General features: G+C 35.4%; 59 protein-coding genes, 1 tRNA gene, 2 rRNA genes and 1 other RNA gene (2 of these 63 only partly in view). 27 read left to right on the top strand and 36 right to left on the bottom strand.

Annotated elements, in window-relative coordinates; translation table 11 throughout:
* Together purH and CRN91_RS02650 are read left to right on the top strand one after the other, a co-directional pair.
* Positions 1-75 carry the final stretch of a bifunctional phosphoribosylaminoimidazolecarboxamide formyltransferase/IMP cyclohydrolase gene (purH, locus tag CRN91_RS02655; RefSeq protein WP_114114903.1) on the top strand. 1,467 nt of this gene lie to the left of the window's left edge, so the window shows 75 of its 1,542 coding nt (coding positions 1,468-1,542); its start codon lies off the left edge, out of view; it ends in the stop codon at positions 73-75.
* A 24-nt stretch (positions 76-99) separates the two neighbouring features.
* The gene (locus tag CRN91_RS02650) at positions 100-450 is read left to right on the top strand and encodes a rhodanese-like domain-containing protein (protein WP_114114902.1); all 351 of its coding nucleotides are present in this window, start codon (positions 100-102) and stop codon (positions 448-450) included.
* Between the two features lie 54 nt (positions 451-504).
* Here CRN91_RS02650 and CRN91_RS02645 read toward each other — a convergent pair whose 3' ends face one another.
* The 4 genes from CRN91_RS02645 to CRN91_RS02630 are packed head-to-tail and all read right to left on the bottom strand — an operon-like array spanning position 505 to position 6,306.
* Entirely contained in the window at positions 505-1,269 is a 765-nt protein-coding gene (locus tag CRN91_RS02645) for a dimethylarginine dimethylaminohydrolase family protein (protein ID WP_114114901.1), read from the bottom strand.
* 22 nt (positions 1,270-1,291) lie between these two features.
* Complete coding sequence (locus tag CRN91_RS02640) at positions 1,292-2,560, bottom strand: valine--pyruvate transaminase (protein WP_114114900.1); 1,269 nt, start codon at positions 2,558-2,560, stop codon at positions 1,292-1,294.
* 20 nt (positions 2,561-2,580) lie between these two features.
* On the bottom strand, positions 2,581-3,759 hold the full coding sequence (locus CRN91_RS02635; protein WP_114114899.1) for a M20 aminoacylase family protein: 1,179 nt from the start codon (positions 3,757-3,759) through the stop codon (positions 2,581-2,583).
* 21 nt (positions 3,760-3,780) lie between these two features.
* Positions 3,781-6,306, bottom strand: coding sequence for a GcvT family protein (locus tag CRN91_RS02630; RefSeq protein WP_114114898.1), 2,526 nt, complete (start codon positions 6,304-6,306; stop codon positions 3,781-3,783).
* Between the two features lie 136 nt (positions 6,307-6,442).
* Between CRN91_RS02630 and CRN91_RS02625 the strand changes: the two genes are divergently transcribed.
* Positions 6,443-6,742: a virulence factor gene (locus CRN91_RS02625; RefSeq protein ID WP_114114897.1), complete on the top strand. Its 300-nt coding sequence runs from the start codon at positions 6,443-6,445 to the stop codon at positions 6,740-6,742.
* Positions 6,743-6,749: 7 nt separating this feature from the next.
* Here CRN91_RS02625 and CRN91_RS02620 read toward each other — a convergent pair whose 3' ends face one another.
* Together CRN91_RS02620 and CRN91_RS02615 are read right to left on the bottom strand one after the other, a co-directional pair.
* A complete protein-coding gene (locus tag CRN91_RS02620; protein WP_114114896.1) occupies positions 6,750-7,874 on the bottom strand; it encodes an amino acid kinase family protein in 1,125 nt (374 codons plus the stop codon).
* 102 nt (positions 7,875-7,976) lie between these two features.
* Positions 7,977-8,564 (bottom strand): MarC family protein, encoded by a 588-nt coding sequence (locus tag CRN91_RS02615; protein WP_114114895.1) that lies wholly within the window; start codon positions 8,562-8,564, stop codon positions 7,977-7,979.
* 161 nt (positions 8,565-8,725) lie between these two features.
* On the opposite strand from CRN91_RS02615, the gene ssrS reads away from it, so the two are divergent.
* Positions 8,726-8,907: non-coding RNA, 6S RNA (gene ssrS, locus CRN91_RS02610), on the top strand.
* A 72-nt stretch (positions 8,908-8,979) separates the two neighbouring features.
* Positions 8,980-9,537 carry a 5-formyltetrahydrofolate cyclo-ligase gene (locus tag CRN91_RS02605; protein ID WP_254424961.1) on the top strand — a complete coding sequence of 186 codons (558 nt, stop codon included), beginning with the start codon at positions 8,980-8,982 and terminating at the stop codon, positions 9,535-9,537.
* Positions 9,538-9,541: 4 nt separating this feature from the next.
* Here CRN91_RS02605 and CRN91_RS02600 read toward each other — a convergent pair whose 3' ends face one another.
* The 9 genes from CRN91_RS02600 to CRN91_RS02560 all read right to left on the bottom strand — a co-directional run bounded on the left by CRN91_RS02600 (position 9,542) and on the right by CRN91_RS02560 (position 16,977).
* Positions 9,542-10,702, bottom strand: a complete 1,161-nt coding sequence (locus CRN91_RS02600) for an FAD-dependent oxidoreductase (protein WP_114114894.1) — start codon at positions 10,700-10,702, stop codon at positions 9,542-9,544.
* Entirely contained in the window at positions 10,703-12,019 is a 1,317-nt protein-coding gene (pmbA, locus tag CRN91_RS02595; RefSeq protein ID WP_114114893.1) for a metalloprotease PmbA, read from the bottom strand.
* A gap of 44 nt (positions 12,020-12,063) precedes the next feature.
* Positions 12,064-12,930 (bottom strand): CorC family transporter, encoded by an 867-nt coding sequence (locus CRN91_RS02590; protein ID WP_114114892.1) that lies wholly within the window; start codon positions 12,928-12,930, stop codon positions 12,064-12,066.
* A gap of 32 nt (positions 12,931-12,962) precedes the next feature.
* Positions 12,963-13,268: an RnfH family protein gene (locus tag CRN91_RS02585; RefSeq protein WP_114114891.1), complete on the bottom strand. Its 306-nt coding sequence runs from the start codon at positions 13,266-13,268 to the stop codon at positions 12,963-12,965.
* Positions 13,258-13,995 carry a 1-(5-phosphoribosyl)-5-[(5-phosphoribosylamino)methylideneamino]imidazole-4-carboxamide isomerase gene (gene hisA, locus CRN91_RS02580; RefSeq protein ID WP_114114890.1) on the bottom strand — a complete coding sequence of 246 codons (738 nt, stop codon included), beginning with the start codon at positions 13,993-13,995 and terminating at the stop codon, positions 13,258-13,260. Before hisA ends, CRN91_RS02585 begins: the two co-directional genes overlap by 11 nt.
* A gap of 102 nt (positions 13,996-14,097) precedes the next feature.
* Complete coding sequence (tsaD, locus tag CRN91_RS02575; RefSeq protein WP_114114889.1) at positions 14,098-15,120, bottom strand: tRNA (adenosine(37)-N6)-threonylcarbamoyltransferase complex transferase subunit TsaD; 1,023 nt, start codon at positions 15,118-15,120, stop codon at positions 14,098-14,100.
* Entirely contained in the window at positions 15,113-15,844 is a 732-nt protein-coding gene (gene lptB, locus CRN91_RS02570; protein WP_114114888.1) for an LPS export ABC transporter ATP-binding protein, read from the bottom strand. Before lptB ends, tsaD begins: the two co-directional genes overlap by 8 nt.
* A gap of 36 nt (positions 15,845-15,880) precedes the next feature.
* Positions 15,881-16,636: a biotin--[acetyl-CoA-carboxylase] ligase gene (locus CRN91_RS02565; protein WP_114114887.1), complete on the bottom strand. Its 756-nt coding sequence runs from the start codon at positions 16,634-16,636 to the stop codon at positions 15,881-15,883.
* Positions 16,615-16,977 (bottom strand): diacylglycerol kinase, encoded by a 363-nt coding sequence (locus tag CRN91_RS02560; protein ID WP_114114886.1) that lies wholly within the window; start codon positions 16,975-16,977, stop codon positions 16,615-16,617. The genes CRN91_RS02565 and CRN91_RS02560 overlap by 22 nt, the downstream gene beginning before the upstream one ends.
* A gap of 97 nt (positions 16,978-17,074) precedes the next feature.
* On the opposite strand from CRN91_RS02560, the gene truA reads away from it, so the two are divergent.
* The gene (gene truA, locus CRN91_RS02555; RefSeq protein WP_114114885.1) at positions 17,075-17,818 is read left to right on the top strand and encodes a tRNA pseudouridine(38-40) synthase TruA; all 744 of its coding nucleotides are present in this window, start codon (positions 17,075-17,077) and stop codon (positions 17,816-17,818) included.
* 3 nt (positions 17,819-17,821) lie between these two features.
* Here the strand turns inward: truA and CRN91_RS02550 are convergent, their stop codons facing one another.
* The 4 genes from CRN91_RS02550 to purB form a co-directional block, all read right to left on the bottom strand.
* Complete coding sequence (locus CRN91_RS02550) at positions 17,822-19,684, bottom strand: SulP family inorganic anion transporter (protein WP_174688436.1); 1,863 nt, start codon at positions 19,682-19,684, stop codon at positions 17,822-17,824.
* A gap of 177 nt (positions 19,685-19,861) precedes the next feature.
* Positions 19,862-20,380, bottom strand: coding sequence for a ribosome maturation factor RimM (gene rimM / locus CRN91_RS02545; protein ID WP_114116051.1), 519 nt, complete (start codon positions 20,378-20,380; stop codon positions 19,862-19,864).
* Positions 20,381-20,384: 4 nt separating this feature from the next.
* Positions 20,385-20,996 carry a 30S ribosomal protein S16 gene (rpsP, locus tag CRN91_RS02540; protein WP_114114884.1) on the bottom strand — a complete coding sequence of 204 codons (612 nt, stop codon included), beginning with the start codon at positions 20,994-20,996 and terminating at the stop codon, positions 20,385-20,387.
* A gap of 56 nt (positions 20,997-21,052) precedes the next feature.
* Positions 21,053-22,417, bottom strand: a complete 1,365-nt coding sequence (purB, locus tag CRN91_RS02535; protein WP_114114883.1) for an adenylosuccinate lyase — start codon at positions 22,415-22,417, stop codon at positions 21,053-21,055.
* 94 nt (positions 22,418-22,511) lie between these two features.
* Between purB and acnB the strand changes: the two genes are divergently transcribed.
* Positions 22,512-25,070 (top strand): bifunctional aconitate hydratase 2/2-methylisocitrate dehydratase, encoded by a 2,559-nt coding sequence (gene acnB / locus CRN91_RS02530; protein ID WP_114116050.1) that lies wholly within the window; start codon positions 22,512-22,514, stop codon positions 25,068-25,070.
* Between the two features lie 60 nt (positions 25,071-25,130).
* Here acnB and rpmG read toward each other — a convergent pair whose 3' ends face one another.
* Both rpmG and rpmB read right to left on the bottom strand, forming a co-directional pair.
* Complete coding sequence (gene rpmG, locus CRN91_RS02525; protein WP_114114882.1) at positions 25,131-25,286, bottom strand: 50S ribosomal protein L33; 156 nt, start codon at positions 25,284-25,286, stop codon at positions 25,131-25,133.
* Positions 25,287-25,296: 10 nt separating this feature from the next.
* The gene (gene rpmB, locus CRN91_RS02520; protein ID WP_114114881.1) at positions 25,297-25,533 is read right to left on the bottom strand and encodes a 50S ribosomal protein L28; all 237 of its coding nucleotides are present in this window, start codon (positions 25,531-25,533) and stop codon (positions 25,297-25,299) included.
* A 111-nt stretch (positions 25,534-25,644) separates the two neighbouring features.
* Here rpmB and CRN91_RS02515 point away from each other — a divergent pair.
* The 10 genes from CRN91_RS02515 (at position 25,645) to CRN91_RS02465 (ending at position 33,789) form a co-directional block, all read left to right on the top strand.
* Positions 25,645-25,734 (top strand) — tRNA-Ser (locus CRN91_RS02515).
* A 129-nt stretch (positions 25,735-25,863) separates the two neighbouring features.
* The gene (locus tag CRN91_RS02510; RefSeq protein ID WP_114114880.1) at positions 25,864-26,409 is read left to right on the top strand and encodes a hypothetical protein; all 546 of its coding nucleotides are present in this window, start codon (positions 25,864-25,866) and stop codon (positions 26,407-26,409) included.
* A gap of 29 nt (positions 26,410-26,438) precedes the next feature.
* Positions 26,439-27,068, top strand: a complete 630-nt coding sequence (locus CRN91_RS02505) for a class I SAM-dependent DNA methyltransferase (RefSeq protein WP_114114879.1) — start codon at positions 26,439-26,441, stop codon at positions 27,066-27,068.
* Between the two features lie 96 nt (positions 27,069-27,164).
* The gene (locus CRN91_RS08685; protein WP_174688435.1) at positions 27,165-27,815 is read left to right on the top strand and encodes a ZrgA family zinc uptake protein; all 651 of its coding nucleotides are present in this window, start codon (positions 27,165-27,167) and stop codon (positions 27,813-27,815) included.
* A 16-nt stretch (positions 27,816-27,831) separates the two neighbouring features.
* On the top strand, positions 27,832-28,503 hold the full coding sequence (locus CRN91_RS02490; RefSeq protein ID WP_114114877.1) for an ABC transporter ATP-binding protein: 672 nt from the start codon (positions 27,832-27,834) through the stop codon (positions 28,501-28,503).
* Positions 28,484-29,731, top strand: coding sequence for an ABC transporter permease (locus CRN91_RS02485; RefSeq protein WP_114114876.1), 1,248 nt, complete (start codon positions 28,484-28,486; stop codon positions 29,729-29,731). The genes CRN91_RS02490 and CRN91_RS02485 overlap by 20 nt, the downstream gene beginning before the upstream one ends.
* Positions 29,732-29,739: 8 nt before the next feature.
* Positions 29,740-30,285 (top strand): DUF3299 domain-containing protein, encoded by a 546-nt coding sequence (locus tag CRN91_RS02480; protein ID WP_254424960.1) that lies wholly within the window; start codon positions 29,740-29,742, stop codon positions 30,283-30,285.
* On the top strand, positions 30,278-30,694 hold the full coding sequence (locus CRN91_RS02475) for a Fur family transcriptional regulator (RefSeq protein WP_114114874.1): 417 nt from the start codon (positions 30,278-30,280) through the stop codon (positions 30,692-30,694). The genes CRN91_RS02480 and CRN91_RS02475 overlap by 8 nt, the downstream gene beginning before the upstream one ends.
* Positions 30,695-30,805: 111 nt before the next feature.
* Positions 30,806-31,336: a CIA30 family protein gene (locus CRN91_RS02470; RefSeq protein WP_254424959.1), complete on the top strand. Its 531-nt coding sequence runs from the start codon at positions 30,806-30,808 to the stop codon at positions 31,334-31,336.
* Positions 31,337-31,353: 17 nt separating this feature from the next.
* The gene (locus CRN91_RS02465; RefSeq protein ID WP_114114872.1) at positions 31,354-33,789 is read left to right on the top strand and encodes a GcvT family protein; all 2,436 of its coding nucleotides are present in this window, start codon (positions 31,354-31,356) and stop codon (positions 33,787-33,789) included.
* 69 nt (positions 33,790-33,858) lie between these two features.
* Here the strand turns inward: CRN91_RS02465 and CRN91_RS02460 are convergent, their stop codons facing one another.
* The 5 genes from CRN91_RS02460 to CRN91_RS02440 form a co-directional block, all read right to left on the bottom strand.
* Complete coding sequence (locus CRN91_RS02460) at positions 33,859-34,302, bottom strand: type II 3-dehydroquinate dehydratase (RefSeq protein WP_114114871.1); 444 nt, start codon at positions 34,300-34,302, stop codon at positions 33,859-33,861.
* Entirely contained in the window at positions 34,302-34,769 is a 468-nt protein-coding gene (locus tag CRN91_RS02455; RefSeq protein WP_114114870.1) for a type II 3-dehydroquinate dehydratase, read from the bottom strand. Before CRN91_RS02455 ends, CRN91_RS02460 begins: the two co-directional genes overlap by 1 nt.
* Before the next feature lie 94 nt (positions 34,770-34,863).
* Positions 34,864-35,427, bottom strand: a complete 564-nt coding sequence (locus CRN91_RS02450) for an HD domain-containing protein (RefSeq protein WP_114114869.1) — start codon at positions 35,425-35,427, stop codon at positions 34,864-34,866.
* Complete coding sequence (locus tag CRN91_RS02445) at positions 35,424-36,509, bottom strand: gamma-butyrobetaine dioxygenase (RefSeq protein WP_254424972.1); 1,086 nt, start codon at positions 36,507-36,509, stop codon at positions 35,424-35,426. Before CRN91_RS02445 ends, CRN91_RS02450 begins: the two co-directional genes overlap by 4 nt.
* 83 nt (positions 36,510-36,592) lie before the next feature.
* Entirely contained in the window at positions 36,593-37,471 is an 879-nt protein-coding gene (locus CRN91_RS02440; RefSeq protein ID WP_114114867.1) for a phytanoyl-CoA dioxygenase family protein, read from the bottom strand.
* Positions 37,472-37,562: 91 nt separating this feature from the next.
* Between CRN91_RS02440 and CRN91_RS02435 the strand changes: the two genes are divergently transcribed.
* Positions 37,563-38,000: an NfeD family protein gene (locus CRN91_RS02435; RefSeq protein ID WP_114114866.1), complete on the top strand. Its 438-nt coding sequence runs from the start codon at positions 37,563-37,565 to the stop codon at positions 37,998-38,000.
* Between the two features lie 20 nt (positions 38,001-38,020).
* On the opposite strand, the gene pyrE is transcribed toward CRN91_RS02435, so the two are convergent.
* Positions 38,021-38,662, bottom strand: a complete 642-nt coding sequence (pyrE, locus tag CRN91_RS02430; RefSeq protein WP_114114865.1) for an orotate phosphoribosyltransferase — start codon at positions 38,660-38,662, stop codon at positions 38,021-38,023.
* Between the two features lie 31 nt (positions 38,663-38,693).
* On the opposite strand from pyrE, the gene CRN91_RS02425 reads away from it, so the two are divergent.
* The 9 genes from CRN91_RS02425 (at position 38,694) to fabB (ending at position 47,425) form a co-directional block, all read left to right on the top strand.
* On the top strand, positions 38,694-39,455 hold the full coding sequence (locus CRN91_RS02425) for an exodeoxyribonuclease III (RefSeq protein ID WP_114114864.1): 762 nt from the start codon (positions 38,694-38,696) through the stop codon (positions 39,453-39,455).
* Positions 39,448-40,140, top strand: a complete 693-nt coding sequence (gene trmB / locus CRN91_RS02420) for a tRNA (guanosine(46)-N7)-methyltransferase TrmB (RefSeq protein ID WP_114114863.1) — start codon at positions 39,448-39,450, stop codon at positions 40,138-40,140. Before CRN91_RS02425 ends, trmB begins: the two co-directional genes overlap by 8 nt.
* On the top strand, positions 40,141-40,596 hold the full coding sequence (locus CRN91_RS02415; RefSeq protein ID WP_114114862.1) for an FxsA family protein: 456 nt from the start codon (positions 40,141-40,143) through the stop codon (positions 40,594-40,596). It begins immediately after the preceding gene.
* Positions 40,597-40,632: 36 nt separating this feature from the next.
* Positions 40,633-41,829 carry a bifunctional folylpolyglutamate synthase/dihydrofolate synthase gene (locus tag CRN91_RS02410; protein ID WP_114114861.1) on the top strand — a complete coding sequence of 399 codons (1,197 nt, stop codon included), beginning with the start codon at positions 40,633-40,635 and terminating at the stop codon, positions 41,827-41,829.
* A 75-nt stretch (positions 41,830-41,904) separates the two neighbouring features.
* On the top strand, positions 41,905-42,801 hold the full coding sequence (locus CRN91_RS02405; protein ID WP_114114860.1) for a CvpA family protein: 897 nt from the start codon (positions 41,905-41,907) through the stop codon (positions 42,799-42,801).
* A gap of 3 nt (positions 42,802-42,804) precedes the next feature.
* Entirely contained in the window at positions 42,805-44,322 is a 1,518-nt protein-coding gene (gene purF, locus CRN91_RS02400; RefSeq protein ID WP_114114859.1) for an amidophosphoribosyltransferase, read from the top strand.
* Positions 44,323-44,459: 137 nt separating this feature from the next.
* The gene (locus tag CRN91_RS02395; protein ID WP_114114858.1) at positions 44,460-45,629 is read left to right on the top strand and encodes an O-succinylhomoserine sulfhydrylase; all 1,170 of its coding nucleotides are present in this window, start codon (positions 44,460-44,462) and stop codon (positions 45,627-45,629) included.
* A gap of 63 nt (positions 45,630-45,692) precedes the next feature.
* Positions 45,693-46,205 carry a 3-hydroxyacyl-[acyl-carrier-protein] dehydratase FabA gene (gene fabA / locus CRN91_RS02390; protein ID WP_114114857.1) on the top strand — a complete coding sequence of 171 codons (513 nt, stop codon included), beginning with the start codon at positions 45,693-45,695 and terminating at the stop codon, positions 46,203-46,205.
* Positions 46,205-47,425 (top strand): beta-ketoacyl-ACP synthase I, encoded by a 1,221-nt coding sequence (gene fabB, locus CRN91_RS02385; protein WP_114114856.1) that lies wholly within the window; start codon positions 46,205-46,207, stop codon positions 47,423-47,425. The genes fabA and fabB overlap by 1 nt, the downstream gene beginning before the upstream one ends.
* A gap of 18 nt (positions 47,426-47,443) precedes the next feature.
* Here the strand turns inward: fabB and secF are convergent, their stop codons facing one another.
* The 9 genes from secF to CRN91_RS02340 all read right to left on the bottom strand — a co-directional run.
* Complete coding sequence (gene secF / locus CRN91_RS02380; RefSeq protein WP_114114855.1) at positions 47,444-48,370, bottom strand: protein translocase subunit SecF; 927 nt, start codon at positions 48,368-48,370, stop codon at positions 47,444-47,446.
* Positions 48,367-50,214: a protein translocase subunit SecD gene (secD, locus tag CRN91_RS02375; protein WP_114114854.1), complete on the bottom strand. Its 1,848-nt coding sequence runs from the start codon at positions 50,212-50,214 to the stop codon at positions 48,367-48,369. The genes secF and secD overlap by 4 nt, the downstream gene beginning before the upstream one ends.
* Positions 50,215-50,233: 19 nt before the next feature.
* The gene (yajC, locus tag CRN91_RS02370) at positions 50,234-50,560 is read right to left on the bottom strand and encodes a preprotein translocase subunit YajC (protein ID WP_114114853.1); all 327 of its coding nucleotides are present in this window, start codon (positions 50,558-50,560) and stop codon (positions 50,234-50,236) included.
* A 26-nt stretch (positions 50,561-50,586) separates the two neighbouring features.
* Complete coding sequence (gene serS / locus CRN91_RS02365) at positions 50,587-51,876, bottom strand: serine--tRNA ligase (protein WP_114114852.1); 1,290 nt, start codon at positions 51,874-51,876, stop codon at positions 50,587-50,589.
* Between the two features lie 103 nt (positions 51,877-51,979).
* Complete coding sequence (locus tag CRN91_RS02360) at positions 51,980-53,248, bottom strand: Tat pathway signal protein (protein ID WP_114114851.1); 1,269 nt, start codon at positions 53,246-53,248, stop codon at positions 51,980-51,982.
* 10 nt (positions 53,249-53,258) lie between these two features.
* Positions 53,259-54,179 carry an outer membrane lipoprotein-sorting protein gene (locus tag CRN91_RS02355; RefSeq protein ID WP_114114850.1) on the bottom strand — a complete coding sequence of 307 codons (921 nt, stop codon included), beginning with the start codon at positions 54,177-54,179 and terminating at the stop codon, positions 53,259-53,261.
* Complete coding sequence (locus tag CRN91_RS02350; protein WP_254424958.1) at positions 54,176-56,872, bottom strand: efflux RND transporter permease subunit; 2,697 nt, start codon at positions 56,870-56,872, stop codon at positions 54,176-54,178. The genes CRN91_RS02355 and CRN91_RS02350 overlap by 4 nt, the downstream gene beginning before the upstream one ends.
* Before the next feature lie 155 nt (positions 56,873-57,027).
* Positions 57,028-57,143, bottom strand: a 5S ribosomal RNA gene (rrf, locus tag CRN91_RS02345).
* A gap of 151 nt (positions 57,144-57,294) precedes the next feature.
* Positions 57,295-57,671, bottom strand: a 23S ribosomal RNA gene (locus CRN91_RS02340) (it continues 2,513 nt past the right edge of the window).

Below are 57,671 nucleotides of genomic sequence, written 5' to 3'. Positions count from 1 at the left end.
GATGAAGTTATTGCAGCAGCCAATGAACATGGAATTTCAATGATTTTTACTGGAATTCGTCACTTTAAACACTAATTTTTTATATCAAAGGAGTTACTGATGATTAAAACTGCTGGTGAACTTATAGCAACTGCTCAATTGGAAATAAATTGTGTTGATGCTAACGCTGCAAAGCTTCTTTATGATGGTTCTGAAAATTCTGTAATTATCGATGTTCGAGAAGTGAAAAATTATGAGGAATCTAGTCTAAATGATTCAATAAATATTTCTAGGGGCCTATTAGAGATGAAAATTTCCAAACAATGTCCTAATTCAGATATTTTGATCTTAACTCACTGTGGTGGTGGAGGTCGTGCCTCGCTTGCAGCATTAACGCTTATAAAAATGGGTTATTCCAATGTGTATGCTATAACTGCAACATTTGATGAAATTAAAGAAATATTTGATTAAATTAGGAACTATGTAAATACATTGTAATTACATTATATATTTTTGCGAAATTTACTAGTATCTTAAAGATAAACAGCTTAAGCCACCATCAAGTTTCTTAAATTCTGAAACATCGACTTCTATTACATTGAATCCTGATCCAGAAATCCTTTCATTTGATATTGGGTATCCGGATGGAATAATTACCCTTTCATTTACCCAAATGCAATTAGCTGCATAGCTTTCTTCTTTCGGTATTTCAATAAAATCATAGTCTTTAAATATAGGGTCATTTATAAACTCACCACAAATCACTAACTTATTATTTTCTAGATAAGACAATCCTGTTTTAAGATGAAGCACCTCATTTAATGTAACTGTTGATCCTGTCATACCATATTTCTTAAGAATACCAATAGTCTGTTCAGCACCACTGCGATTTGTTCTATCAGAAAGTCCTATATAAAAATGACTACCAACCATCATTACATCACCAGCCTCAATAGTTCCTGGCGCCTCTATAACTTCAACATTTAAAAATTCATTTCTTAAAACTGAATCTATCTTAGTAATCTCAGCTCTTCTAGTTGGGGCTCCTGGGCGCGTAATAATTGCACAATGAGGAGTTATAAGAGCAACATCCTCTATAAAAGTTGAATCAGGGTACTCTTCACATGGCTCCAGCACTGTAACTTCAAGGCCGCATAGTTTCAAAGCTTCAATATATAATTTATGCTGAGTGATAGCCTCATCATAGTTTGGTAAACCTAGACTCTTTGAGTCACTTAAACCATGAATTAGACTCTTTCCAGGAATTCTAACTATTGCCTTAGTAAACATATATTTTTCTCATAAACACACCTTATTTTTGAGACGATTTAACATGATTATAAATAACCTCAAGTCCCTTTTTAAGAACCAATTCATCTTTCGCATAGTTTATTCTAATGCATTGATGCTTATGATCCCAATCATCATCAATACCAATAAAAAAATCTTGACCAGGAACTATAAAAACATCATCAGCCTTTAGATTATTGTAAAGCTGTTCTGATGTTATTGATAAATTTGGAAACCAAAGCCACATAAAAAAAGCTCCCTCAAGCTTGTGAAGGTAGCCATCGACATCTTTAAAAACACTTTCAAAAAGCTTAACTGCAGTTAATGCTTTTTCTTTATAGTAAGGCCTTATAACGTCATCACAAAGTTGCAATAGCTCATTATCCCTTATCATTCTTGTCAATAAACTTGGCCCAACACTGCTTGGGGCCAGCACCATGATTCCACTTATTCTACTGAGAGCCTCGACGGTTTCGTGTTCAGCGATAATTATTCCAGTTCTTAAGCCTGGAAGACCAAGTTTTGAAAGAGACATACATAAAATCATATTAGTATTCCACTTCAATGTTGCTTTAGTATAAACGGCTCCTGGAAAAGGTTGTCCATATGCATTATCAATGATTAATGGAACTCCATACTCTTTTGAAATTAAATCTAATTGATTAAGCTCATCGTCTGAAATAACATTTCCAGTTGGATTAGTAGGACGTGAAATGCAGATTGCACCAATATCATCAGAACTCATAACATTAATCAATTCCTCAAAATCAATTTTATATTTAAATTGCTTATCATTAAGCATACAGATTTCAGGCTTAATTGAGACAAACATTTCTTCAGAAATTCCTTGATCAGCATAACCTATGTATTCTGGAACAATCGGTAATAGAATTTTTTTATGAGTTCCATCCTCCATTTCTCCTCCATATAAATTGAAGAGACTAAAAAAACTACTTTGAGAGCCATTGGTGATAACAATATTTTTTTCATCTAAGCCCCAACCATAATGATTATTAAACATCATTACTAGCTCAGCTATAAACTCTTCACTACCTTGAGGACCATCATAGAAGCCAATCATTTGATTAATACTAGAGCTTGAAATGAGTTTTTCAAGTTCAGAAATAAATTTATCGTTTGCAGCTGAAATAATTGCAGGATTACCGCCACCTAGCATAATGGTATTTGGATTATTACTATGTTTAGCATTTCCAAGATCAGACATTAACTGAGTAATACCATTTTTTCTAGAAAATCTTTTACCAAACTTTGAGAAATTTCTTGAAGCCATTTTTATAAAACTAATCCATCTTATTTCAGGATATTTTGAACCAATTGAACCCAGTAACTACTTCCAAAAGGTAGAATTTCATCATTAAAGTCGTATTGAGTGTTATGTAACATGCATCCTCCAGCAGGACTATCTTCAGGAACCAGTCCATTACCAATCCATATATAAGCTCCTTCTGATGCATTTAATAAGAATGAAAAGTCTTCTGAACCCATACTAGGTGGTTCATTTCTATGAACATTTTTTTCTCCAACCACCATTCCAGCAGCCTTGGCACAGATTTCAGCATGTTTTGGTGTATTAATAGTTGCAGGATAATTTGGTATAGACTCAAATGTTGCTGAAGCCCCCATTGATTGGCTCAAACCTTCGACAATATTCTTTATTTTTTCTTTTACTTCATCCCCAACATCTTTTGAAAAATACCTAAGTGAGCCAGTAAGATTCATTTCATTAGGAATGACGTTTGATACAAAGCCAGCATCAACCATAGTTATACTAATAACTGCTGAATTAAGTGGTGCAACGTTTCTAGAGACAACACTTTGAATGGCATTAATAATTTGCGCTCCAATGACAACAGGATCAATACATTGTTCAGGCATGGCTGCATGGCCACCTTTACCTACAATACAAATTTTAAGTGTTTCATTTGCAGCCATAACAGCTGCATCATGAACTGCAAACTGTCCCTTATCCATCCCAGGCCAATTATGCATTCCATAAACTGCTTGACATGGAAACTTATCATATATTCCTTCTTCAACCATTACTCGCCCTCCACCCCCACCTTCTTCAGCAGGTTGAAAGATCATATAGACGGTTCCAGCAAAATCATTGTGCTCCTTGAGGTAAACTGCCGCACCAAGAAGCATTGTTGAGTGCCCATCATGACCACATGCATGCATCTTTCCCTCATGGATTGACTTATGGCTAAATTTATTTTTTTCCTGTATTGGAAGTGCATCCATATCAGCACGAAGTCCAATCGACCCACCCTTTCTATTACCATGAATAGTAGCAACAATTCCTGTTACAGCAAGTCCTCGATGTATTTCAATATCATGGGATTGCAAAACTGAAGCAATATAATCACTAGTTATCTCTTCTTTAAAACTAAGCTCAGGTCGCTGATGGAGATGATGTCTCCAAGTGACCATATTGTTATGTAAATCAGATTTTTTTTCAATTATTGACATAAAATTATAATACTCTTAAAGTTATGCTCTCAAGCATTCATTAGCTGGATCAAAAGGAGACTCTTCAATAACTATCGCTTTATGCTTTTCACCCAGAATCTCAATTTCAAGTTCTGTTCCAATAGTAGCAAGCTCAAGCTTAACTAGGCCAAGTGCGAGTGATTTATTACATCTCCAACCAAATCCACCAGAGGTTGCTCTTCCAACAACTTCATCATCTTTATAAATTGCCTCAGAACCTCTTGCATCAGCATCAGTAACTCCTTGAACCTCTAAAGTTACAAAACCATTTGAAGCGCCTTTATCTTGCCATTTTGCTAATGCAGTTTTTCCTATAAAGTCAACTTCTTTATCTAACCTTACAAAACGATCAAGCCCAGATTCATATGCCGAATACTCAATTGACATCTCTCTAGGAATTAGGCGGTAAGACTTTTCAAGACGCATACTATCCATAGCACGAATCCCAAAAGGCTTTATATCAAACTCTGCTCCAGCCTTCATTACTTCATCAAAAATATAGTTCTGCATTTCAATTGGATGATGCAACTCCCAACCTAATTCTCCAACAAAGTTTACTCTGAGTGCTTGAGCACTTGCAAAACCAACATTAATCTTCTTACCAGTAAGCCATTTAAAGTTTGCATTCGATAAATTGGTATCTGTTAGTTTTTGGAGTACATCACGAGATTTTGGTCCCGCCAAAACTAATACACCAGTATTTGTTGTAACTCTTTGAACATGGACAGTTCCATCTTTTGGTGCTAACTTAAATAAATAATCATGGTCATGAGTTTCAAATGCTCCAGCAGATACTAAATAATAACTTTGAGATCCAGTTTTATAGACGGTGAATTCTGCACGCACTCCACCATTTAGGGCAAGCATATGAACTAAACTAATGCGGCCAATAGCTTGTGGCATTTTATTTGCGAATATCGATTCTAACCATGCCTCAGCTCCAGAACCATTAACCACACATTTTGCAAACGCAGACATATCTAAAAGTCCAACTTTTTCATTGACATGCTTACATTCATTTCCAACATGCTCAAAATAGTTTGAACGACGAAAAGAATTTTTTTCAACAATACGACCGTCATCTAAAGCTTTGGAATGATTTTTATTAAGAATAACTTTGGCAGGATCAGCTTGATTTAAGTCTTCAGCAGTAAGTGAATAGTCAGCACTTGGCATAAACCAATTAGGACGCTCCCACCCATAGACTGATCCAAAAACTGCTCCCAATGCCTTCATGCGATCATAACAAGGTGCTGTCTTTAAAGGTCTTGCTGCACTTCGCTCCTCATCAGGGTAATGCGTTGTAAAAACATTTGCATAAGCCTCTTCATTTTTTTCTTTTAGATACCCTCTAGTAGCATATGGTCCAAAACGACGGGGATCAACACCCATCATATCTACTGTCGGCTCACCATCAACAATCCACTCAGCTAGCTGCCAACCTGCGCCTCCTGCAGCAGTTATTCCAAAGCTATGGCCTTCATTTAACCAAAAATTTTTCAAACCAGGAGCTGGCCCAACAATCGGATTTCCGTCTGGGGTATAAGCAATTGCACCATTATAAATTTCTTTAATTCCAACTTCTCCAAAAGCAGGTACACGATTAATACATGCATCAATGTGAGGCATTAAGCGATCAAGCTCACCATTAAAGAGTTCATATTTACAATCATCGCTTGGACCATCAACATAACAAGCAGGTGCTCCTTTTTCATAGATACCTAGAATCATTCCACCTGCCTCTTCACGCAAATAATATGCTGCATCCGATTCACGCAATACTGCCATTTCTGGAAGACCTTGCTTTTTTCTTTCTAAAATATCTGGATGAGGCTCTGTAACAAGAAATTGATGCTCTACAGGAATAACCGGTACATCAAGACCGACCATTTCGCCAGTCTTTCTTGCAAAGCTTCCAGTACATGAAACGATATGTTCACATGCGATATCGCCCTTATCAGTCTTAACAACCCAAGTGCTATCAGATTGTTGCTCTAGAGCATTTACTGTTGTATTTTCATATATCTCAGCACCTCGATTTCTAGCGCCCTTGCATAGTGCTTGAGTTAAGTCAGCTGGTTGAATATAACCATCATCAGGATGTTGAATAGCTCCAAGTAGTCCCTCAGTATTACATAATGGCCAGATTTCTTTAATTTGCTCTGGTGTTAAGAATTTAACATTTACACCAACAGTACTTCCAACTCCAGCATAATATTTATATTCATCCATTCGATCTTGGCAATTAGCTAAACGTATATTGGAGACCACGCTAAAGCCAACATTCATTCCAGTTTCTTCTTGAAGTTTATGATAAAAATCCACAGAATATTGATGCAATTTACCAACAGAGTAACTCATATTAAAGAGTGGTAATAATCCAGCTGCATGCCATGTAGAGCCAGAAGTTAAATCTTTGCGCTCCAAAAGAACCACATCTGTCCAGCCTTTTTCAGCCAAATGATAGAGTGTTCCAGCACCAACAACACCACCTCCAATAACCACAACTTGTGCTTTACTTTTCATTACTCCCCCGAGGATAAGTCTTACTAGAAAAAAACGAATTATATACTCAAATTATAGCAATTTCATCTATTACTTGATGGTAGAATTTCTCAAAATTAATTTAGTCCATATTTTAATATTTTTTTTGGAGAATTTGATGAAGTTAACTGTAATTAAATGGCGTGATATCCCTACTCAAGTGATGATTAAAAAAAGCCGTAGAGAAGTTGAAAAACTGCAGCTTGATAATCGCTTTATGGAGGCAGTAGATTCTGCAGCTATGGCAGCAGGTGAAGTTGATGCAGATGCTTATCTAACAGACTGGAATAATGAATTAATTGAAATACCAGATGGCGATCTTAAAGAACCTGTTGCAATAAAAGCGGCAGAATTAGAATCAGAATTTTCCGATGAAATACTGACTAGTTATATTAATAATGGTGGCTACAAACCCTAAGATTTTTTTAGGTATATCTTCCATGTAGAAATTTTAAAGTTTCTCTAACTTTTACCTCTTTAAGAAGATAGCTAATAATATTATTAGGTGATTCCAAAAGTTCAGCATAATCAAGGTCTGCAGGTTTTTTAGAAACCTTATTATTGAATACAACTGAAATAGTAGCCCAATGCCTACTAAGTTTATAAAAACCTAATTTTTCTTCCAGTTGCGCTAATTTATCACTTAAATAAACATCATCATTAAGTAATAGTCGTTTTGAATCTATATTAACAACTCCATCAACATGACTTGCTGCCTTATGTTCAAGTGCGAACTCTACTAATACCATGCTTTCACGATGCGCAATTGCAACAACCTCTTTGCCTGAAGATTTATTATGATGAATTGTTGTGCCCTTAGAATCATTAAATGTGTTCCGTGCAACAATTGGTGTTTTTGTTTTTATAGATGCTGCAATTGCCCGCGGATGGATCACTCTTGAACCCTCATCTGCCATTGCTAACATCTGATCAACACTTATCGATTCTAAATAACTAGAGGACTCTACTTGTCGAGGATCACAATTTGCTATCCCGTTGACATCAGAGAATATTTCAACCTTTTCAGCACCTAAAGCAGCAGCTAATGCTACAGCAGAGGTATCACTCCCACCCCTTCCAAGTGTACGAATATCGCCTCTTTCATTGACGCCTTGAAATCCTGCAACTACAGCAATATCTCCTGCATCAAGTGACTCTACAATTCGTGATGGATTAACTTCTAATATTTCGGCGTTTCCAGCATTGTCATCTGTCAAAATTCCTGACTGCCTTCCATTAAATGAGACTGCAGGCATTCCATTGCAACTTAATAGATGCGCGCAAAATGCAGAACAAAGAGTTTCACCAACACTCATAACAAGATCTAGCTCTCTTGGATTTATATTATGACCAACATCTTTCAACAAAGCCACTAGAGTATCTGTTGCATAAGGCTCACCCTTTCGGCCCATAGCCGATACAACAACGACAACTCTTTCTCCTGAATCAGCATAGTGTTTGATATGACTCAAGACATGAGAACGAGAAATCTCGTCCCTAAGACTTGTGCCACCAAATTTCATCACTATAGGTGCTAAACTTTTTGCCATGTCAATCTTCAAAAAAAAGAGGCAATTATAGCTGGTGGGCTACAACATAGCAAATAAGAGCATCTTAGTTAAGAACCCAAACATAGCAAATTAATTTGTAAATTAGATATTAAATGTTTGTTTTATGCCATCTAGTATTAAATCAACTGATACGAGCATTAACAAAATACCCATTAATCGTTCAATTGCAAGAAGTGCTCGTTCACCAAGCTTTTGCGCTAAAGTTTCTGCAGAAACTAGAATTACCCCAGAGATAAAACATGCTACCACTACTGCTAATGCCCATTCAGGCCACATATTTGGCTCCTGAGCCATTAATAATATAACAGCAGCAATAGCAGAAGGACCAGCAATTAAAGGGATAGCTAAAGGCACTACGAGAGGTTCAATCATTTCATCATGAGTAGTCATTGCGTTTGCACCAGGGAAAATCATTTTGATAGCAATCAGAAATAACATAATACCTCCTGCAATTCCTAAAGAGGATTCTGAAATTTGAAGAGATTGCAGTATAAATCGTCCAATAAATAGAAAAAACAACAAAACGAATAATGCAATCAATAATTCTCTAATGATAATTTTTCTTCGTCTTTCAACTGGGATATTTTTAAGAATACTTAAAAAAACTGGAACATTACCAATTGGATCCATAATAATAATCAATAAAAAAATTGCTGACAAGAGCGTCATTATTTAAAGCCTATTAATCAAAAAAATAAGGTTTGTATTTTATATGAGTTATGTCTTTGAAATTTGTAAGAAATATGAATCAGTTTATTAAATTAAAACTCAAATTCTTTATATAAAAGATAAAAGTTCATTGCAATTAATAAGAGTTAATGTGATAATTAAATTATCTGTTGTGTTCGTGATTGATTTATTTCCCTGAGCCGATTAAGTATAGAAAAAGGAGATGAGATTGGTTACTTTTGTGTAAGCCTGCCTTGAAGTGGGAAACCTACGGTAAACATCGAACTTCCGCCTTGAACCAGAAAGGTTCAGGACCATGTCAACACGGCACAATGGACCCCATCCTAAAAATAATAAATTAATCTAAGTTAATTTTTATGCACTGCTAAAATTACTATATTGCAAAGAATTAGTAATGATGAAAGAACTTAGAAAACAACTCAGATTACTCCGCAAATCCATTGATGAAAAAACACGTAAGGAAGATGGTAGAAAAATCCTGCATCAATGTCAAAAAAATAAGCTTTTTGAAGGTGTCAAACATATTGCAATTTTTATTCCTAATGATGGTGAAATTGAGACAGAACATACTATTAAATTTTTAAAAGACAGAGGCTATTTTATTTACCTCCCAATTCTTGTTGGTGAAAAACTTAAATTTGCTGAAATGGGAGAGCATTTTAGAAAAAATAGATTTGGAATTGACGAGCCAATGCATACTCACATAATGGATGCTGAACAAATTGATCTTATCTTTATGCCACTTGTTGGGTTTGATAAAAATAAAAACCGTCTAGGAATGGGTGGTGGCTTCTATGATAAAACATTAAGCTTCAAACTGAAAAGTAAGAATTACCATGGACCAAAACTCTTCGGTCTTGCATTTGATTGTCAAGAAGTTGAGTATTTAGATGCACAGCCATGGGATGTTCCAGTTGATGGAATCGTAACGCCAACTCGTTTTTTAAACTAGCTTATTATTTAGATTGACCAAGAGCTTGTTTTTGAATCAATGACTTTAATATTGAGGATTCATCGATAAGGTTCATACCAAAGCCTCTGAGCCAGCGCATAGGTTCGTTGTTTTCTTTATAGATCCAATCTAGCCCAGTCATAGTTTTAGCCATTAGTTCATTATCAAGTCTTCGAGCTCTTGCATAGCGCCTAAGAATAGAGTGATCACCTAAAGGCTTCTCATCATTCAGGAGCTGATTATTAATCTCCTTAACATCTGAGAAACCTAAGTTGGCTCCCTGACCCGCAAGAGGATGGATGCTATGAGCAGCATCTCCTATAAGCGCAAGATTAGGCAATGAATATTCTTGAGCACTCCTTGCAATAAGTGGGAACATTTTTATGTCACTTTGCAACTCAAGACAACCAAATTGGTATTCCACTGCTTCTGACAATAGCTGGTTGAAATCTTTGGACTCTGATGCTTCTAACTTATCAGCAAGATGGTTTTTACATGACCATACAATTGAAGCTTGATTTTCTGAAAGTGGAAGTATAGCAACAATACTATCTGATAGAAATCGCTGCCAAGTCGTATCAAGAAAAGATTTTTCACTCTTGATATTAGCAATAATTGCTTTTTGTTCGTAATCAATACTTGAGACATTAATTGCAGCCAAGTCTCTAACCTTTGATTGGGGACCATCTGCCCCAATAACTAGCTTGCATGACAAACTTCTCTTATCATCAAGGATAACATCATAGCCAAAGTCGGTTTTTGATAATTTTTCTAGTTTTTGCTTAATAATTGCTATCTTATTATGATCGATATTTTCAAATATAGCAGATTGAATTACATCATTTTCAATAATGAAACCAAGACTATCAAGACCCTCATCCTCAGCATAAAAATTAAGATGGCCATGTGAATTTTGATCCCAAACCTTTGTAGCTACAAAGGCTTTTTTCCTTTTAATATCATCCCAAACATTAATTGAGCTTAAGTATTCTTGCGAAGATGGTGTAATAGCACTAACTCGAGTGTGGAATGAATTTTGTATTAAAGGATTACAATCATTTGGCTCAATAATTGCAATTGAGTAGTCTTTTTTTCTTGATAACTCCAAAGCGCATGCTAGGCCAATCATGCCGCCGCCAATGACGATGACATCAAACTCTTTCAATTAGCCCTCTCCAGCGATTGTCATTTCACTAATAAGTGTTGAGCCAACTTTAATATTACTTCTAGTATCAATGTCATTTCCAATAGAGGCAACATTTTTCAACATATCTTTTAAATTACCAGCGATAGTAATTCCAGAAACTGGGAATTGAATTTCACCATTTTCAACCCAAAATCCACTGGCGCCTCTTGAATAATCTCCAGTGGTTGCATTGATACCTTGTCCCATTAAATCCGTTACAATTAAACCTCTACTCATGTTGGCAGTGAGCTCTTCTATGCCACCATCAAAATTAGAGTTTATACAGCAGTTACTTACTCCACCAGAATTAGCAGTTGATTCAAGTCCAAGCTGATTTGCAGCATATTGACCCATTAGATAGCTTCTAACCCTGCCATTCTCAACAAAGTACTGCTTGTTCTTCAAAACCCCATCTTGGTCAAATGCTCTAGCACCAAGAGTCTTTATTTTTAGTGGATCTTCGAAGATACTTATTGATTCGGGTAGAACAATTTTTTCCAAAGAGCCTAAGAGAAAGGATGTTTTTTTATATTGTCTTGAGCCACTAAGTGCTCCAAGTAATTGTGAAAATAGTCCAGAGGCCTGTCTTGATGTAAAAATAATTGGACATTTTTGAGACTTTAAGCTTCTTGATCCAAGTTTATCCTTAGCAAACTTAGCAGCTTTAAGTCCGATATCAGATGGCTTTGGAAGATCTTTTGAGTCTAGTGCAATACCATATTCATAAGCTGTTTGCATTTCATTATCTCTTTTGGCAATAAGAGAACAGTGGAGTGAATGCCTACTATTTTTTAATTTTGCGACTAATCCATTTGAATTTGAATAAATACTCTCACCTTCAAAACTTGATAATTCTGCACCATCCGAGTTATCAATTTCACTTTGCTCTAGTGCAGCTTGCTCACACTCTTTTGCAATCTCAATACTTTGTTTAGCATCTAGACTCCAGGGATGATATAAGTCAAGATCAGGAATATCCCATGCCATTCTTTCTTTAGGGGCTAGTCCATTAAAGGGATCTTCTTGAGTGTATTTAGCAATTAAACTTGCAGATTCAATGGCATTTTTTAAACTTTTTTTACTTAGATCTCCACTTGATGCCTGACCTTTATTTTTTCCAAAATATACGCTTACATCAAAACTAGTATCAAGGTGATACTCAAGTGTTTCAACATTTGATAAACGGATTGTCGTTGATACCCCAGAACTTTTTCCTAGAGAAAACTCAAAATCAGTCACCTTCTGTTGTTTAAGTAACTCTATAGCTAATTGGGTTGTTTGTTCAAGTGAATTCATAAAGCAGGATTATACTAATCTATTAAGCCTAAATAATAAAACAATTAAGAATCTACCCCTTCTGAGGTGCTATTAATATCTTTGCTAATTCTTTTAACTTCAAGTAAATAAAGTCTGCGAGTATCAGTTTTTAATACTTTAAAGTTAAACCCATGAAGATCAATTGCACTCATTTGCTCAGGTAGGAAGCTAAAACCAGCAATCACCAGTCCAGCAACAGTATCATAATCTTTATTGGATATATTTGATTCAAAATACTCATTAAATTCAACTAAAGTTGTACTCGCTTGAAGTAAATAACGTCCATCGCCATAGTCAATAATATTTTCTTCTTCCTTATCATGCTCGTCTTCAATCTCACCAACAATCTGCTCAATAACATCCTCTAAAGTAACTAATCCAGCTATTTCACCATATTCATCAAGGACCACTGCCATGTGTGATTTCTTTTGTTGAAATTCTCTAAGCAAAACCCCTAAAGGTTTACTTTCAGGAACTGAAAAAGCCTCTCTGAGGTATTCTTTATAGTTAAATTCATCTTTATTATCTTGAGAAAAGTGAGCTAACAAATCTTTTGCCAAAACAATACCTAAAATAGAGTCTTGCTCAATATTATGAATAGGGAATCGAGAGTGATAAGAACTAACCATGACCTCAAGCAACTCTTTGGTAGATGCTTCTGAATTAATCATTATCATTTTTGACCTAGGGACCATTACATCTCGCACCCTTAAGCTTTCAACTTGCATCGCACCTTCAATTACAGTTCTGCTGTAAGGATCAATAACAAGATTCTCCTCAGCCTGTTTCAAAGCTTGCATCAATTGTTCTCGAGGTTTTAAAGTTTTTGGAAAAAACTTATCAGCTAGTCTATTAAAAAATGTTGTACTGGGAGGTTTTTCTTCGCTCATTTACGTAATGATTATATTATGGGTTTTCTATTTTACCTTGAATTAGGAATTTTATCACTTTGCATTGCTTTGACCATCGCTGCACGCTCCTTACGAACTTCTTTTGGATCTGCAACTAACGATCGATATATTTCAACTCGATCTTTTTCTTGAAGAATAGTATCAAGTGAAGCAAATTTTGAAAAAATACCTACTCTATCTTTAGTAAGATCAATCTGCTTAAAACTTTCTAAGATACCTGAAGCCTCAATAGCGTCTTTTAGAGTAGATCCTCTTTTTACCTCTATAGTTAATAAACTTTGCTTATCAGCCAGGGCATAGGCTACTTCAACTATCATAAATATCACTCATCCTTTGAGCATCCTCAAAATTAAGCATACCTTCATAAATTGCCCTACCGGTTATTGCACCAATAATGCCATGATGTGTCTTCTTAAGAAGTAAAGAAATATCATCAAGATTTGTTATACCGCCTGATGCTATTATAGGAATATTAGTTTCTTTAGCAAGATTTGCAGTCGCCTCAACATTTACCCCTTGCATCATTCCGTCTCTAGCAATATCAGTATAAATAATTGAACTAACACCATATTGTTCATATTTTTTTGATAACTCAACAACGTTTATATCTGTTTGTTTTGCCCAGCCATCTGTTGCAACAAAGCCATTATTTGCATCCAGTCCAACAATTATTTTTCCAGGAAATTCTCTACATAAATCAGCTACAAAATTTGGATTTGTAACAGCCATAGTGCCAATAATAAGATAGCTTATGCCTGCATCAATATAAGCATTTGCAGTTTTTAAATCTCGAATTCCACCGCCAATTTGAACAGGCAAGTAGGGAAAGGCTTTGGTTATCCTATGGACACAATCAGCATTAACTGGCTTTCCTTCAAAAGCTCCATTTAGGTCAACAAGATGAAGTCTTCTTGCGCCCTTATCAACCCATTTAGATGCCATTTCAGAAGGATCATCTGAAAAAATAGTAGAATCCTCCATTAAACCCTGCTTCAATCGAACACATTGTCCATCTTTTAAATCAATTGCAGGAATAATTAGCATTTAGTTTTTTTAATAGATAAATTTTAATAGCTTAAGTTTAATATTATATGCATCTAAGTGATTTATTTAGTCGACTTTCAAGATTGATAAAGTTTACTTAAATTATATTGAGCTGAGTTCCTCTAGACTCCAACGGGGCTTAATTGAGATTTCATAGTCATCATTTCTTTGCCCAGACTGAAATCGATAATGACCAGCCAATGCGATCATTGCTCCATTATCAGTACAAAAGTCTTGTGCAGGATAGAAAACATCTGCATGAATTGTTTTAGTCATTTTATTCAAAGCATCTCTAAGTGATAAATTAGCACTAACACCTCCTGCAACAACCAAAGTTTTAAAGCCAGTTTTTTCAAGAGCTCGCTTGCATTTCATTACTAAAGTTTCTGTTGCTGCAACCTCAAAGGCTTTTGCAATATTTGCTTTTTCTTCAGGAAAGTTCGCAAATGTATTTCTTGCAAACGTTTTTAAGCCACTAAAACTAAAATCAAGTCCCGGCCTATCCGTCATTGGTCTTGGAAATAAAAATCTTCCCTCAACCCCCTCCTGTGCTAATTTTGCTAATGCCGGGCCGCCTGGATAACCTAAACCAAGAATTTTTGCAGTTTTATCAAAGGCCTCACCTACTGCATCATCAAGTGACTCACCCAGTATTTTATATTCTCCAATTGCTGTTACATCAACAAGCAAGGTATGTCCTCCAGAGACAAGCAGTGCAACAAATGGAAAGCTTGGCTTCTCTAATTCTAAAAGAGGGGCCAAAAGATGTCCCTCCATATGATGAATTCCTAATGCGGGAATATTAAGCCCCCAAGCAAGACTTTGAGCAATGGAGCCACCAACTAGAAGTGCGCCAGCTAAACCAGGACCTGCTGTATAGGCAATACCCGTTATGTCAGCTAGGTTAACATCACTTTCTTCAAGAGCTTCATTAATTAATGGCAGTGTTTTTTGGATATGATCTCTAGAAGCCAACTCAGGAACTACTCCACCAAACTCTGCATGCAATTCAATTTGAGAAAAGAGTTTATGAGAAATCAGCCCTTCTTCACTACTATAGATTCCAATTCCTGTCTCATCACAAGAAGATTCAATACCCAAAGTAATGAGCTTTGGATTAGCCACCTAACGCTTCACCTAAGTAAACTTTTTTAACTTGATCATTTGCCAAAATAGAGTCTTTATCACCCTCTGCAATTATCTTGCCATCATGTAAGACATAAGAATGATTACAGGTGTCCAACATTTCTCGATAGTTATGATCTGTAATCAAAATACCTATACCTTTATCTCTGAGTTGATAAATAATTTCTTGGATATCTCCAACTGATATTGGATCAATTCCTGCAAAAGGTTCATCTAATAAAATAAACTTTGGATCCATTGCTAGTGACCTCGCTATCTCAACCCTTCTTCTCTCTCCACCAGATAAAGTTATGCCTTGAATATGACGAACATGTCCAACCTTAAATTCAGCTAAGAGCTCTTCCAATCTTTCTTTTCTGGATTTTATAGGTATTGATTTATTCATTTCCAGCACAGCCATAATATTATCTTCAACACTTAACTTTCGAAAAATTGAAGGCTCCTGTGGAAGGTAACCAAGACCTAGATTGGCACGTTTATGCATGGGCATATGACCAATAGATTTTTGGTTAAGAATGATTTCGCCCTTGTTTGACCTAACAAGCCCACATGTAATATAAAAACAAGTTGTTTTGCCCGCTCCATTTGGACCTAATAAGCCAACGATTTCTCCACCTTTTACTGAAAATGAGACATCATTAACTACAACTCGCCTTGCATATTTCTTATAAATATTTTTAACTTCTAATATATGTTCTGACATTCGATTTTAATGTTTAATATGCTTAACTATCTTACCCTAAATGAATTCTATATGCTTAGAGCTATAAAGCTCTTGAACCCCATTTTTTGTTAATACTTTTAGTCCACCTTTATCATTAATACCAGTTACTATTCCTTCGACAATTTCATTAGATTGTGAGATTTTAAGCTTACATCCATTAAGCATGTCATATTGATCCCATTCAAGTTCAAGATCCAACAGACCATGATTTTTAAAGTTATCAATCCTTAGCAAGATATTATTAATTAATTTTGCAATTAATTGCTGGATATCTGGTATTTTTTGTTGCATTTGAGATAGGTCTATCCAAGGCGTATCACAATTAAAATTTTTACCTAGGTTATAGTTTAAACCCACTCCAATAACTACAGACTGGATACCTGATTGAATCTGATTCTCTAATAAAATTCCAGCTAATTTACTATCCTTAAAATAAATATCATTTGGCCATTTGATTTTAAAGCCTTGATATGAATATTCATTCTCCAGAACCTTTATTATTGCTAAACCTATGATTAAACTGAGGCCACTTAAGTTTTCTTCTTGAATAAAATTTTGGCGAATAGAGAAAAGAATACTTCCATCTTTTTGTGAAACCCATTTTCTTCCATACTGGCCTCTTCCATCTGATTGTTGCCTGGTAACACAAATCTGAGTTTTTTTTGAATATGGCCTGTTACTTAAAAAAAGATTCGTACTATCGATTGAATCAAAAAAATGACAATCTAAATCATCAGATAGCAATTTTTTTAAAGAAGAATAATAATCCACGTAATTAGAAAGATAATTAAAGACAATAAAACTGCCGCTGATGCAACATCTTTGGCGAAACCAGAAAGTTCATGTTGATCAAGACTAATTCGATCAACAATAGCTTCTATTGCAGAGTTTAACAGCTCAATAATTAATACTAAAAAGATTGGCACAATAAGCAAAACTCTTTCAATAGATGACTCTCCAAGCCAATAACCAAGAGGTACTAGAAATATTGCAAGCCAAACCTCAAGTCGAAATGCATATTCAGAATGGTAGCATGCCTTCAAACCTTGAATAGAGTAGATCGTTGCTGACCAAAGTTTTTTTATGCCAGTTGGCTTATTATTTTTGTTCATATGGTTAACATACCAAGTCAATAGTCTTCTCTGAAAAGAAGAATACTTTGTTAAAATATTAATATCTATTTTACAATACAAAAAATAATAATCGCTCATGAAAATTGCACTTGGTGTTGAATATTTAGGAACTGATTTTTTTGGTTGGCAAATACAAAAATCTGGCCTTAGAACAGTTCAAGGTGCTGTTGAATTAGCATTATCAAAAGTAGCAGACCATCCTGTTCGTGTTTTTTGCTGTGGAAGAACAGATTCTGGTGTTCATGCTATAGAGCAGGTTATTCATTTTGAAACTGAAATAAGTAGAACTAATAATGCCTGGCTATTTGGTGGGAATGTTAACTTACCAAGTGATGTAAATTTCACTTGGGCAAAAGAGGTCGCAGAAGATTTTCATGCAAGGTTCAATGCTTATGCAAGATCTTATGAGTACAAAATACATAATAATCCCATAAGGTCATCTCTAAAAACTAATTATTATTTATGGGAACCAAGAAATCTAAATATTATAGAGATGAAAAAAGCAGTAAGTTTTTTAGTTGGTGAGCATGACTTTTCATGCTTTAGAGGGAGATTATGTCAGGCAAAAACACCTATTAAAACCATAGAATATATTGATATTATTGAATCAAATGATGAATTAATTTTAAAAATTAAAGCTAATGCATTTCTTCATCATATGGTTCGAAACATTGTAGGTACAGTCCTTAAAATAGGCAGAGGAGAGAAGGATGCTGAATGGATATTATCAGTATTGGACAGCAAAGATCGAAGAAAGGCCGGCCCAACAGCAGAGCCTCAAGGTCTATATTTTATAAAGGCTTTTTATGAGAATCTTTAATAATTAAGATTCTAATACTGAATCATCAATATCTAATATCTGGTCTTGCTCTTCTAGATTATCTTCCTCTTGAACTTGATTACTTAATTCAAGTTGTTGCCAAACATACTTAAGTGCATCAGCTCTCAATTCAAAAAAACGATTTTCTCCAAACCTAGTTTTAAAGCCTGAGCGATGCAATTCTGCCTCAAGTCTATCAGTTCTTGCAAATAAAATTTCTACCCCAGAATCTGCACATGACTCAACAAGATTAGACAAGACCTGTTCTCCACTTGCATCAATCTGAAAAATAGAAGCAACATCAACAACAATATATTTCAATTCCTTATTCCTTGAAATGAGTTCGAGCAATTTAGTTTCAAAGTAAGCAGCATTTGCAAAATAAAGAGAGCCACTATACTTTGCTACTTTTACTTCATTACTGATCTCTGTATCCTCATCAGTATATCTAGAGGCAATAATTGACTCAGGTTGAACTGATAATTCTGCAAAGTTTGGCTCCATAGTTCTATAGAGAAATAAGCCGAGTGACATAATAACACCAAAGGCAATACCATTTTCAAGGTGAGGGGCAAAAACTAGTGTCATTATAAAAGTAAGAAGACCAACCCAGCCGTCATGCTTTTCTACTTTCCATGCGTGTCTTAGTGGGCCAAAATGAATTAAATTTACTACTGACATTAAAATAATAGCGGCTAAAGTTGCTTGTGGAAGATGGTATAGCAATGGTGTCAGCCAAACTATTGTTAAACCAACAATAACAGCTGTTATAACTGAGGCAAAACCGGTAACTGCGCCTGCCGTTAAATTTACAGCAGAACGAGAGAATGAACCTGAGACCGCATACCCCTGAAAGAAACTTGAGGTAATATTTGATAAGCCTTGTCCAATGAGTTCCTGATTAACATCTAGTCGCTGCTTTGTAGTTGCAGCCATTGACTTAGCAACAGAAATTGCCTCCATAAATCCAATCAATGATATTGTTATTGCATAAACAAATAATGTACCCATCGCATTAAAATCAAAACTAGGAATCTTAAAACTAAATAAGCCATCTATCTCAATTGAATTAACAATTGCCCCACCCATTGATTCATAATCAATTAAAAAAGAGGCTGCTGTAGAAATTATTGCAACTGTTAATATCGCAGGCATTCTAGGGGAAAATTTCTTTAAAAGTATAATTCCTAAAACACCAGATAGCGCCATAGCTAATGTAGGAATGTGAGTATTAAATATAGCTGACTCTATTAATCTTGCAATAGTTTGATAACTTTGATCTGCATTACAAATTGTATGCAGTGCTGGATTGACCGAACTTTCAATCCTTTCAATTAGATTAAGAGGCTGACATGCACTACTCCAATCTGCATCATTACTATTAATGACTCGAATACCAAAAACCTTAGGGAGCTGAGAGGCTCCAATAATTATTGCAGCAGCATTAGTAAAACCAGTCACAACTGGATGTGACAAAAAGTTTATTACAAAGCCAAGCCTGAGAATACCCAAAGATAGTTGAAAGACTCCAACTATAAGCGCAAGCAATGCAGCATATACTGCATAACTTGCTGGATCAGTCACAATTTCTCCCAGAGCAGCTGCTGTTAATAAAGATACAACAGCCACTGGACCCGTTGATAACTGTCTTGAAGAACCCATTATTGCACCCATTAATACTGGCAAGAATGATGCGTAAAGGCCATATTGAGGGCCTAATCCAGCTAACTGTGCATATGCCATCGATTGAGGAACTATTACAAAGGCAACAGTAACGCCTGCTATAAGGTCTGCTTTTAAAGTCCTTGGATTAGTTAGATCTTTAATCCATAACAAAAATGGAAATAGTTTTGTTATCCAGTTCATGAAATATTTTTCTGAAATATGATGTTCTTAAATTATAAAATAAGGCTACCTTGCTCATATAGGCAAGCTAAAGATACTATTATAATATACGACCTGGGAAGTCATATATATGTATTAGATTAAATTTCCTATAAATAACTTAAGCAGTAAATAGATTTATAATTAAGATATTTAACTTTAAAAATCCTCATCCCAGTCAACTAAGATTTCTTTATTGTCTTTATCGATAGATAGAAGAAAAGGCTCAATATAAGGAATCCAATGCTCTTTTTCACCTTTGGTAACTATTACATTATTTGACCCAGTATCAACTAGATAGTCAACAACTCCTAGGTTAGTTTGATTTTGATTAATTACCTTGAACCCAACAAGCTCATACCAATAATGCTTTCCATCATCAAGTTTGGGTAATTGATCTTGGTTAATATAAAGATCTTGCCCAATCAGGTTTATGGATAGATCTCGATTATCAATACCCTTTATATGAGCAACAATAGTTTTTGACTGCTCCCGACCATCAGTAATTTCAAGAATTTCATAGTTACCATTATTAATGATGTACCATGGTTCGTAACTAAGAATATTTTTTCTAGGTTCAGTGTAAGAAAAGATTTTTACCCACCCCTTGATACCAAAAAAGCCATTAATCTTACCGACTAATAGCTTTTTCTCATCTGACTGAGGTATTGGTGTCACCAAATTATTTAGCTTCTGGCTCTTCCGCAGGCTTTTCATCAGCTGGAGCTTCTTCTGCTGCTGGAGCTTCTTCTGCTGCTGGAGCTTCTTCTGCTGCTGGAGCTTCTTCTGCTGCTGGAGCTTCTTCTGCTGCTGGAGCTTCTTCTGCTGCTGGAGCTTCTTCTGCTGCTGGAGCTTCTTCTGCTGCTGGAGCTTCTTCTGCTGCTGGAGCTTCTTCTGCTGCTGGAGCTTCTTCTGCTGCTGGAGCTTCAGCCACAGCATCTGCTGCTTCCTTAGCCTCTAGCTCTGTTTTAGCTTTCTCAGCTGCTGCAATTTTTTTAGCTTTATCTGCAGCTTTTGCTGCATGCGTGGCTAATTGTTTTTCGCGAATCGAAGGATCTCTAAACTCTTTTACAAGTTGCTTGACACGATCTGAAATCTGCGCACCTTCCGAAATCCAATATGATAGTCTGTCTTCTTCTAGTTGAAGCCTGACCTCTTGTCCGCGAGCAATTGGATTAAAGAATCCAATGCGCTCGATGTAACCACTGTCTCTTCTCTTTCTAGAGTCTGTTGCTACAATCGAATAAAAAGGGTTTTTCTTGGCTCCACCTCGGGCTAGTCTTATCTTAACCATGGGTTTTTTGCTCCTTTTAGATTGTTTAAATATTAAGGCGGGAAATTATATCAGTTTTAAATCTCACGTGCTAATTTAATCGCTTCACCAATATAGTTCGAAGGCGTTAGCTTTAGTAACTCGTCTTTTGCTTCCTGAGGGATATCTAAAGAACTTATAAAGTCTGCTAAAATTTTGGCATCTATTGTTTTGCCTCTAGTTAGAGACTTAAGTTTTTCATATGGATTTTCAACTCCATATCGACGCATAACCGTTTGAATTGGTTCAGCTAAAACTTCCCAAGCTTCATTTAAATCAGCCATTAATTTAGATTCATTTACTTCTAATTTTAAAATTCCTTTGGTAATTGATGCATATGAAATTAAACTATGTGCACAACCTACCCCTAAGTTTCGAAGTACCGTTGAGTCTGATAAGTCTCTTTGCCATCTTGAAACTGGAAGCTTTGTTGCAAAGTGCTCACCTATTGCAATAGCTAAACCTAAATTTCCTTCTGCATTCTCAAAATCAATTGGGTTAACTTTGTGAGGCATTGTTGAAGACCCAATCTCACCCTCAATAGTTTTTTGTGTGAAATAGCCTAAGGAGATATATCCCCATACATCACGACAAAAATCAATCATAATTGTATTGAAACGATTTAAAGCATGAAAGTACTCAGCAATATAATCATGGGACTCTATTTGAGAACTATATGGTGAATAATTGATTCCAAGACTCTCAATAAAATCTTTTGAAACATGGGGCCAGTCAATTTCTGGATATGCACTTAAATGAGCATTGAAATTACCAACTGCGCCATTAAACTTACCCATTATTTGAACATTGTTGAGTTGTTCGATTTGTCTCATTAAGCGGTAAGAAAAATTAGCCATTTCCTTTCCAATAGTAGTCGGTGAGGCAGTTTGACCATGAGTTCTTGAGAGCATAGCAATATCTGCATTATCTTTTGCAAGGTCAGAAATTAGATTTAATGCCTTTCTCATTTCACTAAGCAGAACCTCTCTTCCATCTTCAAGCATTAGTGCATGAGAAAGATTGTTAATATCCTCAGAAGTGCATGCAAAGTGAATAAATTCACTTGCATTGTGTAACTCAGGTACTGCAGAAACTTTCTCTTTAAGAAAGTATTCAACAGCCTTTACATCGTGATTAGTAGTCTTTTCAATTTCTTTAATAGCCTTAGCATCTTCTAAAGAAAAATTATTAGTAATAGACGAGAGGACTGCATTGGATTCTGAACTAAATTCTGGAACTTCAGAAATTTGCGAATTCATTGAAATGGCTTGCAACCACCGAACTTCAACCAAGACTCTGTACTTAATTAATCCAAACTCACTAAAAATTGATTTGAGTGGTCCTGTCTTATCGCCGTAACGACCATCAATGGGTGAAATAGATGTAAGGGTATCAAATGTCATAATACAAAGTATTCAATCAATAAATTCAAGCCATCACCTTAAAAAGGATAAAATTATACTCTATTTATTGAATCACCTAATACCCACTATTACTATGAAAGAAGCGTACTTAAAACATTGCGATGAAAGAAAAAAAGAAAATCTTCCGCCACTTGCACTAAATGCCAAACAAACAAAATCTGTAGTTGACGAACTAATCATTGGCTCTGATGATGATTTTTTTCTAGATCTTTTAACCCATAGAGTGCCCCCTGGAGTTGATGAGGCTGCATATGTGAAAGCAGGATTTTTAACTAGCATCGCAAAAGGTGACGAAATCTGCAAAGCAATTTCTCAAAAGCATGCTACCTTTTTATTAGGCACAATGCTTGGTGGTTACAGTATTACCTCTTTAATTGACTTACTGGATATTAATGAAACTGCTGAAAGTGCATCTGATGCTCTTTCTCATAATATTCTTATCTATGAGGCGCATCAAATGATTCTTGAAAAATCATTAAACAATCCTTATGCAAAAAAAATTGTCGATTCATGGGCATCAGCAGATTGGTTCACCTCAAAGGAACCCCTTCCAGAAAGTATTAAAACAGTTGTTTTTCGAGTAGATGGTGAAACTAATACAGATGATCTTTCTCCAGCAACTGAAGCTTGGTCCCGACCTGATATCCCACTTCATGCAAAAGCAATGCTTATTAAAAAAATGGAAAAACCGCTTGAAAAAATTAATGAACTTAAAGAAAAAGGATTACCATTATGTTACGTTGGTGATGTAGTTGGTACTGGTTCTTCACGCAAATCTGCCATTAATTCAGTTTTATGGCATATGGGTGAAGCCATTGATTACATTCCAAATAAAAATAGCGGTGGTATTGTTCTTGGTGGCAAGATTGCTCCTATATTTTTTAATACAGCAGAAGACTCTGGCGCTCTTCCAATAGAGTGTGATGTTTCAAAACTTAAAATGGGTGATGAAATTACGATCTATCCCTATGAGGGTGTTATCAAAGACTCATCTGATAGTATAGTTTCTAAATTTGAGCTGGCACCGAGTACTATGCCTGATGAGGTTCAGGCTGGTGGGAGAATTCCACTGATTATTGGAAGAGGGCTTACAGATAAAACTAGGTCAGAGCTTGGGCTAAGTGTAAGCGATGTATTCCTTCGTCCAGTGGATCCAAAGAATAGCTCAGCAGGCTTTACATTGGCACAAAAAATTGTTGGAAAAGCTTGTGGTGTGCCTGGAATTAGACCTGGCACCTATTGTGAACCTCGAATGAGTACAGTTGGCTCTCAAGATACTACCGGTGCAATGACACGTGATGAATTAAAAGAACTTGCCTGCCTAGGTTTTTCTGCAGATCTTGTGATGCAAAGTTTTTGTCATACTGCTGCTTATCCTAAACCTATTGATCTTGAATTGCAGCACTCACTTCCAGATTTTATGCATTCAAGAGGAGGAGTCTCACTTAAACCTGGTGATGGCATTATTCATTCTTGGCTTAATCGAATGTTATTACCAGATAGTGTTGGCACAGGTGGTGACTCGCATACTCGTTTCCCAATTGGAATTAGCTTTCCAGCTGGCTCAGGACTTGTTGCTTTTGGTGCCTCTATTGGTGTTTTACCACTAGACATGCCAGAATCAGTCCTAGTTCGATTCAAAGGAAGCATGCAACCAGGAATCACCCTACGAGATCTAGTTAATGCTATCCCTTATGTAGCAATCCAGAAAGGACTTCTAACCGTTGATAAATCTAACAAGAAAAATGTATTTTCTGGGCGAGTTTTAGAGATTGAAGGCCTTGGAGATCTTAAGGTTGAGCAAGCATTTGAACTTGCGGATGCTACAGCAGAGAGATCGGCAAATGGCTGCACTGTTCAACTTAATAAGGAGCCTATTGAGGAGTATTTAAAGTCAAATATAACACTACTTAGCACGATGATTGATAGCGGCTATGATGATAAAAAAACTATTGCTAAGAGAATTCAGGATATGCAAAAGTGGCTTGATAATCCTGTTCTCCTTAAAGCTGACAAGGATTGCGAATACACTGAAGTTATTGAAATTAATTTGGATGAAATAAAAGAACCAATTCTAGCTTGTCCAAATGATCCTGATGATGTCAGGCTCCTGTCATCTGTTGCAAATACTAAAATTGATGAAGTATTTATTGGCTCTTGTATGACGAATATCGGACATTTCAGGGCTGCAGCACAACTTCTAAAAGATAAAACTGAGCTTAATACTGTTTTATGGATTGTGCCACCAACAAGAATGGATGAAAAACAATTGCGAGCTGAGGGTATCTATGAGACCTTTGAGCGATTAACTGATCGAACTGAGATGCCAGGTTGCTCTTTGTGTATGGGTAATCAGGCTAGAGTTGAAGAAGGTGCATCAGTTGTATCAACCTCAACAAGAAACTTTCCAAACCGACTGGGTGACAACAGTGATGTCTTCTTAGCATCTGCTGAAGTAGCAGCGATTTCAGCAAAACTAGGCTATATACCAAGTCCTGAAGAATATTTAGCTTTGATGAGGGACATTGAACCAATGTCTGGTGAGATTTATCAATACCTTAACTTTAATAAGATTGCTGATTACCAAGATTCAGCTGCAAATGTTCCACTAGAAACTATCCTTCAAAGTTAAGGAATAAAGATATTAAAAAAGCCGCATAAAGCGGCTTTTTTTAATCTATTTGATAAAGAATTACTTAATTTTAGCTTCTTTATACATTACATGCTTTCGAACCACCGGATCAAATTTCTTTACTTCAACCTTATCCGGATGAAGACGTTTATTCTTTGTAGTAGTATAGTAGTGTCCTGTTTCAGCAGAAGATACTAGTTTAATTTTTTCTCTCATAAGTTACTCCTTAGACCTTTTCGCCGCGACTACGGATTTCTGATAATACTTCATCAATACCTTTCTTATCGATAACACGGAGTCCTCTTGCAGAAAGTTTTAACTTAACAAAACGATTTTCACTCTCCACCCAAAAGCGATGTGTATGAAGATTTGGATAAAAACGACGTCGCGTTCTATTGTTAGCGTGAGAAACGTTATTACCACTCATTGGTCGCTTACCAGTTACTTGACATATCTTTGCCATAACGACTACCTATTGAAATTCTAAAAAGGCCAAATTATACGCAAAAAATAGCTGTTTTTTTATATAAATTTATTTACTTTATTGATAAAAACTGTATCATACCAATCTTCTGGAGGGATGGCAGAGCGGTTGAATGCACTGGTCTTGAAAACCAGCAAGGGCTAATACCCTTCCAGGGTTCGAATCCCTGTCCCTCCACCACATAGATCCCTCTACTTAAGCATCCTTAAAAATTGTTGTATTTAAATGTGAATGGATTAAAAAATAATACTCACATAGCCACACTGTTTAACATTATTATATTAATTAATATAATAAAAAAATAATAATATGTCTGAAATCATTGGTCAATCTGAAGAACGAAAAACGTTATATTATGCTTTAGGATTTACATTAGCATTTTTCTTATACTTATTATTTGTTTTAAGTCCTAATGGTAAATGTTTTGCTGTCGATGTTGGATCAAACTCATTAGGCCTTACTTTTTCTTATACTCAAGAAATGGTTCAAGGTTTCTTTGGATTAAGGACAAAGGAACAACTTATTTGTTATGGCCAATTCCTACAAATTTGGGATGTAATTTTTGCAATAATTTATACTTTAATGTACGCAACTTGGATTAAATATCTATTTAATCAGAGGCGTCTATTAATGATAGTCCCTATTCTAGGAATGCTTGCCGATTGGTCAGAGAATTTTGCTGAAATATTAATGCTTAAAAGCTATTTTATTTCAAATTCAATATCAGAAACATTAGTGTCCGTTGGATCTGGAATTAACTCCTTTAAATGGGTAATGTCCAGTCTTACTTATTTGATAATCTTAGTCGGAATCATAATCGCAATAATTGCATTTATAAAACGCAAACTAAATTAAAAAATTAATAAAATCTTCTTAAGGACCGTATGTCTAATAAAAAAGGGTTACAAGACGCGTATTCATTAGTAACTCCTGAGGATTCAATAAATTTATATCGAACTTGGGCATCTACATATGATAGTGATTTTGCTATACAAAATGATTATCGTTCACCCTTTGAAATAGCGAAATATTTTGATAAATATTCCAATAATAATGACACTCCAATTCTAGATGTTGGAGCAGGCACAGGGCTCGTTGGAGAGCGTTTAAAATTTTCCTCAAAAGAAATTGATGCCCTAGATATCTCTCCTGAAATGCTAGAAATTGCTAGATTAAAAAATTGTTACTCAAAAATAATTGAAGCAGATGTAACTAAAAGATTATCAATAAATGATAATCATTATGGAGCTATTGTAAGTGCAGGAACTTTTACTCATGGCCATGTTGGGCCAAGTGCATTTGATGAACTTTTAAGGATTGCCCAACCTGGTGGACTGTTTGTTTTTACTATCCACAACAAGCTATACAAGAAAGCTGGATTTGATAAAAAATTCATAGAGATTCAAAAAAATATCACTGAACCAAAACTTCACGAAATATTAGTTTATGGAAATAATCCAGATGAAAACTATGGAAACGATAAAGTAATTATTGCCATTTTTAGAAAGAAATAGATTTATATTTTAAGTATGAATTTAATAGACAAATATTGCAATAATATTGCATATCTGATATATTATCGCAATTATTTTTTAAAAAGGGTAGGACTGATGTCAAAACTTAAATTTTTTATATTACTTCTTGTTTCATCATATACATTCGCAGAAGAAACTAGGCATGCCAATGCTCATGTTCATGGCTTAAATAATGTAACAATGATCTTAAGTCAGAAAGAAGTAGCAATATCTTATGAAATGCCAATAGCTCAATTATATGTTGATGACCATGATGAACATGACGATGAGCATGACGATGACAAGCATGATGACCATGATGAGCATGATGAGCATGACGATGACAAGCATGATGACCATGATGAGCATGATGAGCATGACGATGACAAGCATGATGACCATGATGAGCATGACGAGCACGAAGAAAATGATGTGCACAAAGAAATTACTAAGGAGTCTTTAGAGGAATTTAAAAATTATTCATTACTATTTGATTTGCCTTTCTCAGCAAAATGTGCACTTAGCTCTTTTGAATCTGAGTTTCATAAAGTTTCAACTGAAGGCGATCATAAAGACATTGAGTTAGCTTATGAATTTATATGTGAAGAACCTTCGCTACTAAACGGTCTTAGATTTACTGCTTTTGATCGGTTTGACGATTTAGAGACAATAAATTTTGATGCTGTCATAAATAATAAAGGCTTCACTAAAAGCTTTGATTCATTAGATAATATGATAACCTTCTAAAAAATGTGAAATTTTAATGCTCAAAACAACAGGCCTGAAATATCTTTATAAGCATGGCAAGACTATTGAATTTCCAGACATTGAAATTGAAACAGGACAACGCTTATTGATTAGTGGTTTTTCAGGCTGTGGTAAGACGACCTTGCTTAGTCTTATTGCAGGAGCTCTTAGGCTTCAAGAAGGCTCGATAAACTTTAATGACACTGATTATTCAGATATGTCCTCGATGAGTCTGGATAAATTTAGAGCAGATCATATTGGTTATATTTTTCAAACGCTAAACCTCATCCCATTTTTAAATGTTTCAGAAAATATTGCTCTTGGAATTAAGTTTTCTAAAAATAGGAAATCTAAAGTCAGCGATACGCATCAGGAGATTGAGAGGCTCATCAGCTCTCTTGGTCTGGAAAAAGAAATTTTAAATACAGCAATTGATAATTTAAGTGTTGGCCAACAGCAAAGGGTTGCAGTTGCTCGAGCCTTACTAGGAAAACCAGATTTAATTTTAGCTGATGAACCAACATCAGCACTTGATAACGATACAACCAAAAAATTTCTTGATGAAGTAATGAATACTTTTGATCGATCTCATCAGGCAATAATAATGGTAAGTCATGATCTCTCAATTGCACCCTACTTTGATACTGTTTTAGATTTTAATAAACATAATGCTCATTCCATTATTTAAATCAATTTGGTCAAGAATTCTGCCTACTTCGTTGGTCACAATATCATTAATGGCGTCTATGGTTCTGTTACTAAGTATTGAACGGATTCAACAGGGAGCAGAGGAAGGCTTTAACCAAAGTATTTCAGGAGTTGATGCAATTATTGGTCCAAGATCAAGCTCCCTTGAGCTAGTTCTGTATACGGTATTTCATCTTGGACGACCTACAAATAATATTACTACTAAAACAATTGATGAAATTAAACTAAGAAATGATATAGATTGGATAGTTCCTATTGCTTTGGGTGATAGTCATAAAGGTTTTAGAGTAATAGCTACTGATTCAAATTACTTTGAACATATCAAATATGGTTCTAATAAATCATTAAAAGTTTCAGAAGGTAGAATATTTTCTGAAATATCAGAAGTAGTTTTAGGTGCAGATGTTGCTAGTAAACTTAATTATAAAATTGGGACAAGCATTCAGATAACTCATGGATCATCTGAGTCAATAGGCAGTAAACATGATGACTTCTCATTTATTGTAACAGGCATACTTGATAAAACAGCTACACCAATTGATCAAGCTATTTTTTTGGATTTACGGGGTTATGAGTTGTTGCACTTGGGCTGGCAAAGTGGAAGAAAAGTATTCAGTCTTGATAATATTGACCTATCTGCTATTCCTGAAGACGACCTAAATCCAAAAACTATAACTGCTGCTTTTGTAGGACTCAAGTCACAATTAACTCTATTTAATTTTACCAAGAGCATTAGGGAGTACCCAAGTGAGGCCATATCTGCAGTTATTCCGGGTATTGCTTTATCTCAGCTTTGGTCAATTGTTGGACTAGTGGATAAAGGTTTTGAGTTGCTTAGTTGGATTATCATTGCCATTAGTTTAATAGCAATGATTACTCTCATTATTGCGAGTTTAGAGAATCGCAAACAAGAAATGACTATCTATAGAGCTAATGGAGCTTCTCCAATATTCTTAGGTGGAATAGTAATTTATGAGGCCCTTATAATTGGATTAGTTGCAATTGTTGGTGCAATTTTAATTGTAACAATAGTAACTTATTTTGCAACTAATCAGCTTAACCTAGCGTTAGGAATTACGCCATCATTTAAGTTGGTAAGTTTGGGTGAAATCAGAATATTTACTATTATCTTATTATCCGGAGTTCTAAGCAGCTTAATTCCAGCCATTATGGTTTTTAGAAAGAATTTACATCAAACACTAGGTTAAACTCAATCATGGCAAAAATAATTGCAATTTTTTTAATGGCCCTATCATTGAATTCCTTGGCAATAGTTGTCACTGATGACTATTTAATGGATCTTCAAGATAATTGGTTAAGCCTTGAACCAGCTGGTGCATACGATTTTATTCCTGATGACTTATCTTATGACACCTATATTAGTGAAGACTTTCAAAATAAACTTGATGAGGCTAGTAAGAAACTAAATATCTCACTAGAGGGTCAAGATATTGCATTGGCTGGCTTTATGGTTCCAGTTGAATATCAGGGTTCTGATGTAAGTAAGTTTTTACTTGTTCCAGAATCTGGGCAATGCATCCATGTTCCGCCCCCTCCTTTAAATCAAACACTGCTTGTTGATGCGTCAAGTGATCCAACAGAATTTCGAGATTTGTATGTACCTATAATTGTTTATGGCAGGATATCTGTTGGCTCTCAAAGTTTTGATATTGCAGATAGTGGGTATACTATTAGTGATGTGGTTATTGAAACACTGCACTTTGATGATGATGATTACAATATAGAGGAAAGTGATGATTGAAAGATCTGAGTTAATTTCCAAATGCCTAGATTCTGGAAGAAGTGCAACACCCCAAAGAATATCTATTGTCGATGAACTAAATCATTCAGGTAAAAATCTGTCTGCCTATGATCTATTGGGGCGACTAAAAGATAAAGGGCAAGCATTTAATATCAGCACAATTTATAGAGTTCTTGATTTCTGGATTGAAATGGATGTCGTGCATAAAATTGATTCAAGTAATACTTTTTTAATGTGTAATGACAGTCATACTAATCACTTTCATGTGTTACTTCATTGCTCCATGTGTAAGTCCATAGAGGAGTCTTGCCAAGTCTCTGCTCAACTATCATTACCAGAGTCAAATAAGTTTTCAATTAAGGACGGGCAAGTTATAGAATTTCAAGGATTTTGCAGTAAATGTAAATAATTTTTGACTAATTCCCCATATAATTAAATTTATTTTCTAGATATATTAATTCCTATGTTGAATAAATCTTTTAAGTCTTCAAAAGCATTCTTTTTTTTATCGATAATTTTCATGATTACTATTAACTCAAAAGCAATTGCTGTGGCCGACCTTTCATTTCCATTTAATGCAGATAGTGGAAACTACTGGCAGTACGTCAGTGATCGAGTAATGGGGGGTGTATCAGATGGCCAGGTAAATCTTGAACAAGATGGAGAAATGTTTTATGCAAGACTAACTGGTAATGTCAGTACAGCAAATAATGGTGGTTTTATTCAGTTACGATCAAGAGTCTCATTCGCAAACTCCGAAAGGGAAGGTAAAAATCTCAAAGGCGTTCGACTTAACGTAAGAGGAAATGGAGAAACATATTATATTCACATTCGAACCGATGAAAGTTATTCACCATCGGACTATTATGCTATTACTTTTAAGACAAATTCTGAGTGGCAAATGATAGATCTTCCTTTCAATAAATTTGAACGTAGATGGTCAAAAGAGACAGCCTTGGATCCAAAAAAAATTAGGAGTTTTGGAATTGTTGCTTATGGAAGAGATCATGTTTCTGATATTTCAGTTTCAACATTAGAGTTTTATTATTAAGCACATCAAGTATTAATATGAAATCAAGAGCCAGGGTTGTAGTTATTGGGGGAGGAATTGCGGGCTGTTCCACCTTATACCACCTTACTGAAGAGGGCTGGGCGGATGTTGTTCTAGTTGAGCGAAATGATCTTACTAGTGGAACCACTTGGCACTCTGCAGCGCAGGTTACTAATTTTGGCATGAACCAAACAATGGTTGGTTTAAAAACACATTCAATTAAATTATACAAAGAATTGTCTGATGATTCAGATCACCCAGTCAACTACAACTACGGTGATGGAGGAATAAGACTTGCCAGTACAAAAGAACAAATGCAGGGCTACCATCACTTTGTATCAATGGCTAGAGGTATGGATGTTAATTTTGAAGTCATTGATGCCAAGGAATGTCAACGACGTCATCCATTAATATCAACAGATAATTTAATTGGTGGATTATGGGATCCACTTGATGGTGATATAGACCCTTATCAATTATGTCACTCTTTAACTCGAAGAGCTCGAAAAGCTGGTGCTGAGGTTTACACAAATACTCCAGTAACTGCATTAGAACAATACCCAGATGGGACATGGAAGGTTACTACTGAGAATGGTAATATTGATTGTGATATTATTGTTAATGCCTGTGGATACAGGGTAAATGAGGTAGGCAAAATGATGGGCGTCCATCATCCTATAGCTTCTATGGAGCATCAGTACTTTTTAACAGAGGATATTCCAGAAATTATCCATTCAGATCATCGAATGCCTCTCTTAAGATGTCCTATATCTGATTATTATTGTCGACAAGATAAGAATGGACTTCTGATTGGATTTTATGAACAAAATTGTAAACCATGGGGGATGGATGGAATCGATCCAAACTTTGTGAATGCTCTCTGTCCGGATGATTTAGAGAGAGTGACTGATGTTTTGGATGGGGCATTTGAGCGCATGCCAGCTCTTATGAATGCTGGAATCAGAAGCATTATTAATGGCCCAATTACCTACACAATTGATGGTGCTCCACTGGTTGGAAAAATTCCAGGAAAAGAAAATGCTTTTTGCATAATTGGCTTAAGAGCTGGTCTTGGTGAAGGTGGCGGACACGGTTGGTTGCTTGCCCAACAAATTGTTCATGGTGAGGCATGCTATGACACTTGGTGTCTTGATCCTAGAAGATTTACCTCTCATGCGAATGTTGAAATGACCTCTCTAAAGGCCATTGAAGATTATCAAAATGAGTTTCGCTTTCATTTTCCTCATGAGCATCGCCCTACAGCTCGCAATGCAAAAACTACTCCTCTCACTCCAGTAATGGATTCAGAAAATGCTGCATTCACAGTGATTAATGGATGGGAGCGTGTTGAATATATAAAACCCTCAAAAGACTTTCAACCATCACTCTCTTTTCATTTTGATGAAACATTTGAAATTGTCGCAAAAGAAGTAAAGAACATACAAAACAATGTTGGACTCACCGAGGTCAATGGCTTTAATCGGTTTGAAATTAGTGGCCCAGATGCTGATACTTTTATCGATCGTATGTTTTGTGGAAATATTACTCACAAGCCAAGTCGAATTGGATTAGGTTATCTATTGAATGACTTTGGAATGATAAAAAGTGAGGCAACTATTTCTAATATTCCGTCATCAGATCGAGGGCCTAATCGAATCTGGTATGGTTCAGCTGCAGCATCGGAGTTCCATGATATGGATTGGCTAAAGCAACACTTAAAAGATGATGAAGAAGTCGCAATTAAAAGCCTAACTAATGATCAAACTATCCTCCTTTTAGCAGGGCCCAAAGCAAGAGATGTCTTATCAAGATGCAGCCGTGAAGACTGGAGTAAGGAGGCCTTTCCATGGCTAAGTGTCAGGGAATGTTTCATAGGTTTTTCTCCAGCCACCGTAATGTCAGTTAGCTTCTCAGGTGAGCTTGCTTATGAAGTGCATATCCCAAATTCATTTCTATACGCAGCTTATCTAACAATCTCTAATGCGGGAAAAGGTTTTGGAATGAAGCTTTTTGGGTCAAGAGCTGTAGAGTCCATGAGAATGGAAAAAGGATTTTTAGCATGGAAGTCAGACTTACTAACTGAGTTTGATCCTTATGAAACTGGCCTTGATCGTTTTGTCAATCTAAATAAAGATAACTTCATTGGAAAAAAAGCATTACAAAATCGCTTCAAAGATGGCATGAAACAAAAACTTGTCTGTCTAAAAATAGATAGTAAAAATTCTCCTGCATATGGTGGAGCCTCACTAATTGAAGATGATAAAGTCATTGGTACAATAACATCTGGAGAATGGGGACACAGAGTAAATCTCAACCTTGCATATGCATTTGTAAATCTAGATAAATCTATAGAAGGAACTAGAATGATGCTAGATTTATTAGGTGAAATGATTTCAGTTGAAGTCATTCCATTTGGGATTTATGATCCAAGTTATAGTCGAATATTAGCTTAGGATTGATATTTGTATTAAAACAGATATGCTGATATTTAATAACTTGAAATAATTATTAGAGTTTTATTTTTACTTATAGCTCTTTTGTAAATCTGCCAATAACTCAATGACATGACTATAGCCATCGGCACCAAGACCTGCAACAACGGCGTCCACTGCTGGTGAGATAAAAGAAATATGCCTAAAAGTTTCACGTAAATGTGGATTGGAAATATGCAGCTCTATCTTAAAGCCAGGGAAGGACTTTAGAGCATCGTGTATTGCAATTGATGAATGCGTATAGGCAGCTGCATTAATGACAATTGCATCAATTTTTTTATTTATTGCATCCTGAATCCATTCAACCAGTTCACCCTCATAATTAGACTGCATAAATTTAACATCATGGCCATCTTTAGAGCCCAAATTAATGCACTCCTTAGAAATACTGTCTAATGTCTCGTGACCATAAATTTCTGGCTCACGAGTGCCAAGTAGATTTATATTTGGACCATTGATAACATAGATGTTCATTAATTAATCCTCAGTTTTTTACTAACCGCTCTAATAGCTAGATCATAACTATGAATGCCAAACCCACTTACAAATCCAACACTGCCCTCAGATACTTTTATTGGTTTAGTAATATCAATCCCCTTTTGAAAGATATTAGCAATATGCACCTCAATAACTGGTTTATTCTGAAGGGTAATTGTCTCTATATTGGAAGTATATATATCGGAGTCTATCAAGGATGCATGAGAGTAGCCAATAGGGTTAATGATAAGTGCATCAAACTCTTTACAAGCACTTGTTAAATAATTTGTCAACTCAACCTCATCATCAGTCTGACAAAACACCAAAGATAGGCCTAAGCTCTCACAAGTTTCTAAGCATTTTTGCTGAACCTTCTCTAAAGTTAGATCATCATGACCATATTCACTAAAGTTACTTAAATCAGAGAGACCTGGTCCATTAATTATTAGTAATCTATTATTCATTAAGTGTTTAAATTCAATTTATTACAGCATTATTATACTTTCCGAATGAAGATATAGCGCATGTTTAAGAATAGAGAAATTTTTATAATTAATTTTAGTTTTTAACTAAAGATTCAATCAAAGCTCGATAATAAGAAAATGATGGACAAATTCTATTCGAATCTTTAGCATCTTCATCCCAATAACGGAGTTTGATACACTCTTCAAGATAATCATTTTTTTCAAACTCTATAACCTCCTCTGAGGACATTGGCCCCCCTTGCAGATTAAGAGTGTCTATCGATGCAGCAGAGAGCAATTCGAAGTATTCTGGTCTGACTGCACAGAGGTAGCGCTTTGTGGCAACATGTTGTCGAATAGGCTCTACAACAGATAGTGGAAAGTAGTCTTCTAAAAAATTAGCACCTGCCTCTTCATGATAATTATTTTTACCTTTAGCTAATGCTGTTTCTGGAATTTCATTTTGATAATGGCCAATATCATGCAACAGTGCGGCAACAATAAGACTATCATCTGCACCAGATTTTTTTGCACACTGAGCTGCTTGAAGCATATGCTGTGACATTGTAACGTCCTCACCTAAATAAGATTCAGCCCCTCGCCTATTAAAAATATCTTCAATATGATTTACAATATTATGGCTGTTAAGATTTGTCATTGCTTTGACTGTAGAATATTGAGAAGACTATAAAGGCCATCTAAATCAGCATATGCTCCCTGTAAATGACGCTTACCCTTTTTAGAAAAAGCTGTTCTAGCATGCATCACTCTCGTATTATCAAATAATATTATTTCACCAGGTAATAGCTGAAATGTAATCTTCAGCTGATCTCTTTCAATCACCTCACCCCAGTGACGATAGGCTGAATAAAACGATCGAATCTTCACTGCTGGAAGATTAATTGTATCTATAGAGCGATTGTTATACCGTACCTTAATAACTTCATTATTATCATTGACTTCAATCATTGGCACCCTTGATCTAAGGTCTGTTTCTTCGTCTTTAAAGCGAAAATTAATCCAGTTTTTTGTTAATGTTAAAAAATTATCACTACTTTCTTGTCGCAGAATTTTTGCAGCATTAAAACCATCTACTAAAACTGAATCACCGCCCTCAGTTGAGCTCTCTAAGCAGTGCAAGAGTTGAACTGTTGGAACAGGATCACGATATGGATTATCAGTATGAGAACCAAGCCCCATATTTGTATATGCAAGATTATTTGGATTAACTTCTGTGCGAACCTCGAATAATTTGCCATAATTTGTCTCTCTAGTAAATCCCAATTCTTTTATAACCGCTAGAACTTGGCCTTCTTTAGTAGGAGCATCTTTTATGATACAAAACCCCATGTCCCTAATGGAACATAAAACTTGTAACTTACCTTCAATATTTTGATGAAAGTAATTATATGAAATTTTTGGCACACCATCATTAAAAGTATTTTTTTGCCAAAGTTTTTTATTTTTTTCACTTCTATCATCGAAGTGATTATTAAGGTCATAACAGTTTTTTCTTAACCAATCCTGTGAAAAAACTGATAAGTGGTTTTCAGGCTGAAAAAGAATACAAACATTGCCCTCTGAATCTTGAGTAACTTCTTCAATATATAGATCTTTACGAATATCAATAATACTAAATAAGCGTTGGCCATTATTCTCATTTCTTGATACAGGCATTTGACAATGATCGCGCAACCAATGACTAAATAGTTGACTTTGCTTACCGTCTTGCCAAACAATGATAAGATCATCATTCTCTAAAGTAAGTTTTTTAATTAGTTTGATTTAGTGCACTCCAAGCCAGTCTTTTTTTTAATAAATTATTACATTCCCACACTTTTACTTTTAGATTGTTGTCCAAAGAATGAAGCCTCTTTAGGATATTCTGGCAACTCAACACTATAACTAGTGCATCTTACAGTTCCAGTTTCTTCACCTCTAACAATCATCCCAACCAACTCACTTGGGAGATGGTTTGGGGAGAGCGCAACAGCATCTTCAGCCTTATAAGTAATAATAAATAAAGATCGTGAAAGCTTAGAGAGATTTGGTCCAGAGCCATGTAATAACTTTCCATGCATTAGGCATGCTGAGCCAGCTTTACCAATACAACTTATAGCTTGTTTTCTACTTGCAGATTCAACTTTTGCATCTACCGCCCCAGTAAAAATGCCATTATGCCAATGAGAAAAGAGCGGACCATTATGTGTTCCAGGAACAACTTCAAGAGGCCCATTTTCAAGAGTTACGTCATCTAGAAAATACAGAACTGTCATAATATCTTGATTAGAATGAGGCTCAAAAGGAAAATCTTGATGAAACTTTACTTCAGTCCCAGAACTGGGTAACTTAAGGTTTATTTTGTTGCCTAAATGTGTGATATTTGGCCCAAAAATATCAGCAACAAGATCAAGTGCGTTATTATCTTTGACAACATCAAGACAGATATCTGAAATTTCAGCAGGTGAGGTAATTCTTCTCACAGCTGGAGTCTCACTAGTATGACTTTTTAATTCAAGGTCAAAGCGTGGCCTTCCATCCATGATCTCACCAAAATTTTCGTTATGGCTTTTACTTTCCTCAACCCAGGCAGCAAGCTGTTCATTAACTGCTAGTAATTGATCATCAGAAAGAGCATTTTCAAAAAATATGTAACCATCTTTATTAAACTGATCGATCAACTCTTGATTATTTTTTTTCATATTTAGCCTCCAAATCGAATTATGTACTAAATCAGTGAAAAAATAAAGAAAAATTTAATACCTTAATAGAAAGAATATAAAATTGGTACCCATGGAATTGTTATTCGAAAATTTAAACTATATGCACTGGCTAGTAATTGGTCTTGTTCTTATAATTATTGAATTATTTGTTTGGACTGTATTCCTTTTATGGATTGGAGCATCTGCAATTACTGTTAGTATTATTTTCTATCTTATTCCAGAAATTTCAGGAACCTTACAGTTAATTATTTTTCTAGTCCTAGCAAGTTCAGCTACTTATTTATCAAAAAAATATTACCCAGTTAAAACAGTAGATGATCAACTTAATGACAAAGCTAAAAAATATATTGGTAAAGAGTGCATTATTGAATCAATAGAAAATGGAGTTACTAAAGTTAAAATAGGGGAATCTCTTTGGTTTGCTAAAGGTTCAAATCTTAGTGCTGGTCAAACAGTTAAAATTATTGATGTTGAGTCCTCAACCTTTATTATTGAACCTTTAAAATAAAGCGTTTCATAACAACTTGATTAGTTGATGCCGTATTGAGATCTATAGTGCTCAATTCTTAGAAGAGCTTCCTCATCTTTTGAATCTTTTAAATAATCAACAATGTGAGATAAGTTAATAATACTTAGAACTTTAACTCCAAAAAATTCCTCAACCTCTTGGATCGCTGAAAGTTTGCTATTCCCTTTTTCCTGACGATCTAAGGCAACTATAACTCCTTTTGTTTTAGCACCATTAGCCGTGATAATATCTTGCGCCTCTCGAATTGCAGTTCCCGCTGTTATGACATCATCAATGATTAGAATATCGCCCTCTAAAGGGTGTCCAACAATACTGCCACCCTCTCCATGATCTTTCGCTTCTTTGCGATTAAAGCTGTAAGGAATATTTCTTCCAAGACTGTCATTAAGCGCAATTGCTGTTGCAGTCGCCAAAGGAATTCCTTTGTAAGCAGGGCCAAAAAGGACATCAAACTTAAGCCCACTTGCTTCGATTGCTTTTGCATAGAAAATACCTAGTTGTGATAAATGACTTCCAGAATTAAATAGTCCTGCGTTAAAAAAATAAGGACTAATTCGACCAGACTTAAGAGTAAATTCACCAAATTTAAGGACACCGGTTGCTAACGTAAAATCTACAAAATCCTTTTGATACTGTTCCATTGGTTATTCCTAAACTATTAAAATAAGTGCAATGAGAATTATAACAATTAATGTTAATGGAATTAGAGCTGCTGAAAGAAAAGGCTTTTTTAGTTGGTTGAAAAAACAAAATGCTGACGTTGTGTGCTTACAAGAAATTAAAGCGCAAGAAGATCAACTAGATGAGCGCTTTTACCCAGATGATATGCACACTTTTTATCATCCTGCAGAGCGAAAAGGATACAGCGGCACGGGTTTGTACTGTAAATCAAAACCTGATAAGATTTCTTATAGTCCATGGGAAGATATGAATATAGAAGGAAGGATTATTCAGGCTGACTTTGAAGATTTAAGTGTGGTCTCAATCTATTTACCCTCAGGCTCATCAAAAGAAGAAAGGCAAGCCTTCAAGATGGAATTTATCTATGACCGTTTTCTACCTCACCTGCGCAAACTGCAAAAAGATGGCAGAAGATACATCATTTGTGGTGACTGGAATATTGCTCATAAAAAAATTGATTTAAAAAATTGGAGAGGTAATCAAAAGAACTCTGGCTTTCTTCCAGAAGAAAGGGCTTGGCTAGATATACTCTATGATGAAGTTGGCTATATTGATTCTTTTAGAGAAATTAATCAGGAAGAATTTCAATACACCTGGTGGTCTAATCGAGGACAAGCATGGGCTAATAATACGGGTTGGCGTCTTGATTATCAGGTTGTCAGCTCCAACATGGCTGGTCTTGCAACTTCATGCGAAATTTATAAGGAGGAACGCTTTTCTGACCACTCTCCTTTAATTATTGACTATGACTGAAGTTCATTTAAGAAAAATTCAAAGTTTTGTTAAAAGATCTGGAAGACTTTCTAAGGCACAAGCTATCGGTCTAAATGAACTTTGGAGTGATTATGGTATTAATATCACTAAAGATCTTCTTAATTTTGATGAGTTTTTTTTGAATACCAATAATATTACCCTTGAGGTTGGATTTGGTAATGGTGATAGTTTACTTGAGATGGCAATAAAGCAACCAAATCAAAACTTTCTTGGCATAGAAGTTTATGAGGCAGGTGTTGGAAGACTAATTAATGAGGCTAGTAAGAATAATCTTAATAACCTTAAAATCATAAAAGAAGATGCTGTAGAGGTTCTTAATAATAATATTACGGATAATAGTATTTCCCATTTCCAATTATTTTTTCCTGATCCTTGGCACAAAAAGAAACATCATAAGCGTAGAATTGTTCAAACTAGCTTTTTAGATTTGCTTTCAAAAAAGCTTAAAAATAACGGAATTGTTCATATTGCTACTGACTGGGAGAACTATGCAGAGCATATTATGGAGATGCTAGAATTACATAAACACTTTAAAAACAATGCTGGTGACCATATATATTCTGAAAGACCAGTGAATCGACCACTTACTAAATTTGAAAATCGTGGTCATAAACTAGGTCATGGTGTTTGGGATATTATTTTTACAAACATAAAAGGAGGTTAAATGTTATTTCCTATATTTGTTGTTGTTACTCTTGCTGAAATTTATGTTCTTGTCAGTGTAGGCCAAGCAATAGGTGGTCTTTCTACAGTATTACTTGTTATTGTTACTGCTTTGATTGGCTCAACACTTCTTAAGCAACAGGGCTGGTCAACCTTGGCAAAAGCTCAACAGGGTTTAGCTGAAGGAAGGTCGCCAGCTATAGAAATACTTGAGGGTGTCGTTATTTTAGTTTCAGGCGTTCTTCTTCTGACTCCTGGCTTTATAACAGACGGTCTTGGACTTCTTGGCTTAATGCCTTGGAGTAGAAGTTATTTTATTAATCACTTTTTAGAAAAGAATGCTGAGCGTGTATTTAAACAAAGAAGCTCAGTTTTTATCAATAAAAGTAAAAATAACAATTCAAAGACTGACAATAAAGATGAAACAATTGAGGGTGAGTTTTGGGAAGATAAATAACCTAAAATAATTTTTGATTTAATAAAAACCCCTCATATGCAAACTAAAAGAACTCTTGATGAATGGTTAACATGGCAAGAAACCCTCATGGAAGAAACCATTGTTTTAGGATTGGACAGGGTCAAAATAGTCTATGATGAACTCTTCCCAAATGGTGTCCCATTTAAAGTTATTACTATTGGTGGAACAAACGGCAAAGGCTCTAGCATTGCTTTCATTGATAGTATTTATGAACAATCAAAGTATAAAATAGGTCGCTCCACATCACCGCATCTCCTAAAATATAATGAACGCTTTGCAATAGATGGTAAGGAAGTTTCTGATGCCTCAATAATTAGTGCTTTTGAGTTAATAGAACAAAAACGTGACAATATCACCTTAACCTACTTTGAATTCTCTACCCTCGCAACACTAATTATTTTTGCAGACGCAAGAGTTGATCTTGCCCTTCTTGAGGTTGGACTTGGTGGAAGACTTGACTCTGTAAATGTTGTTGACTGCAATGTCAGCATAATTACAAACATTGCAATTGACCATATCGAATATCTTGGAGATACTAGAGAGGCTATAGGTTATGAAAAAGCTGGCATCATGCGTAACTCTATTCACTGTATTTGTGGTGATCAAGACCCGCCATTAAGCTTATTAAATTATGCAAAAGAAATAAATGCCCCCTTAACTCTTATTAAAGAGGGATATCAAGGTGAAATTGGTCTCGAAGGAGCCCACCAAAGAATTAATGCAGCGGTTGCTATTAAGGCAATTGAAAAGCTCAACTACCTCTTCCCTGTAACAAATAATATGATCGTTGAGGGAATAAAAAAAGCTCAAATTGCCGCACGATTTCAAAAAATAATTATTGGAGATAAAACTGTTATTCTTGATGTAGCGCATAACCCAGCTGCGGTTGAAACTCTGGTAAATACCCTTTTAGAATCACCAATAGAAACAGTGGCAATTTTTTCAGCGCTTGCTGATAAAAACATTGACGACATGATTAAGCTCTCATCAAATTCAATTAAGCAATGGTTCTTAGTTCCGCTCTCTTCAGAACGCTCAATTCAATTAGATGCTCTTAATGATAAGTTTGCTGACTCTCAAACAACAACAGTATGTGCCAATATGGATAGTGCAATTAATGAAACTCTAGGGCTTAAAAATATAAAAAGAATTGTTATTTTTGGCTCTTTTTATACGATTGCAGATGCCTCAGAGATATTGAATTTAATGTAAGCATTATTAGTTATTTTAGTTAGCAACAGACCCTAAGAAACTGTTGTAAAATTGTTGCTAACAAACAGGGAGGCCATGGGTAATTTTTTTAACAACTTTTGGAATACTATAAGTTTACTGGCTTGGTCAGATTGGCTTACCCTTATCATTCTAATAATTTTTGTTATAAGAGGCTTTATTCAAGGTCTAGCAAAAGAAATTATTAGCCTTATTTTTGTAATTTTAGCCATTATCATTGCTTGGCTGTATTACGATGAATTTGCAAATACTTTTCTGAGTAATTGGATTAGTTCGGAGAGTCAGTCAATTTTTGCACTTTCTTTTGGTTTTATATTTATAGGCTCCTGGCTTATAAAAGAGGGCTTCTATAGATTAACAGCCTACTGTTCTCGTATTGTAAATCCATGTGATTTAAATAGGCCTTTTGCTATGTCTGTTATTACACTAATAATTGCCATTATAAGCTACAATTATCTGGGAATTATTTCTGATATTAAGGCTATTGAAGCAACAATTGTCAATGAATCTTTACGAAATTTTGTAGCGTTTGTTATTGTTTTAATGGCTTTTATTCTGGCTACACTTGCTCTATCAAAAATTCTCAATATTAAAATTGATAATGAGGGTCCTTGCTTCATGGAGCCAGGATTTAGTAGATTTATAAGAATTTTTAGCTCAATTGATGTTCTGATAAATGCAAGGAATATTGGTGGTTTAAAAAATAATTTATTTGGGTCCATATTAGGTTTATTTAAGGGTGGAATTTTTGTTCTGATAATTGTCCTAATACTCCAAAGCATGACATGGGTCACCCAAAATCATGGCTGGGTTGAGACAAGTGGGGCACTAAGAACTTTTCAAGATTGGTCAGTAGACATCAAACCTTTGCTATCAAAACATTTATTATTTATTGAACTTGAGCCTGGTGATGCTGTTGTTGAGTTCATCGAGAACGAAATTTTAGGGGATTAGTTTATGTGTGGTATCGTGGGTATTCTCTCAACTACAAAAAAAGATGTATGTCTTTATATTTATGATGCACTTACAATTATTCAGCATCGTGGTCAAGATGCAGCAGGGATAACAACAGCAAGCAAGGGGCGTTTTTGTATGCGCAAAGGTAACGGCCTTGTAAAAAATGTTTTTAGAACTCATGACATGGAAAATTTAGTCGGTGATATGGGTATAGGACATGTCCGATATCCCACAGCTGGAAGCTCTTCTGAAGCAGAAGCTCAACCATTTTATGTAAACTCACCCTATGGAATAGCATTTGCCCATAATGGTAATTTAACTAATGCCGAAGCATTATCCAAAGAAATATTTGAACAAGATCTTCGACATCTCAATACTAATTCTGACTCTGAAGTACTTCTGAATATTCTTGCTAGTGAGATAGCTGAAGAACAAAAACATAGGATAAATGAAAATGATATTTTCAAAGCAGTCACCAAACTTCATAACAGAGTTAGAGGGGCTTATGCTGCTATTGGAATGATTCCAGGCTACGGTATATTTGGATTTAGGGATCCACATGGAATAAGACCCTTGATACTAGGCGAAAGAACTACTAAGAATGGCACTAAATATATGCTTACTTCAGAAAGTGTTGGTCTTACCGCGCTTGGTTTTAAAATTACTCGTGATATAAAACCTGGTGAGGCAATTGTCATTGACCGGAATGGTAAAGTTCATTCTCATCAGTGTTCTGAAAACTCAATATTGTCTCCATGCATCTTTGAGTTTGTTTATTTTGCAAGGCCAGATTCAATTATTGATAATATTTCAGTCTATAAATCCCGCTTAAGAATGGGTGAAAAACTTGCTGAAAAAATCAAATTAAAATGGTCTATAGAAGATATTGATGTAGTAATGCCTGTTCCTGACACATCAAGAACAGCTGCTCTTCAACTAGCTAATGAATTAGATTTGAAGTATAGAGAAGGTTTTATTAAAAATCGTTATATTGCAAGGACCTTTATAATGCCAGGGCAAAAACAACGAAAAAAATCTGTACGCCAAAAGTTAAGTGCGATAGAACTTGAATTCAAGGATAAGAATGTTCTTTTAGTCGATGACTCGATTGTTCGAGGAACTACAAGCCAAGAGATTGTTCAAATGGCTAGGGCTGCTGGCGCTAAAAAAGTCTTCTTCGCATCTGCCGCACCCCCAGTTCGATATCCAAATGTCTATGGCATTGATATGGCGAGTAAAAATGAATTTGTTGCGCACAATAAAACCACAGATGAGGTATGTAAAACAATTGGTGCTGATAAATTAATTTATCAAAATCTTGAAGATCTTATCTGGTCAGTTCAACAAGGAAATCCTGATATCTTATCTTTTGATTGCTCTTGCTTTGATGGAAACTACCTTACAAAAGATATTGACACGCCCTATCTAGATAATCTTGAGGCACTAAGATCTGATAAGGCTAAACAAAATGATCAAAATAATGTGAGTTCAGAGTTAATTTATAACGACGCTGATTAATTTAAAAGACCTTTTGCCAATTATTCAAATAGAGTTTATAATGATACTTAAATAAGGATTAGTTCACCTCACGAACTGGGCATTTGTTCCCTATTGTCGCCCTAGGATTTCCTTAAAGCACTAAAACGGAGGTGGCTATGTCTCAACCCTTTCAAGATAAAAGTTTTCAAACCAAAGCAATTCGTTCTAATAATCAATTCACACAAGAACAAGAGCATTCTGCAGCGATTTTCCTAACCTCAAGTTTCCAATTTGATAGTGCTGAACAAGCAGCTAATCGGTTCGAAAAAAAAGAGCTAGGTAATGTATATTCGCGATTTACAAACCCAACAGTTGATGCATTTCAAAAAAAATTAGCTACCCTTGAAGGTGCTGAGTTATGTCAGGCAACAGCAAGTGGAATGTCAGCAATTTTTGCAACGATAATGACTCTACTTAAGCCTGGTGATCATATGGTTGCATCTCTTGATATGTTTGGAACAACAATAGTTCTTTTAAATAGCATTATTAGAAAATTTGAAATCAAAGTTACTTTTGCAGATTTATCTAATACTAAGGCTTGGGAATATAGCATCCAAGAAAATACTAAATTATTTTTACTTGAAACGCCCTCAAATCCATTAGGAGAGGTAGCAGATTTAAAAGCATTATCAGCTATTTCAAAGAAAAATAATATCATTCTAGCAGTTGATAATTGTATTATGACTCCTGCCCTTCAACAACCTTTATTATTAGGTGCTGATCTTGTCATCCATTCTGCCACTAAATATTTAGATGGGCAAGGTCGATGTCTTGCAGGTGCTGTTTTAGGAAATAGAGAACTTATTGAGGAAATTAGTTCATTTACAAGGAGTACTGGACCCACACTAAGTGCATTCAATGCTTGGATAATTCTTAAAGGTCTTGAGACACTTGGATTAAGAATGCAGGCACATTGTGAAAATGCCAAAAAACTTGCTAGCTGGCTTTGTAAGCAATCATTTGTAAAAAAAGTTTACTATCTTGGACTTGAAAATCACCCTCATCATCATATTGCCAAGAAACAGCAATCTAATTTTGGTGGCATAGTTTCATTTGAGATTGTAGGTGGAAAATCTGAAGCTTTTCGCTTAATAAACAATACAAAAATGCTTTCAATTACTGCAAATCTTGGTGATACAAAAACGACCATCACCCATCCTGCAACTACAACTCATGCTAGGCTATCAATTGAAGAAAAAAAACTAAGTAACATTAAAGAAAACCTTATACGTATTTCAGTTGGATTAGAGAATATTGAAGATATTATTGATGACTTAAAGTTATAAGTTGAATTTGTATACTAATTTAACTATGATAAAATTCATGTAATACTTGATATATCGGTGCTTATGAAGCAAAACAGCTACTCATATGATGATTTAATTAGTTGTGGAAAGGGGGAATTATTTGGCCCTGGTAATGCCCAACTCCCACAACCTCCAATGTTGATGTTCGATCGCATTACTGACATCACAGAAAATGGTGGTGATTATGGAAAAGGTGGTATGACTGCAGAATTAGATATTAATCCAAGCTTATGGTTTTTTGATTGTCACTTTAATGAAGATCCAGTAATGCCTGGATGCTTAGGTGTTGATGCAATGTGGCAATTAGTTGGCTTTTATCTTGGTTGGCTTGGAGGACCTGGTAGAGGACGAGCACTAGGTTCTGGCCAAATTAAATTCACTGGTCAAGTACTTCCAACAAGTAAAAAAGTCACCTACAATGTCAGTCTTTCTAGAGTAATTGCAAGAAAGCTTTATATGGGAATTGCAGATGCAACTATGGAAGTTGATGGAAAAATTATTTATGAGGCTACAAACTTAAAAGTAGGTTTATTCACAGATACCTCCTCATTCTGATGAATCGAGTCGTCATTACTGGAATGGGCATTGTTAGTAGCTTAGGTGCTAATAAATCAGAAGTTCTAAATTCTTTAAAAACCTCAAAGTCTGGTATTGAGTTTAGCGAAAAGTACGCAGAGATGGGACTGAGATCTCATGTCCATGGTTCAGTTTCAGAAATTGATACAACTGAAGTTATAGATCGTAAAATGCTTCGATTTATGGCTGATGCAGCAATATATAACGCTATTGCTCTTGATGAAGCCATCAAACAGTCTGGGTTGACTGAAGAAATGATCTCAAATGAACGTTCAGGTTTAATTATGGGTTCTGGGGGTGCTTCAAATATAAATGTTGTTGAGGCTGCTGATATTTTAAGAGAAAGAGGTATAAAACGTGTTGGTCCATATCGTGTTCCAAGAACTATGGGGTCAACAACTTCGGCCTGTCTTTCAACACTATTCAAAATAAAGGGGGTTAATTATTCAATTAGCTCAGCCTGCTCAACAAGTGCTCACTGTATTGGTAACGCAATGGAACAAATTCAACTAGGAAAGCAAGATGTTGTTTTTGCAGGTGGTGGTGAGGAATTAGACTGGTCAACTTCAATGCTATTTGACTCTATGGGTGCACTTTCTTCAAAATACAATGATGCGCCTGAGGCTGCATCAAGAGCATTTGATGCTAACCGTGATGGCTTTGTAATTTCAGGTGGGGGCGGTGCACTTATTCTTGAATCTTTAGATCATGCTGCAGCTCGAGGAGCAACAATAATTGCTGAACTTGTTGGCTATGGTGCAACTTCAGATGGTTATGATATGGTAGCTCCATCTGGTGAAGGAGCAAAGCGTTGTATGGAGATTGCAACTAGCACTATTAATGGTTCTATTGACTATATTAATGCCCATGGAACATCAACACCAGTGGGTGATGTTAAAGAGTTACAAGCTATTAAAAAAGTTTTTAGTAATTCAGAGTTGCCATTAATTGGATCTACCAAATCTCTTTCTGGCCATGCATTAGGAGCTGCAGGGGTAAATGAATCTATATATTCATTATTGATGCTTCAAAATGATTTTGTAGCTGAGTCAGTTAATATAGAAACTCTTGATGAAGAGGCCAAAGGTATGCCAATTGTTAGAGAAATAAAAGATATAAAACTCAATAGAGTCTTATCAAATAGCTTTGGTTTTGGAGGAACTAATGCTTGCCTTGTTTTTGAAAGGTTTAATCAATAAAAAATAGAGCTTAATAGTCTATGGCCTAGCGTCAATCTCTTTTTGCTCTTTCTCCGAAGGAAGCATATCTTCCTTAGAAATTCCAAGAGCTAAAATCATAGAACTTGCAACATAAATTGATGAGTAAGTACCAATAATAACTCCAATTAGAAGGGCGCCAGCAAAACTATGAATAACCTCACCTCCTAAATAAAATAGCGCAAGAAGAACTATCAACGTTGTGAATGACGTCATCAAAGTTCTTGATAATGTTTGATTAAGAGCCTCATTTATAATTGGTTTTGGCTCTATATGGCGAGTAGCTAAAAAGTTCTCTCTAATTCTATCAAATACTACTATAGTATCATTTAGTGAATAGCCAATTACTGCCAGGATTGCAGCTAACACTGTTAAGTCAAACTCTATCTGAAGTAGAGAAAAAACTCCTAAGGTAATAATCACGTCATGGACTAGAGCAGCAATTGATCCTAAAGCAAATCGATATTCAAATCGAAATGCAACGTAAATTAAAATCCCAATGAGCGCATAAAGCATTGCTAAACCACCATCATTAGTTAATTCTTCACCTACTTTAGGTCCAACAAACTCAACCCTTCTTACATCAACATCTTCCCCAAGCATTCTAATAATTGAAGAACTTAATTTTGCACTTGTTACAGCTTGTGGTTCTAGTTGAATTAAAACCTCCGTATCAGAACCAAAATATTGCACATTTGTTCCTGAGTAATTAGCAGATTCAAGTTTTGATCTAATATCTTCTAAATCTGCTGTTTTATCATAACCCAACTCTATAAGCGTTCCACCTGTAAAGTCAATACCAAACTTTAACCCTTGAAAACCAATAGATGCAATTGAAACTATCAGCAAAATTGCTGAGAAAATCATTGCATACTTGCGTTTACTAACAAAGTCGATAACTGGAATATTTAATGATCTAATACTCATATTGACAACTCCTCAACTTTTTTACCGCCATAAATTAAATTAATTACCGCTCTTGATACGATAATGGCGGTAAACATTGAAGTAATGATTCCAATTGAAAGGGTAACAGCAAAACCCTTAATGGCTCCTGTACCGAAGCTAAACAATACTAATGATGCAATGAGTGTTGTAATATTTGCATCAGCAATTGTAAGTAGCGCTTTTTCATATCCAGCAGAAATAGCTTTTTGTATATTTTTCGTTGCACGTAACTCTTCCTTGACACGTTCAAAAATTAATACGTTAGCATCTACTGCCATTCCAACTGTTAGAACAATACCTGCAATCCCTGGTAATGTTAGAGTCGCCTGAATCATTGATAAAATTGAGACGATTGTTATTAAATTTAGCGTAAGAGCAAGGTTTGCAACTAATCCAAAAACACGGTAACGCCATCCCATAAAAACCAGAACCAATGCAAATCCAACAAGAACTGAGATTAAACCTTTTTGAATATTATCGGCACCAAGGCTAGGACCAATTGTTCTTTCTTCAATAATTTCAACAGGTGCTGATAAAGATCCAGCCCTTAATAAAAGAGCAAGATTTGTTGCCTCTCTAGCACTATCTAAACCAGTTATTTGAAAGCGATTTGAAAAAGTTCCCTGTATTGTTGCTGCATTAATAATATCTTGGGTTTTAGTTCTTTTTTTAGTGGCAACACCATCCACTATTAATGTTTCGACTTGATTCTCAATAAACACAACTGCCATTCTATAACCAATAAATTCCTTAGTGGTATCAAGCATAGACCTTCCACCAGAGCCATCAAGAACAATACTAACACTAGGTTGATTATTTTCATCCATGCTTGAAGAAGCATCAACTATATTTTCACCAGCTGTAATTACGTTAGTTTTTAACAATAAAGGCCGCCCATCTTTAAACTTATATAACTTAGAGCCTGCTGGTGTTTTTCCTGAATTGACAGCAGTTTGGACATCATTTTTTTCGTCAACTAAACGAAACTCTACTGTTGCAACTGCACCTAAGATTTCTTTAGCCCTAGCAGTATCTTGGACTCCAGGGAGCTGGACCACAATTCTTTCTGTACCTTGTTGCTGAATAATTGGCTCCGCAACGCCTAATTCATTTACACGATTGCGAAGTGTCGTTATATTTTGCTTAAGAGCGCTCGATTTTGCAGTTGTTTTAGCAGTGGATGAAATTTCTAGACCCAATTCAAGCTCTTGCTCAGTATCTTCAGCAATAGCTAGGTCTGGCAAATCTTTTTTAATTATTTTTTTTGCCTGATTCTTAAGCTCTTCACTCTTAAAACTAACTATTAAGAGATTATCTTCTTTTCTAATTTTTTTATATAATTTATCCTTACGAAGGGTTGTTCTTAATTCATTGTAATAACGATCCATAGACATAGAAATAACTGCATCCATATCTACTTCCAGTAAAAAATGAACGCCGCCCCTGAGATCAAGCCCAAGAGACATGGCTTTTCCTCCTAGTCCCTCCAACCATTGGGGAACAGAGGGGGCAAGATTTAAAGCTGTAACATAATTTCTACTGAGTTTTTCTTTTAATAATGCTTTAGATGATAGTTGAGATTGAGAATCACTAAATCTAATCAAGATATTTTTATCCTGAAATCCTAGTGATTTGAATGCAATATTATTTTCAAGTAACTCATTATTTATAGTTTCTAAATCATTATCATCAACAATATAATCACCTGCACCTGTAATCTGTATAGCAAGATCCGAGCCATAAAGGTTTGGCAATGCATATAGTGTTGAAATAAACAGGAAGAATACAATTAATGTATTTTTCCAGGCTGCGTAATGATTCATATAAATTATCTTTTACTTATTATTTTGCTATTTCTTTTTTATCTTTAGCCTTAGCTTTAGAACTTGACTTAGTCATTGGCTTGATACTACCTTTTGGCATCTTTTGATTAATTCCTTGCTTTTGAACTTTGACAGAGACACCTGAAGCAATCTCTATCTCAGCAAAAGACTCATCAACCGCAGTAATTTTTCCTATCACTCCGCCATTGGTAACTACTTCATCACCTTTTTTAAGTTCTTTGAGAAGATTCTTATGATCCTTAGCGCGCTTTTGTTGAGGTCTGATTAATAAAAAATACATCAGCACAAACATTGCTATCAAAAATAGTTCTGGGGGTAAATTCATCTCTGACTCCAAAAATTATAAAGGGGTTATTTTATCTTAGTTAAGCCGCCCATGTATGCCTGTAAGACTTCTGGAATAGTAATACTTCCATCGGCATTTTGGTAATTCTCAATTACAGCAACTAAAGTCCTACCAACTGCTAAGCCTGAACCATTGAGTGTGTGAAGAAACTCAGTATCTTTTGTTGTTGGACTCTTCCATCTGAGCTGCATTCTTCTAGCCTGAAAATCTTCAAAACATGAGCAAGATGAAATTTCTCGATAAGCCTCTTGGCCTGGAAGCCACACCTCAAGATCATAAGTTTTGGCAGAAGAAAAACCTAAATCTCCCGTACATAAAAGTACTTTACGATAAGGTAACTCTAATAATTTAAGGATACCTTCGGCATCTTCTGTTAGCTCCTCAAGAATTTCATAAGATTTTTCAGGTTTAGATATTTGAACTAACTCAACTTTCTCAAATTGATGTTGTCGTATTAATCCTCTTGTATCTCTTCCGTATGAGCCGGCCTCAGATCGGAAGCATGGAGTATGAGCAACATACTTAAGAGGAAGGTCAGTATCCTTAATAATTGAATCACGGACAATATTAGTAACAGGAACTTCAGCAGTTGGAATTAAATATAATGCCTTTGCTTCTCCCTCTTCGCCATGAAGATGGGTTTTAAATAAGTCAGCCTCAAACTTTGGTAATTGCCCAGTTCCTGTAAGTGAATCTGAATTAACTAAGTAAGGAGTATAAGTTTCTGTGTAACCATTCTTCTCAGTATGATGGTCCAGCATAAACTGTGTTAAAGCACGCTGAAGTTTTGCAAGCTTACCAGTTATAACGACAAATCTTGAGCCTGAAATCTTAGCTGCCGTTGAAAAATCTAAACCAAGTGGCTCACCCAGATCGACATGATCTTTTGCTTCAAAACTAAACTTTTTTGGCTCACCCCATTTTAATAATTCAAGGTTATCATCCTCACTAGTCCCCTCTGGGACAGATGGGTGGGGTATATTTGGAATCGCCATAATAATTTTATCAATCTCGAGCTGAATCGCATTGAGAGCTGACTTGGCATTATCAAGTTTTTGACCTAAATCTGAGACCTCTGCTAGGAGTGGTTTAATATCTTCTCCACTACTCTTTACTTGTCCGATTAATTTTGATTTTGTATTACGTAAATTTTGTAAATCTTGAGTTTCAACTTGTATGACTTTTCTTTTATCCTCTAGTTTATTAAACTCATTTACGTCAAAAGAAAAATCTCTTCTCTTTAGCTGCTCAACTACAAAATCAATATTTCCTCTTAAAAGCTTACTATCTAACATCGTTCAAACCTAAATTTGTATGGTTAAATTATACAATATCCGTTATACCTAATGAAGTTGATACAAAGCTGTATCTTATGCTCATGGTAAGAGCATTATCTTTCTAATACTGAAAATTAACTTCTAGACTTACTCTTTGATATTCATCGTAGATACTGAGTGCTCGATCTGGTTTAGCATCTGCATATAAAGCACCGAAAGATGCTTTCCAGTTATCATTAATATCCCAGTCAATTCCAGCAGATGACATCGATAAATCATTATTAGATAGTATTGAATGGGAGGCATTCCAGCTCCAATCTGAATCTCCAAACTTGTCACTAATTCTTGACATATATGTCATATTATTTCTGTCTGTGCTAACACCACCAATTGTTGTTGGCGTTAAATAATCATTATTAAAATCCAACAAGTACTGAGAATTAATTGAGAGAACTATCGTCCTATCATTTTTTTGAATATCAAAGGCTAAATCCCAGTCTATTCTGTTAGTTTTGACAAACTGTCCGAGACGATTATGCTGAAGATTTTGTTTATATGCTAGATCAAACTTTAATAAATAGTCATCAAATGCTTTGTTCATTCCAAAACCTAATAAGTGATATGGAGTCGCATAAACTAATCCATCAGAAAGATTGATGAGTGCATTATTTGGCACTAATTGAGCTAAATAAATAGCCGTATCACCTCCCTCGGCACTCATTCCATATCGCACTCCAAACTCATCATAGCTTTTATTTTTTAGAGTAAAAAGTGTGCTTTTTATAACTCTAGGATTGGTGTTATAAAAGAAACTTAGATCACTACTATCAAAGTATCGAGTGGCACTTAAAAACCATTGGGAAATCATAGATGGATCTGTAAATCCACCTGAAGGATTGATAACATCAAGTGCACCTCCCTCTAACTCACCCCAACCAATTGTATGACGACCTAATTTTGTACTCCAATCATCAAAACTGAACTGAACAAACGCTTTTTCAACCTCTATGTCACTAGACTCTGTAGCATAATTACTATCACTAGGCCAATACTTAGTAGCCTTTATTTCTATTTCACCATATCCTGAATCTGAGATCGAACCACTAGTTCCAAGCTTCAACTCAGTTCTCTCCATTGAGATAGTGTAATCACTTGCAGGATTAAAACCCCATTTCTGTGAAACTCCAAGATCTAACCAGGAAAAAGGTTTTTCAATTTCTAATTCATCTTCCCCAAAAATATCACTATCATCTGACCACTCATCAAAGCCTTCATCAGAATCTTCAAAGATAACCTCATCGTCAAAAAAAGAGTCTTCAGAATAAACAGCAGAATTTAAAAGTAGGCCAACTATTAAATAAAAAATGACTTTTTTAAATAAATTTACCATTTTTTTAAAGTTATTTCGCTTGCTTACGAAGATCTTTTAGATACTTCTCTCTAAAAGCTTGATCAGTTAATGCTCTTTGAGTTAAAAAATCTTCCTGGATATCCATATCAAAATTGATAGCTTCAAGCTTCATATTTGTCAACCGATTACTAACTGTATTAAAAAATGTCAAACTTCTTCCCATCCAAACATCATTAATTTTTTCAACTTTTCCAACCTCAAGCCTCTTAATTGGATTATTGTATTTATCAAACATTTGTACTTTCAGACTTATAAATCTTTCAGTATCAATCCAACTCTGTGTTTTTCCATAGCTACTTTTACTAAGTCGATATGGCTTAGGCGTTGACTCAATTACTGCCACCTCTCGGCCTCTAAACTTACCTTGCTCCAATAATTCGTATGTATAGTCATCAAGTTTTCCAGTCTCTTGGTCTTCTGTTGTCATTTCAGTCCCAAAAATACTTGCAGATTCAGTTTCTTCATCATCACTGTTTCTTACACTTATTCTTTTAACTTTGCCAAGTGCAGAGAGGTATAACCATGTTTCATTATCTCGATCACTATCATCATAACTATAAGATAGCATACCAATTCCTTTTTCACTTGCTGGCTCAAGAATAATTGAAACACTCTTTGTATCTTGATTATCATCGCCCGTATTTATTTGGGCACTTTCTACTAATTTAATACGCGCCTTTTCAGCGCACTTAATCTTGCCATCCTTTTTCCCATACTTACAAGAAGTAAGCTTCATTCGAGTGAATGCTGAATCAGTTGACTTACGACTTTCTTCATCAACCTTTTCCATAATTTCCAAGGCAGTGAGTTTAGTTTCTGCAATCGTGATTGAACTACAAAGTATAAAAAATATACTTATTAGAGCTATAAAAAGGTTTGATTTTAAGTTATTAAGAATTAGTCTGTTCATTTTGCAACCTCTATAAAATTTAAATTATCATCTACGTCTTTCTGGCCAAATTTAGGCTTAAATATCATTATCAATGCTGGAAAAAACAATAAGTCACAAAGAAGTGCAACAAATATTGCTAAAGAACCAAACCCACCAATTTTAGCTAGGCCTAAATAGTCACTGAAGGTAAGCATTAAAAATCCACAGCCCAAAATTAGTGTTGTGAATGTCACAGCCTGCCCAACCTCCTTTATAGTCTCTACAAGTGCAAGCTTCATATTATGATTTTGGGCAAGCGACATTCTATAATGACTAATAAAGTGAATAGTGTCATCAACTGCAATACCAATAATTAAAGGGGCAATCATTAGCGTATCAGTATCTAGTGGAACTCCAAGCAAACCCATCAATCCAAATGCCAGGGTAGCTGGAATTAAATTGGGAACAATCGACATAACTCCAGCCTGTAATGAACCAAGTGTTACCATTAATAATAAACTTATAACAACGGCAGCGATGGCTAAGCTCTTAAACTGATTTTTACTGATGTCATCAGCAAGCCTCATCATTAATGCAAAAGAGCCAGTAATCTGAACTTTTAAATCAGGATAACGATCTTTTAATCCATTAAATTCTTTATTTATATCAAGCTGAATATCTTTAAAAAACTCTTTATATTCATTAGATCCTGCATTTCTTAATTGAACACTTATGTGACTCTTACTATAGTCGTCACTGACAAGGGCTCGTCGCTCCTCAGGGTTAGAACTATTGAATAAATAAAGTAATTGTGACACTGCAATCTGAGTCTCAGGGATATTACGGTAATCCTCAGAGTTTTGCATAATGGCATGTGTATCTATTACTAAGTCTGCCAAAGAATTTGTACGAATAATATACTCACTATAACTTTCTTCAATTTTATTTTGGAGTCTATCCATTGAATTCAATACCTCAGGGTCCATAATTCCATCTGATCTTGCAGTATCTACCACTATGACCATATTTCCAGTTCCCATCATGTTCTCATCAACAATTTCATATGCTTGACCAATTGGCACATCATCAGAATAAAGCTCAACTAGATTAGAATCAATTTTTACTTGAGTTGCGCCGTATAAACATATAACAAATACGCCAATAAAAATCATTGCAATAGCATATCGAAAACGCTCAACAAAACTAGGAATTCTATCTAATAATGGTTGCAGCCATTCGGCACTTAGAAGCCAAACTAAGCCAATTTTTTTTGCACCTTTCATCAATGGATTAACAAAAAAACATCCAAAGCTTAAGGCCTTTGATTTTATTAATAGCGCCATTGACTTTATGCCAATTTTTCTCTTTTCGTCTGGTTTTTTTATCTTTTTAGCTTGCAGTGGGTGCCAATAATTAAGCAATACAGGCAGTAAATATATTGTGTATAAGAAAGCAAAAAAGACACCTGCGGCAGATGAAAGTCCAAACTGGACAAACATTGGCATTCCAGTTGCAGCCAATGATGACATTCCTGCCATCGTAGTTATTGTTGTTAAAAGGATTGGCACTCCAGTTTTACCGTAAGCCTTTGACAAGGCATCATCATGATCTTTACCATCCTTTCTAAAAAATAAATAAGAGCTCATTACATGAACACAATCGGCTACGCCTACAGCAATAATCAGCATGACAGTAAGGGCAATTAGAGTTGTTGATGCCAAATTTAACCAACTGAGTCCACCAATGACAAATAGAATACTTAGGCCAATTGCAAGTTGTGGAAGAACAACTGCACTTGCAGAGCGAAACAATGTCCATAATAGAAGGTTAATAATTACCACCATACCTACCAATAAAAATGCAGCTTGAATAAGTGTATCCATCGCTAAAGAAATCATTGCCGAATTACCAATTGGATAAAAGTTGAAGTGCTCAAGCATCTTTGGCTGCTCTGTTATTGCTGTGATAGCCTTCATAAAAGGAATATAAAGTGCTGGCTCATCCGATTGATATTCAATTTTTTGAACTACAGCATTATCATCAATTCCAGCATCAAAATCGTCACTCCAATCATCATCAGAGAATAGTGAAAAATCATCATCTATCTCCTGCACAATTGGAATAGCTCCAAAATCAGTCTTAATAGAAATTGCACCATAGCGGTGGTCTTTTGAAAACATAAAGAGCGGCAAACTTGGTTGATCATCTGCCTCTGAACTTATTTCACTGAGTACTATTGAGTCGTTAGGGATATTTTTAGGAACCAGACGTGGTGAGCTTAAGACATCATCTTCATTTTTTTGAATTCTAATATTAGTTAAAGATTGAACTCGCTTGACGTGAGTCAGAGACTCAACAATATCAGGAGTTAAGCCATACTTTTCAAGCCATACTTCATCACTTATTTGCTCATAATTATCAAGAACCTCAGTTATTTCTGAAATATATCGTAAGGATTTATTTGAAAATACATCACCATCTTTAGCTTCATAAACAATGAATAAGCCGTCATCACTTCCAAACTGGTCTCGAAATTCATCTAAAGCTTCTATAGCTGGATCAGACTCAGTAAACCAAACATCAAATGAGGTATCTAAAACAAAACGTGAAGCGCCAAAACCCATAAAAATAGTTGAAAGCAGGGCTAAAAGAATGACTGTTTTTCGATAGGGTATTAATTGAGCAGGTACTTTTGCAAAATACTTATTTAAAGAGAGTAGAAGATTTTTCATAACTATTTGCTTAAATTAGAGCTATATTATAGCTATTTAATAATGAATTATTTGAAATCAAGTCTTTAATGGAGCTAATTTTTGTTTAACAATACAAGCATTTTTAAACAAAAAAAATACCCCGCCTTAAAAGGTCGGGGTATTTTAGAATAAAAGCCTAGCAATGTCCTACTCTCACATGGGGAGACCCCACACTACCATCGGCGCTAAGTGGTTTCACTTCTGAGTTCGGGATGGGATCAGGTGGGTCACACTTGCTATTGTCACTAAGCAAACTGCTTACTTGATGTAGATTTATAACCTATATCAAGAGTATTAAAAAGTTTTTATACCAAAGAAGGTATAACAAAATGGATAAAGTAAAGTTTATAAGGCATATTGCCTGTTGACACAACAACATCTCCAAATATCTTGGGTGTTATATGGTCAAGCCTCACGATCAATTAGTACTAGTTAGCTCAATACATTGCTGCACTTTCACACCTAGCCTATCAACCTCGTAGTCTTCGAGGGATCTTTAGGATTATTAAATAATCAGGGAGACCTAATCTTGGGAGGGGCTTCCCGCTTAGATGCTTTCAGCGGTTATCCTTTCCACACATAGCTACTCGGCAATGCCACTGGCGTGACAACCGAAACACCAGAGGTGTGTCCATTCCGGTCCTCTCGTACTAAGAACAGCTTCCCTCAAGTCTCCAACGCCCACGGTAGATAGGGACCGAACTGTCTCACGACGTTCTAAACCCAGCTCGCGTACCACTTTAAATGGCGAACAGCCATACCCTTGGGACCTGCTTCA

It is taken from the genome of Candidatus Thioglobus sp. NP1 (assembly GCF_003326015.1).
GTDB classification, from domain to species: domain Bacteria; phylum Pseudomonadota; class Gammaproteobacteria; order PS1; family Pseudothioglobaceae; genus Pseudothioglobus; species Pseudothioglobus singularis_A.
Note: the sequence above shows the minus strand (reverse complement) of the source record. Positions and strands in the feature narration are given on the sequence as shown.

Coding starts and splice junctions, on each gene's coding strand:
- CRN91_RS02650 (WP_114114902.1), top strand. CDS start 100: ATGATTAAAACTGCTGGTGAACTTATAGCAACTGCTCAATTGGAAATA.
- CRN91_RS02560 (WP_114114886.1), bottom strand. CDS start 16,977: ATGAACAAAAATAATAAGCCAACTGGCATAAAAAAACTTTGGTCAGCA.
- truA (WP_114114885.1), top strand. CDS start 17,075: ATGAAAATTGCACTTGGTGTTGAATATTTAGGAACTGATTTTTTTGGT.
- CRN91_RS02395 (WP_114114858.1), top strand. CDS start 44,460: ATGTCTCAACCCTTTCAAGATAAAAGTTTTCAAACCAAAGCAATTCGT.
- CRN91_RS02490 (WP_114114877.1), top strand. CDS start 27,832: ATGCTCAAAACAACAGGCCTGAAATATCTTTATAAGCATGGCAAGACT.
- secD (WP_114114854.1), bottom strand. CDS start 50,214: ATGAATCATTACGCAGCCTGGAAAAATACATTAATTGTATTCTTCCTG.
- CRN91_RS02635 (WP_114114899.1), bottom strand. CDS start 3,759: ATGTCAATAATTGAAAAAAAATCTGATTTACATAACAATATGGTCACT.
- CRN91_RS02460 (WP_114114871.1), bottom strand. CDS start 34,302: ATGAACATCTATGTTATCAATGGTCCAAATATAAATCTACTTGGCACT.
- CRN91_RS02510 (WP_114114880.1), top strand. CDS start 25,864: ATGTCTGAAATCATTGGTCAATCTGAAGAACGAAAAACGTTATATTAT.
- CRN91_RS02435 (WP_114114866.1), top strand. CDS start 37,563: ATGGAATTGTTATTCGAAAATTTAAACTATATGCACTGGCTAGTAATT.
- CRN91_RS02630 (WP_114114898.1), bottom strand. CDS start 6,306: ATGAAAAGTAAAGCACAAGTTGTGGTTATTGGAGGTGGTGTTGTTGGT.
- rpmB (WP_114114881.1), bottom strand. CDS start 25,533: ATGGCAAAGATATGTCAAGTAACTGGTAAGCGACCAATGAGTGGTAAT.
- CRN91_RS02355 (WP_114114850.1), bottom strand. CDS start 54,179: ATGAACAGACTAATTCTTAATAACTTAAAATCAAACCTTTTTATAGCT.
- CRN91_RS02415 (WP_114114862.1), top strand. CDS start 40,141: ATGTTATTTCCTATATTTGTTGTTGTTACTCTTGCTGAAATTTATGTT.
- CRN91_RS02440 (WP_114114867.1), bottom strand. CDS start 37,471: ATGAAAAAAAATAATCAAGAGTTGATCGATCAGTTTAATAAAGATGGT.
- CRN91_RS02605 (WP_254424961.1), top strand. CDS start 8,980: ATGATGAAAGAACTTAGAAAACAACTCAGATTACTCCGCAAATCCATT.
- CRN91_RS02410 (WP_114114861.1), top strand. CDS start 40,633: ATGCAAACTAAAAGAACTCTTGATGAATGGTTAACATGGCAAGAAACC.
- CRN91_RS02425 (WP_114114864.1), top strand. CDS start 38,694: ATGAGAATTATAACAATTAATGTTAATGGAATTAGAGCTGCTGAAAGA.
- CRN91_RS02360 (WP_114114851.1), bottom strand. CDS start 53,248: ATGGTAAATTTATTTAAAAAAGTCATTTTTTATTTAATAGTTGGCCTA.
- CRN91_RS02505 (WP_114114879.1), top strand. CDS start 26,439: ATGTCTAATAAAAAAGGGTTACAAGACGCGTATTCATTAGTAACTCCT.
- CRN91_RS08685 (WP_174688435.1), top strand. CDS start 27,165: ATGTCAAAACTTAAATTTTTTATATTACTTCTTGTTTCATCATATACA.
- serS (WP_114114852.1), bottom strand. CDS start 51,876: ATGTTAGATAGTAAGCTTTTAAGAGGAAATATTGATTTTGTAGTTGAG.
- CRN91_RS02470 (WP_254424959.1), top strand. CDS start 30,806: ATGATTACTATTAACTCAAAAGCAATTGCTGTGGCCGACCTTTCATTT.
- pyrE (WP_114114865.1), bottom strand. CDS start 38,662: ATGGAACAGTATCAAAAGGATTTTGTAGATTTTACGTTAGCAACCGGT.
- CRN91_RS02615 (WP_114114895.1), bottom strand. CDS start 8,564: ATGACGCTCTTGTCAGCAATTTTTTTATTGATTATTATTATGGATCCA.
- CRN91_RS02585 (WP_114114891.1), bottom strand. CDS start 13,268: ATGATAGTTGAAGTAGCCTATGCCCTGGCTGATAAGCAAAGTTTATTA.
- purB (WP_114114883.1), bottom strand. CDS start 22,417: ATGACATTTGATACCCTTACATCTATTTCACCCATTGATGGTCGTTAC.
- CRN91_RS02590 (WP_114114892.1), bottom strand. CDS start 12,930: ATGAGCGAAGAAAAACCTCCCAGTACAACATTTTTTAATAGACTAGCT.
- CRN91_RS02465 (WP_114114872.1), top strand. CDS start 31,354: ATGAAATCAAGAGCCAGGGTTGTAGTTATTGGGGGAGGAATTGCGGGC.
- CRN91_RS02645 (WP_114114901.1), bottom strand. CDS start 1,269: ATGTTTACTAAGGCAATAGTTAGAATTCCTGGAAAGAGTCTAATTCAT.
- CRN91_RS02550 (WP_174688436.1), bottom strand. CDS start 19,684: ATGAACTGGATAACAAAACTATTTCCATTTTTGTTATGGATTAAAGAT.
- CRN91_RS02405 (WP_114114860.1), top strand. CDS start 41,905: ATGGGTAATTTTTTTAACAACTTTTGGAATACTATAAGTTTACTGGCT.
- yajC (WP_114114853.1), bottom strand. CDS start 50,560: ATGAATTTACCCCCAGAACTATTTTTGATAGCAATGTTTGTGCTGATG.
- CRN91_RS02640 (WP_114114900.1), bottom strand. CDS start 2,560: ATGGCTTCAAGAAATTTCTCAAAGTTTGGTAAAAGATTTTCTAGAAAA.
- hisA (WP_114114890.1), bottom strand. CDS start 13,995: ATGCTAATTATTCCTGCAATTGATTTAAAAGATGGACAATGTGTTCGA.
- CRN91_RS02450 (WP_114114869.1), bottom strand. CDS start 35,427: ATGACAAATCTTAACAGCCATAATATTGTAAATCATATTGAAGATATT.
- acnB (WP_114116050.1), top strand. CDS start 22,512: ATGAAAGAAGCGTACTTAAAACATTGCGATGAAAGAAAAAAAGAAAAT.
- fabB (WP_114114856.1), top strand. CDS start 46,205: ATGAATCGAGTCGTCATTACTGGAATGGGCATTGTTAGTAGCTTAGGT.
- CRN91_RS02480 (WP_254424960.1), top strand. CDS start 29,740: ATGGCAAAAATAATTGCAATTTTTTTAATGGCCCTATCATTGAATTCC.
- CRN91_RS02475 (WP_114114874.1), top strand. CDS start 30,278: ATGATTGAAAGATCTGAGTTAATTTCCAAATGCCTAGATTCTGGAAGA.
- rpsP (WP_114114884.1), bottom strand. CDS start 20,996: ATGGTTAAGATAAGACTAGCCCGAGGTGGAGCCAAGAAAAACCCTTTT.
- secF (WP_114114855.1), bottom strand. CDS start 48,370: ATGAGTATTAGATCATTAAATATTCCAGTTATCGACTTTGTTAGTAAA.
- lptB (WP_114114888.1), bottom strand. CDS start 15,844: ATGTCAGAACATATATTAGAAGTTAAAAATATTTATAAGAAATATGCA.
- CRN91_RS02455 (WP_114114870.1), bottom strand. CDS start 34,769: ATGAATAATAGATTACTAATAATTAATGGACCAGGTCTCTCTGATTTA.
- fabA (WP_114114857.1), top strand. CDS start 45,693: ATGAAGCAAAACAGCTACTCATATGATGATTTAATTAGTTGTGGAAAG.
- CRN91_RS02625 (WP_114114897.1), top strand. CDS start 6,443: ATGAAGTTAACTGTAATTAAATGGCGTGATATCCCTACTCAAGTGATG.
- CRN91_RS02620 (WP_114114896.1), bottom strand. CDS start 7,874: ATGGCAAAAAGTTTAGCACCTATAGTGATGAAATTTGGTGGCACAAGT.
- pmbA (WP_114114893.1), bottom strand. CDS start 12,019: ATGAATTCACTTGAACAAACAACCCAATTAGCTATAGAGTTACTTAAA.
- CRN91_RS02485 (WP_114114876.1), top strand. CDS start 28,484: ATGCTCATTCCATTATTTAAATCAATTTGGTCAAGAATTCTGCCTACT.
- rpmG (WP_114114882.1), bottom strand. CDS start 25,286: ATGAGAGAAAAAATTAAACTAGTATCTTCTGCTGAAACAGGACACTAC.
- purF (WP_114114859.1), top strand. CDS start 42,805: ATGTGTGGTATCGTGGGTATTCTCTCAACTACAAAAAAAGATGTATGT.
- CRN91_RS02350 (WP_254424958.1), bottom strand. CDS start 56,872: ATGAAAAATCTTCTACTCTCTTTAAATAAGTATTTTGCAAAAGTACCT.
- trmB (WP_114114863.1), top strand. CDS start 39,448: ATGACTGAAGTTCATTTAAGAAAAATTCAAAGTTTTGTTAAAAGATCT.